Raw genomic sequence first — 52,013 nt, 5'->3', positions numbered from 1 at the left:
CCGGGCATTGCCGGTGCGTGTGGGGTTGGCGTCGTCATGCAGGGCGATGTTGTCGATATAGCCGTCACCCTCTTGGTAATCCACGGCAATACGCCCGGCGATCTTGTCATCGACCAACGCTCCGCCACCGGCCACTGCCGCACCGCGCTCGCCATAGCTGCCCATGTTGGTGCGTGCGGAAAAACTCGGCTCGAAGGTGGGGTTGCGGGTCTGGATCACCACCGCACCGGCCAGGGAGTTACGGCCCTGGGTGGTGGATTGCGGGCCGAGGAACACTTCGACCTGGTCGACGTCCCACAGCGGCATCGGGCTGAGGGTCAGGGCGCGGTTGGGTTGCACGGCGCCGTCGACAAATACCGAAACCGCACCGTTAAGCGTGGCGGGCCCCTGGTCGTCGAAACCGGACACGGGCACGCCGCGAATACCCCAGTTTTCGTTGCCGGACTGGTTGTACACACCTGGCGTACGCGCGAATACGTCCACCAGGTCACGGTCCTGCTTTTCACGCAGTTGCTGGTCGGTGACCACCACCACGCTCGACTGGGTCTGCTCCAGGCTGCGGTTGATCTTTTCACCGGTGACGGTGATCGGTGCAATCTCCAGCGCGCTCGCAGGTTCTGCGGCCCACGCACCGTTGCACAGGTAGATTGCCGAGCCAACAGCCACTGCCATTGTCGTTTTCTTGAAATTCACGTCCTGCTCCCTACGCCGTTTTTTTTGTTTGTTCTAATGCCCAGAACGCTGCTCGTGCACAGCTGGCGGGAGTCTAATCCAATCAAAAAACTAAAGAAACATAATTGATAACAACTCTCATTCGCTCGCTCGGATTGCACTGTGCATGTGCAAATCCTCCCGAATACTGGGACGTTGACCGATTTAAGAGGTGTCGCTATTATGCGAAAACCTACCGACCGGTAGGCTGTTTTTTTTCGTTGGAGACGCTATGAATTCGCAACCCACCCACAGGGTCGCCCTGAGGCTGGCTATTGGCCTGGGACTGATCGGCGCCCTTGGCCCTTCGGCTGTCGATATGTACCTGTCGAGCCTTCCCGAAATTGCCCGCGAATATCAGAGCAGCTTCGCCAGCGTGCAGTTGACCCTGACGTTCTTCCTCCTGGCCATGGGTGCCGGCCAGATGATCTTCGGGCCCATCGTCGACGCCTACGGGCGCCGCCGGCCCCTGCTGGCCGGCCTTGTGGTGTTTACCTTGTGCTCATTGGGCGCCGCATGGGCGCCGACACTTGAGACATTGATCGCCCTGCGCTTCGTGCAGGGGCTTGGCAGCGCCCTGACGCTGGTGGTGATCATGAGCATGGTGCGGGACGTCAGCGAAGGCGTGGCGGCGGCCAAGCTCTTCGCATTGCTGATGACCATCGAGGGCGTCGCGCCCATCTTCGCCCCGGCACTGGGCGGGGTTATCGACACTCACTACGGCTGGCGTGCGGTGATGCTGGTGCTCGCTGCATTTGGCCTGGCGGTGCTGGGCAACAGCTGGCTGTCGCTGCCGGAAACCCTGCCCGCCAGCCAACGCGAGCCGTTGCGCCTGGGCGCCGCCTGCCGCACGTACCTGACGATCGCCAGAGACCGACACTTCTTGCGTCCGACCCTGGCCGTGGCCGCAGTTTTCTTCTTTCTGTTTGCCTACATCGGCGGTGCGACACTGGTCTACCAGCAGACCTACGGCCTGAGCCCGCAAGCCTTTGGCATGCTGTTCGGCGTCACCGGGGTAGCCATCCTGATCGGGGCAATGAGCGCCGGGAAACTGGTCAGCCGGCTTGGCTTGGGCCGCCTGTCACTGATCGGCGTGTGTTGCATGGCCGCTGGCTCGGCAATCGCGCTGGCATCCACCCTGACCTACGTGGGTCTGCCCGGTATAGTGGCGGGCATGGCCCTTGCCCTGTTTGGCCTGGGCATCGCCGAGTCCACGCTGATGTCACTGGTGATGTCCTCGCAAAAGCGCGCACTGGGCTCCACCGCTGCACTGCTGGGCGCATTCCAACTGTCCGTTTCCGCCAGCGCAACGCCACTGTCGGCATTGGCGCTGACCTATGGACCGGTGGCTTGGACCGCACTGCTGCTGGCCAGTGCATTGCTGACCTGCCTGCTGACGACAATCAGCCTCCCCCGGGGAGCGGGCGAAACCTTTGACCTGGCCGGGCACTGATTAAGGAAGAACCACATGACAGCCACCATCCTGACCTCGGCTGCCGAACGCATCGCGTATCTGGCACTGGACCAATTTGCCGAGCATGGCTACGACGCCGCCTCGCTGAATGATATCGCCGTGCGCGCAGGCATCAAAAAGGCCTCGCTGTACGCACATTTTGCGAGCAAGGATGCGCTGTACGTGGTCGCACTCGAACTCGCACTGCGCGCCGAACTGGACTACGTGCAAAGCCAATTTGCGAAAAACTCTCGATCGATCAAGGCCCCCGGCGAGGTCTACATCGACAACCTGCAACGCCGGTACAACCAGCATGAATCCCTGCGCTTTTTGCTCAGGGCCGCCTTTTACCCACCGACGCCACTGAGGCACGTGGTCATGTCCGGGTTCAATGACTACATGGCCACGATCCGCAGTCACTTCCAGAAAGGGTTACTTAAAGCCTGTCCAGGCGTAGAGGACCAGGCCAGTGAAGTGCTGGCAGAGGCCTATCTGGTGACGATCGACAGCCTGCATGTCGAGCTGACCTATGGTGACGCAAAAGCCTATTCCCGCCGCCTGGATGCACTGCAGCGGCTGTCGCGGGCGGTCGGGTACGAGGAGATTATTCGGCGATTACACGGGTAAATGCCGGGCTGGGCTTGGCGAACATCTCGCACAAGCCCTCTCGCTTTACTTGCTCACCCGCCGATCTCTTTCAATGCGTATCGAATGACACTGGGGGCACAACAGCCCCAGCCGCACCCTACGCGTGAAGCGATGCTCGCACTTCTTGCAGCGGAAAAAATAGGGCGGCCTGTCGACAAAACCGCTCATGACTGTTTCTTTTTCAGGACCATTTTTCCGGCCTCGAAAGAGATCTCCTCATACCCCTTGAACAGGGCAATGATCAGCCCGAGCCCCAATGACGCGGCTGTAATAATGGCCGCGACTTCAAGCCCAGTCAGCGTGGCGATAGGCACAGCCGCTGCCATCGAAAGACCACCCGTAAAGGGCACAGCCGCCAATGCAGTGGCCAACAGCCCAACCGTGATCGTCCCCGCTACCGCGATCTTCTTGGACGATTTGAGCTTGTTCGCTAGCTCACCTTCTACCGTGATCTGCTCGTACCCGGCATTTTTGGCAGATTCAAGTTCCGTTTTAGTCCTCACCGTGATGACGCGCATGCCACTTTTCCTATTCGAGTGCTATAAACGTGAATGATCGCACATTGCCATGCTTTAAACTGCGGCTACCGGACCAGCCAGGTACCAGGCTGGTGGACGAGCCGGCGAGTCGCCCGCCCTCACCCGCAAATGTAGATCACTGATATAGCGAGCTTTTTTTCAAAGCTTGCACACACGATCAAGCAGAAAAAGACCGCACGCAAACTTGCGCCAAGGTGCCTTGATCTATATATTCCCTAGCCTGCTGCACCGCTCAAGCGCTTTGCCAGGCAAAGCCCCACTGAGTTGCTTCATCGCGCTGCCGCCCGAATGGCGAAACTGGTAGACGCATGGGACTTAAAATCCCCCGCTCGTAAGGGCGTCCCGGTTCGATTCCGGGTTCGGGCACCATAGATATCAAGGGCTTGCGTGAGATACCTCACGCAGGCCCTTATCTTTTCTGTTCCGCAATTTTACAAGCTGTTCCGCAATTCTCTCCCCGGCGTCCTGCCGACCGAACACAATCCACCACCAAGCAACCCAACTGCTACGCTGTTCACTCCAAGGAGGAACACCGATGCCGAACTCTGACCTGCTCCCTTCCCTGCTTTCCAAAATCAACGAAAACCAGCTCGCCCTTGAAGCAGCCATCATGGAACTTACGAACTGGGTTGAGCAGCAAGGCGGCACCGAAATCGCCGACAACGTTCGCGGAGCGCTGGACGCCATCGACCGGAATGAGGAGTTCATAAAGCTGACACTAGCCGTACTCATGACTCCTGACTGATCGTCGGATACCGTCGCTACTTACAAGCCACCGACCACAGCTGATCAAGCCTCGTCGTAAAACTCTGGCTCATCATTTCCCGACGCATTCCCCAGTCGGGGTTCATCGGCACACTGGCAGACCGCAGCGTTCCCTTTCCCCACCGCCCATTGATCTGGTCCAGCACCCTCATTACCCTGGTAGCCTGCGCAGGCTGCGACACGGTGAATAGATCGTCGGTGTACTCGCCTGGCCGGCAAAGGTTGAGCAGCATCACCTCGGCCTTGTTGTATTTAAAGCCTGGCCGGTAGATATGGTCCACCGCATCAACCGCAGCCTTCGTGAGTAGGCGCACGTCGTCGGTTGGATAAGGCAGATCGACTACAACCCCGTTCGCATACTTGGCCTCTTCCGGGTTGAACATGCCGGTACGGATGCAGACACGGACCTTCTTGCATAGCGAACCCTGAGCCCGGAGCTTTTCAGAGGCCCGCATCATGTAGGTGGCCAGCGCCTCCTTGATCGGCGGCAACTCGGTCAGGCGCTTACCGAACATCCGACTGCAACAAATCTCCTGCTTCGGCGGGTCGGGCTCGTCCAGCTCCAGGCAAGACGTGCCGGCCAACTCCCGGGCAGTCTTCTCAATCACGATGCTGAACTTCTTGCGCAGCGCCCACGGGTCAGCCTTGGCCAGGTCCATGGCCGTCTTGATGCCAAGTGCGTCGAGGTGGAGTTTCATTTTTCGACCGACACCCCACACCTCGGCCACGTCGGTATTGCGCAGCACCCAGGCGCGCTTGGCCGGATCGGTGATGTTCACCACTCCACCGGTCTGGGACTGCAGCCGCTTCGCCGTGTGGTTGGCAAGCTTGGCCAGCGTTTTCGTAGTTGCGATGCCTACGCCAACTGGAATGCCGGTAACGCGCAGCACCTGGGCCCGAATATTTCGCCCGAGGGCATCCAGACCATCGATGCCAGTCAAGTCAGCAAATGCTTCATCGATACTGTAGATCTCGACCGCAGGCACCATGCTCTCGATCACGGTCATTACCCGCTCGCTCATATCCCCATACAGGGCGTAATTTGAAGAAAACGGCACAATACCGTGCTGCTTGAGCTTGTGCTTGATCTGGAAATAGGGCTCGCCCATTTTGATAAAAGGCTTCGCGTCGTAGCTGCGGGCGATAACACAGCCATCGTTATTGCTGAGAACTACGATGGGCACCTTGGCCAGGTCAGGACGGAAGACGCGCTCGCAGCTCGCATAGAAGCTGTTGCAGTCGATCAGCGCGAACACAGGCTGCTTAGACATGGCTGCGCACGGTGTTGGTTATCACCCCCCAGATTGAGAGCTCATCGCCTTCCAGGATGTAGCGAGCCGGATACTTCGGGTTTTCCGATAGCAGAATGACCTCTTTCCCTCGCTTGCACAGGCGCTTACAGATAGGGTCGTTGTTAAGCAAAGCCACAACGATATGCCCGTGGACTGGCTCAATCGAGCGATCCACGACTGCGAGGTCACCTTCAAAGATGCCCGCCCCCTGCATGCTCTCGCCGGTGATAGCGATCAAGTAAACGTGGGGAGCCCTGATATTTAGAACCTCATCCAATGAGATGTGCTGCTCGATGTGGTCGGCCGCCGGCGACGGGAATCCGGCCGGCACGCGGAAAGAGCAAAATGGCAGCTTCGTGCCGCCTTCGGATATCGGACCTAAAATGGTAAAGCTCATAGAGCAGCCTTTTACAAATACTGTATAGACGTACAGTTAACTTTGCAGCCGGCTTGCGGTCAATTTTTCTGTAGGGGATTTCGACAGACGGAGAGGTGCGTATGTGCGGGAGGATTTCGCAGTACAGCGGTATTCAAGAGTATGTGTCCACGCTGAGCATGACCGGCACCCTGGTGAACTCCGTAGGTGAGGCACCACTTGAGCGTTACAACGTGGCGCCCACAACCCAAGTCGCCCTGCTCCACCTGCAGGATGAAACCTTGCACGCAGACCTGGTGCGGTGGGGTTGGCGGCCGCATTGGGCCAAGGATAGAGCAGCCCCGATCAACGCCCGCGTGGAGAAAGTGGCCCACGGGCCATTCTTCAGGGCGATCTGGCCGCACCGGGCAATCACGCCCGTGGACAACTGGTTTGAATGGGTTGATGAAGGCGGGCCTAAGAAACAGCCCTACCTGATCCGCCGGCGGGATGGCGCGCCAGTGCTGTGCGCGGCCATAGGCCAGCTACCCGACGCAGATGAAGGCCAAGGCGAGCATGACGGTTTTGTCATCATCACCGCCGACAGCGCCGGCGGCATGGTGGACATCCACGACCGGCGGCCCGTGGTGCTAACGCCGGAGTTGGCCAGGGAATGGCTGGACCCGGCCACGCCCAAGGAGCGTGCCGAGCAGATGGTGTTGCACCAGGGCGAGCCGGCCGAGGCTTTCGAATGGTTTAAAGTCAACACGGCCGTGGGCAACGTTCGAAACAAAGGGCCAGAGCTGATACAGCTAACGTGATCATTTGCTGAAAAACCACATGACGAAGATCACAGAGGCAACCCAGCTAAGCGTGAGAAAGAATGAAAGACCTGCCAACTGCTTGTCCATAAGAGCCTGTCAGTTTTAATGAAAAATTGCTGTCCTGAACATCCAAGCCAAAAGCGTAGCCCATCATCCTCAATGCGCAATGGCTCTTACTTACGCCTGGCACGCCCGCAGCGCGATCAATCCTTGGTCGCCGGCATCGGTGATGACGATAACTCGTTGAGCATGCGCTGAGGCACATTGGGTATTGCGGGCTACGCAAGTAACGCTGACCATGCCGTGGGCAGTTTAGGCACGCAGCTGTGAATCAATGGCTCTTTCCAAGCGAGGAGGACTTGTTTTTTAAGTATCCTGCTCAACGTGATCATCTACAAATAGGATGCATGATGAAGTACTTCGCCATATTGCTGTCGACCGCAATTGCTTTCTCAGTAACATTTTTGGCGTCAGCCGCTGAACCATCGCTGCGTCTGCAACGCGCTTCAGGTTTGTGGAAGGTTACTCCGTCCACCTCGCCGTTTTCTTGGGAAGTATGCGTCGACCATGAGAAAGACAGGCTTATAGATGACGACCTGTGGAGTGACTTCGAACAGGAGTGCAAAATCGAATCTAAAAGCGGTAACGTCGATAGCTACAATTTCAAATCACGCTGCTCTGAAGCGATTATGACCGGATCTTTCAAAGGCGACCTTGCGAAATCCTATGTACTGACGGCCGATACGTCGTTTGAGCTAAATGGAAAAATTGAAAGACAACACACAGTGATTAGTGGCAGCTTTCAGGGCGCGTGCCCGGCGGATATGGAGCCGGGTGTAAAAAAAATGCGCGGAGGAATGAAGATCAATTCCCCATACTCCAATAGATGAAAGGTTCAAAGCGTCATCGCTTGACGGACCTCGAATGCAGCTGCATCGATTGCCACGTATAACGCTCAATTGTGGCTGAGGTCAGTACCCTCGCGGCTTCCAGGCGTTCCATGTATCCTTCGGGATGATCTTGAGCTCGCTTTTGTGAGCGCTGGTCTGTTGGGGTGACTCCATCGTAAGCGAGTCTTCAGTCTTGGCTTTTGGCGCTCTGCGTTTTCGCGGCAGTGCTTGAGTTAAGAGTACTGAACCACTTTTACGGATCGGCAAGGCAGAAGTAGTTAAAAATTCTTAGGGCCAGCCTGCGTGCGACGCTTCGAGTTGGATAGTTAACTCAAGGAAGGAAATATGATTCGCTTATTGATTGCTACGTTCTGCCTAATGCTCCTCTCTGGCTGCACAACAAGCGTCAGTTCTGATGTGCGCGAGCAAGTGTGGTATTCCGAAGGAGAGAGACCAGCCACCGCCCCTTGGCACGTCTATTTGGTATTTACTGACGACGGCCATTTCATCTATTGGCGCACCGTAGAAAAACCGGATGATGTACTCAAAAAAATTGACTCCTACATGAAAGGCGCCGGTCTCGATGTCGGCAGCCCGGTACCATACACACGAACTGAAAACGACTTAAACGCGGTTTCGCAAACGCCGTTCCTAAGTAGAACGGGTGATACGGTCTACACTGATGTCCGCACCTTTAGAGGGCACTTTGTCGGCGACGCTTTAGAAATAGATTTCGAAAGAATCACTGTCTGGCCTCCTCGTCCTACATTTTCTGAAGGCGTCAGACGATGGTCGTTGAAAAGACTTAGCTCCTTGCGAAACAAGTGAAAAGCCGAGTGTGATGGCGTCTCTTGTCAATATAGGACTACAGAGAAGCATCAAAGAAACCCACTGCTTCTCTGGAATGATTCCTACAGCGGAAGTCGTTCAAGATTATGCAAGCACTCTGGCAAAAAAAGTGTAGTCGGAGCAGCCTAAGAGCTACTGACAAGCTCTGGAGGCTGCGGGCTGATGCCGCTCATAGCCCATGCGCTGCCGCTACTCAGTCGACGCAGTCCTATTCCGCTTTTCCTAAATGAATTGAGGTCATGCTAATTTTCTCGACCACGAATGTGGTTCATCGATTGATAGCTCCGCTCGCAAGCTAGCCCTGCTATCCTGGCTCGGTCATACGCCGCCGCCAGCTCTCCCGCTCTCTTGTCAGCCCGCTGGAACAATTCGGAGAGCACCATGGCGGCGCGGGCGGCTGACGCGCCTCCTCGGGCAATTCCGGGATCGACGCAGGTAGTGGCGGCAAATTTACCTGCCTCGACGTGCAGCCGGTCGCCAACAGCATCAGCGGTGCCAGCATCCACAGCAGCAGCCTTGTTTTGTTCTCGCGCATCACTCGCCTCCTTATTCACTGCCGATTGGCGGCGCTGTTCTTCTTGGCGGGCCATATTGCCAGCCTCGGTTAGGGCGATTGCCTGGGCTTTGCCGATCTCTGCCAGTTGTTTTCCGTAGCGCCAGTCCTGCACCTGCCAGGTGACGCCGGCGGCGCTGGCCATCAGCACCAGGATCAGCACCACCAGCCCGCCCAGCTTCTGCGCGGGCGTCATTACGGCACGGCCTTGAAAAAGATGTGGTGCCCCAGGCGCAGCGTTTGCTTCGCCTTCGCCGCCCAGGCCGGGGCCCTGGGCATCGTGGTTGCGTAGTAGTGCGTGGCCCCGCCGGTTGGATCCGGTACCGCGCCGGCCATCACCTGGTCAGCAGCACGCTGGGCCTGTGCGAGCTGCGCGGCCGGGATCGGCTTCACACCGCTGAGGTAGGCGTAGTTCGGGTCGTTCTGGTTCCAGCAGCTGAACTGCCATGGCTTCAGGCACACGCCGGCGTAGCCCTCACCCCACCAGGACTTGGCCTTGCCGTCGAACACGCGGTTGCGGATGGTCCAGGCTACGGCGATCTGGCCGGACAGCCCCTCGCCGCGGGCCTCACCCCACAGCGTACGCGCCAGGATGTCCCGGTCTTTTTCGGAAGTGGTCATGCTTTTCTCCAGGCAAAAATAAACCCGCTCGATGGCGGGTGTGGTCGACAGCAGCGCGGCGTCACGGCGCGGCGGGCCAATCAATGGCGAGTGGGTACCCGTCCTGCTCGGGCACTCGGTTCAGGGCTACGCGGTATTTCTTCCAGGCCTTGAGGGTAGCCAGCTCTGCTTCGGTCCCTTCGTCGATATCGACGGCGTCCTGAAGTGGCGCGATTGCGTAATCCGCCTCGGCTCGCAGGTGCGCGATCTGGGTTTGTGCAGCCACCACTGGATCAAGCGCCGGCGGCGGCAGCTCTTCCTGTCGGGGTAGATCCGGCACCAGGATGTGCAGCGTGATCATGACCTTCAAATCGTACGGCTCGCCATCCTTGGTCACGGTGACCGTGAGTAGGTCATCTTCAAACGAGATGTTCACCTCGGCGGAATTTTCCGAGGGGTGAAGCCCGTAGCCCCAGCCCTGATCGATGGGCGGGAATGGGACCATCCCCCGGGTGCCGGTGACGCAGTAGACGCCCACGTCCTTTCGAGAACAGGTCACCTCGGTCCCGCCCAGCGAAACGAAATCGAACTTTTCACCCGTGCCGGTGATGTTAATTGCTGCTCTTGCCATGATCAGATCGCCCTCAGTGTGTTGTCGGCCATGCGGGTGGTGTTGCCGGTGTGGTACATCCGCACCCAGGGAAGGAAGCCGTTGAATGCAGAGCGAAAGAGGAATTGGTTGTCGCCGTTGTAGATCATCATCTGGGCCCCAACTCGCCCTGAGCGCCTTAGGGTTATGCCTGTTGCGTTAATAGACTCTCCGGTACCGCCGGGAAAGATCGCATTACCCGCAATAAAGGCACCTCCAAGTTCATCGTAGGCAGTCGTCCAATCTGAAATCCCTACACAGTCCGCACCAAGGCCAAGGTCTCCATTTTTCAGCACTCGCCCTGGTGTGGTATCCGCATTGCCCACGGTCAGCGCCGCTGTTGCAGCAGTGCCGAGCCCCAGACCTGAGCGCCCTTCAGCCTGATTTCTGCCACCAGTGCCGCCCTTGTCCACCGGCACGACGTTCTCCGTCGATACGCTCCCCAGGCCCGCGAGCGTGGCGCCCCACTGCTGAACCATTTGGTTCACGGCATCGGCCAGGGCTTTGGGGTAGCCATTGACGGGCACAATCCCGTACCCGGCGCCGCCAACGGCCGCACCACGGTATGCCGGGGAGATCGACAACGAGGTATCGCTTGCAGGGTTGATCACCTGATAGATGCCCTGGTCAGGGCCGACGAACATATCCCCGGAACGGCAGTTCGAGAACTTGGTGCCGACGCCCGTTACTGTCGTGCCCCCGTTCTGCACGCTCACAGTCCCTTCTGAAAACCAAGAAGCCATAGGTTTCTCCAGTTGAGTGCCCACATCAGCACTTGAAATTAGTTGTAGTAACGTTCTATTGGAAACTTGCAGACAGGTACGCCAAGAAAAAAACCGTCTGAGCCTTGCCAATAAAATCGTTCTAGGTAGTGCCTCTGATTAAAGATCTGCAACACCGGAACCCCACCCTCTAAAATTGTGATACCCGCATATTTCGAGTCATTTGCAAACCACATTATTCCTCGATCAAGACTCGACACACTTATAAAATCATCGGCTTCTACTGCTACATCGCTGTAGTAAATGTCTACAAAACGTCCTCTGCCCACCGTCCAACTCTTTGAGAACTTCCCATAACGAACAACCCTATCACTGGACACAAACATGATCCGGTTTTGTGCATCGCGCACTTCAAGTCCGTATTCAGATGAGCTGCTTTGGTCGGAATATTTGCAAGACACAAACTCCATTAAATAGTCTTGCAACACGCTTCCACCCCGAACTGCTGATGTGACATGAAACCCGGTCCAGTTACCGGAAGATCCTTCAATGGAGGTATACAGCCCAAGGCTGGCGTGTGATGCCGATATCGTCCTCAAAAATATTTGGGGCGGTTCCACGGTGCGAATAGGTTTGGCAAAGGTAAACTGCCCTTTGCCTTCCTTGTCAGTGTAGCGAGACTGGATTCTGAACTGCCCTCGCTCGGAGAACACCAGTACTTTGTACACGCTGCTGATGCTGACAGATCCGTGATCGTTTACAGCTACAAAACCGTAGTCATCCATATCAATTTACCTTGACCACTTCTACGACGCTCTCCACAACATTGCGCGTCCACATCTCGCGGTTTTTCCCGCCACCACCACCGTCCGGCTCGCGGTAATTGATTTGTGTGTAAATCGCAATTCTTGTCCCGCCCAAGTTTGTGTAAGTCGGTAAGCCACCCCAAGTATCAGGGTAACCAGGCTGATCATACGGCGCGTAAACTTTGGGAGTGATCGTGACAAAGCAGGTGGCGGGATCATAGCCTGGAACATCCATAAGGATGTACTCATAGTTAGAACCTCTTCCGCCACCAGTTGCAGCCGGGACTATCAACACCGCCAACTTCTGTAGGGTGAAATCCTCCATACCTAATGTTTTAACGCCGTTAGCGTCAAACACACTTAAACCAAAGTCCATGCCCACACCTCCCCTGCAACTTCAACCCAGTCAAAGCCTTAGATTGCCGGTCATAGTCCGACGCACGTCATTACCGTCATACACAGCAAGGCCGTTGTTATTGAGCAGAATCGATCCGCCAGTACCATCGCCGCGAAGTACGAATGTGCCCGCCTTCACATTTATCTCCAGCAGCGGGCGCCCCCTAGAGTCGACAGCCTCAGATCGCAGCGTCATGCCCAGGATGATCTCCTGGATAAATGCCTTGTTGATCACCGCCTGGTTGATGAACACCTGGCCACCGCTCACAACGAACGGCGTAATCAACTGCCCACTGACCTCATCGACAATCGCGAAGCGCTGCGCAAACGCCAGGATCTCCGACGTTTCCCCATCGCTACCCAGTGCCAAGGCCGCCATTACTGTCTTGCCGTTGGCGGTGGTCTTGGTTTTGATCGTCGTCTGAGCGGACACCTTGCCGTTGAGATCGACAACCGTCTCGCTCACTTGCTGAACCGAGGCGTTGGTCTCGCCGATGCTCGACTGCAGGGTTTCCGAGGTTCTGGCCAGCGCCTGGTTAGCGGAAGCCTGCACCTTCTTCTCAACCTCAAAGCTGGCCGCCGCCTCCCAGGCCTTGATAGCGCCGGCAAGATCGCCGGCACCATCATCGCCGCGCACCGAAGCCCGCAGCGCCTCATTACTGGACGCTTGAGACGTGACCTTCCCGTCGAGGTTAGTGACCTTGGTGTCGAGGCCGGTGATTGCCTGCGCATTCCCAGCGACCTTCCCTTCGGTCAACTCCAAGTCGCTTTTGAGCTGAGTCAGTTGGGTGGCTGCCGTCTGCTTGTTGGTGGCCACCACCTGCTCCAGCACGGTCAGCCCGGACTGGTTCGCCCCTACCCTGGCGTTGAGCGTGGTCAGTTGCCGCGCCATTGCATCGCTTTCAGAAGCTCGCGTGCGCTTCTCAATCCCGAGATCAGCCGTCGATTGCCAGCCCTTCACCGCGTCCGCCAGGTCGCCCGCACCATCATCGCCACGGGCGGCCGAGCGCAATGCCTCAACCGATGTCGCGGTGGCCACCACCTGGCCCTCGATCTCTTCGATCATGCTGGTGACCAGTTGAACCTGCTGGGCCAGCGCGTCGGTGGTTTGCAGGATCGTGCCGATATCCTTCCAGTACAGCGGGTTTGGCGGTGCTTCGCCGGCCGGTACCGGGCCAGTCGCCTGGTACAGGTGCCCATCCTTTTGCGTGAATGCGCCGGCGCCGTATGGCTTCGCAGGGTCGTATGGCTCTGCCCCGGTGATCTGTCCCAGCAGCCCCTCCAGCTCTGCCTTGGCCTCCGTCAGCCGATCATTGACGGACCCAGGCCCATCGCCAGAGATCAGCTCGATCTCTTCGCGCAGGCTCTGGTACAGCGAACCTTTGCTGATCATCCCTTCGAAGTGTTTCTCGTATTCGCTTTGGACGGAACTTGATGCGCCGTTTACTGCGCCGGGTACCGGGTAGAACGGTCCAATATTGCCGGTGCGGTCAACTAGCCGAGCCCAGAAGAAGAACGACGCGCCGGCCACGGGGATGTACATCTCATGAGACGCTTGGGGGTAGCTGAAATCGCTCAGCTTCTCGGCCGTCGTCAGGTCCGGCGACTCGCTATACCAGACCTCCGTGCGCTGGGTGTCCTCTGCACCTGGTGGAAAACCCCACTGGATGCCGATGCCATAGACCATGCTGGTGGTGGTCAGGAACGCCACCGCCGGCGGAAGGCCGACTTTGCCTTCCAGGTTGGTCAGGATCGAGTTTCGCCATTGCGATGTGATGTCAAAGGCGCTCACCGCACGCACCCGGGCCAGATACGCCCCCGAGTAAATACCCGTGACATCTACACTGGTCGAGCCAGTGCGCTGCAGCTTGATCCAGTTGTTGCTGTCCTTGCGCCACTCAATGTCATAGGCGACCGCCCCCTCAACCGCAGGCCACTCAATCGTCAGTGTGTTTACCGCGATACCCTGATCAATAGCGTGACCAGAGGTCAGGTTGACGCTGACCGGGGCCGGGACGGTGGTCACCGGGATAACGCTGATTGGGCGCTCTTCCAGTTTGGCGCCGTTGTCGATCGCCGCGAACTTGCCGGGGTTGAACTCCAGGGCGGTGAACTCGTACTCACCTTCGGCTGTGCGCTTGCGCTTGAGCACGCGGAACAACTGAACGGCCAGATCCTCGTAGTCAATCGCCCATTGCAGTTGCGGCTCGGGCTGCAGCGTGTAAACAGTGGTCACCGTCACGGTGCGGTCGGCAACAGACTCTACGGTCCTTGCCTGAGCCGTACCGTTCGGAAGGTTGACGATCAAGCGGTCACCGGCCTTCACCGGCGTGTCACGGTCCAACGTCACGGCGCGTCCCGACACCGCAGAGATGCGCCCGCCATTCGGCCTTCCCGCCACCAGCTCGTCAGCGACGGGTATCACGAAACCTGGCAAGACGCTCGCCCCTTCCATGCCCGTCTTGAACGATACGGTGCGGTCTTGGCTGTTACTGAGCAGCGCCCACTTGCCGCGGCGCTGGGCCTCACTGGCCCGCGTGCAGCCGATCGCCGAGATTTCAATGGGCCGGTCGCGGTACCGGCGCTGGAGGGCTGCGTCAGTCACCGGTATTACATCGGTGTCGAAGTTGTTGAGCGGGTTGTCATAGCTGACCAGGGCGCGACTGTAATGCGTGTCACGCTCGGCGCCGCCGTAGACGAAGTCGCCGTCGATGACATTCGAACGGGTGAAGGTGTAATCGATGTCCTGCGCGCGCGGCATGTCGGCCTGCATGTACAGCGAGCCCTGCGCCCAGTAAACCATTCCGCGATAGATTGCCGACAGGTCACGCAGCAGCGTCCAGGCCTCGACCTTGCCTTGCAGGTTCAGATCACACAGATAGCGCGGCTCCATGCCTCCAACCCCGTTCGACACCTGTTGATCACAGTATTGGCCGATGCGGTACATCTCCCATTTGTCGACCATCCAGCTCTGGATGCGCTTGCCAAGGCCAAAACGATCATTGATGCAGATGCCGTAGGTAGCCCACACCGGATTGTTCGTCCAGGCCAGTTTGAACGTGCCATCCCACGCCCCGGTGTAGGTCCTAGATACGGGGTCATAGTTGCTCGGTACTGGCCAGCGCTGGCCGTTGCAGTTGACGGTAACAGCCGGGATGTTCTGGAACTGCTCGGCGTCGAACTCGATGTACAGCAGCGCGGTATTCGGGTACCGCAGTTTCTGGTCGATGATCTCGGTGTATCCCGCGATGGTCATCGTGTCAGCGATCGTTCCGGCGTTGGCGTTCGGGGTGAGGCGGCGCACTCGGAAGGCCCAGCCTAAAGTGGCGCTCGGGAGACTCACGGGCTCGGAGCGCTGATAACCGTTGGTGGTCTTGCCGTCCACAGCCCCGCGCAGCGATTCCACGAACGCGCCGCCATCGGTAGAGATGTCGATGGCGTACTCGATCCGATAGCCATTGGTGTTGCCGCTGCCGTCTTGGCTCACCAGGCGCGGCCAAGCGAATCGCACGCGCAGCCTGGAGAGTTGGATGTTACTCAATGTGCGGGTGAAGGGATTGTCACTACGCAGCTCGACGTTGACGGTGGTTTCGTTTTCAACTGAAGGGATACCCCGTATGTATTCCTGCTCCACCGTGCCTGGCCGCCACTCCCACTTCACGCCCGGGAAATTTAGATTTCCGTTGGCGTCCATGATCGGCGTGTTGTCGAGATAAATGTCACGCGCGGCCGGCGTGCCATCAAACTCGCCCTCGCCCACCGCCAGCAGGATCTTGGCAATGTTCGTGGAGCGGAGACTGTCCGGCGCCTCTACCGGGGCCTTCGGCTTCTTCTCGCCACCCTTCGAACCGGTAACATCAATGTGAGCTGCTGCGTCCACGTTTTTCTCCAGGCATAAAAAAACGCCCGGAGGCGTTCTGTAATATTTGGTGATGAGCGCTACGCCTTGTCTTGGGCGTAGATCGAGGCAGAGATGATCGCCCCACCCCACCGGCGCCGGCCGATGCAGATCGGGACCGGGTTGCCGCTAGCCGTAGTGTTCTTGGCAGATCCGAAAGCGTAGGAAGGCATGTTTTCAGGATTTCCGCTCTGGGAAAGGCCTTTGGCCTGAGGGCTTAGCATTTGGATTACGCCACCAGCGACCATTGCGATACCGGCCGGAGCCAGAGAAGGAAACCAAATACTCGCCACAAGTAATACCGCACCAATTATCGTTTGCAGAATTCCTCCTCGCTTACTGCCTTCCACTACCGGCACGATTCGAATTTCTTTGGTTCCGCCACGACCGAGCTCATCCGGGCCAACGTTTTTTCTGTTTCTGAAAATAGCGAAGCGCATCCCTAAGCGGCCAAGCCGTTTGATTTCTTCCTCGAAGCCCTCCAGGGTCGCGTTCAGTGCCCGAAAAACTTCCCAGCCAGAACCTGAGTCAATTTGCCTGCGATGCAGGCGGCCAAACCTCTGCGCCAGAGAGCCCGAGAACTTTATGCTGGCCATAGGGGTGTAGTGCACTACCGTTGCAGCCATACTTTTCTCCTGGCAATAAAAAACCGCCCGTAGGCGGCCTTGGTTGGTCGTGTAATTAGAGGCAAGACTTAACCGCCGATTCTATGCTGGATCGCCCAAGCATCGCCGACCACGGCATTCGCTGCCGCAGAGTTACAGAGCTACCATCAGCGTTTTTTGTGATATCAAGAAGCTCGTCCGCCATGTTGTTGCTCGCGACCCATAGCCGATACCCGGATTCAGTCTCGACCATCGATGAATCTGTTCTGGCTGCCTGCCATTTCGGGAACACACAGAGCGCGTACCTTTTTGGGTCTTTCTTGGTGTTCGCCGCAATACTCGGCTTATTACTTTCCAGATCTGCTGGAGAAACACACCCCGCGACCAACGCCAAGCCCAACGCCCCGATCAGAATTCGCATTTCTTCTCTCCCTCGAAAGCGCTCAATGTATCACCTCGCATCATGGTGGCGCAGCACCAGGCGGGTCCGGTCGAACCATGGCCCACCAAAAACGATGATTTCTGACGGCCTGCCATACAGGTGGTGCAGCAGGAACGGACCGGAGCCGAAGACCTCGGTCTGCTCACCGGGTAGCGCGGGGGCACTGCCCAGATAGATGCCGGCGTGGTTCGGGTGCGCAGTGCGACCTACAGCCATCACGATCATGTCGCCACGCTGCGGTCTGTCTACTCGGATGAACCCAGCGGCCTCATAATGTTGCTCGTACAGGCTGGCGCTATCAGCACTCTCCCACCAGCCATCGGCACGCTGGAAGGCTTCGAACTCCAGCCCCCACTCACGCTGGTACCACTCGGCGCATACCGCCCAACAGTCCCAAACTCCATGAACAAACGGTCGCTTGAGTAGCGGCACACTGCCTGTCGGTGTGATCGTCCTTATATCCCCTTCAGGCCAAGACAAAATGTGCCAGGGCAAGGCCGTGGCCTCACACATGGCCAAGTCGTGAGGTGATGGCCTGGAGGTCGCATCAGGGTGTGAATGGACAACCCCCATCACCTCGCCAATATCTTCAGCCGCGGCATAGTCCTCGGGATCGAGCTGGAATTCTTCATTCGGCTCCATGGCGATGTTCCGGCACGGGAAGTACTTCTGCGCCCGGCCCACGGAAATCAAAAGCCCGCAGCACTCTTTCGGGTACTCGGCTGCCGCATGCGCCTGGATAGCCGCAATGATGTGTTTGCGCATTTTTCAGCTCCTGGCGATGAGGGACACAGCGGGAAATCCCCCGTACGGCAGCGGGTTGCCGACGCCAAAACGCGGTACGCACCCGGTACCCATACAACCGTCGCACTCGTCCAGCACGGGGTTGTCGGTCAGGTTGCCATCCTTGTCGCGGTAAGGGCCGGTGTATCCGCAGTTCGGCCCTCGGTAGCCGTTGGTCATCGCCCAGTGGCACAGGGTTGTCATCTGCCGACCGATCGTCTCACCACCAACGTCGCCGGGGCTGGCGAGCTCCCAAGCCACAGTGGTGCCGTTCTCAGATATCTTCTGATCCACGTACCAAACCTCAAGCGCCTCCTCCCCCGGATCAGCCTCGGGATTGCCCTCGGGGAAGTTGGCAGCGTCCAGGTACTGAGCCAGGGTGAGATGCATCGTCAGTTGGAATTCGAGCAGATTGTCGAAAGCCAAACAAAGCGCCGTAATACGACCGTTGACGTTACCCACCGTCAATGTTGGCCGCACTGCGGTGCCGTCCGAATTTGCCTCGATCCCGTCGATCTGCATTGGCCAGGCGGCATACTCGTTTCCCTGCCACCAGATGGATTTGGCAGGCAACTGGTCTGCATTCACGCCTGCAGCCAACAAATCCTCGGGCGTGTGCGGAATGGCGTGACCGTGAAACCTTAAGATGTCAGCTCCATAGTCGGAGCCATCCAACTCAAACAGCAGTACTTCACTACCAGGCTCTAGAGTCTGGATATCACTGATAAGTGACATGGGAGCTCCTTATGGGTGGAACGCACGCTCGAACGTCGCCGTCAGCTTGAAGACCCCGCCGCCGACGGGCGTCGGTACAGGATCCTTGCATGTGAAAAGCCCAAGCTCGCCAAGCGGGGTTGTCCAGAGGAACGCCTTCGCTCCGCCGTGCCGGTCGAAGAAGGCCATAACTTCAAGCACTCTCGCCTTGCTACCGGTGTGCGTGATTGGGTATGAGTCCTCTTTATTGTTTGGCCCATCACCAACAACTTGCTTGTAGCCTCCACCGAACCGGGACTCTCTGGTCCTGTATTCAAATGTTGGCGAATCCCCATTCTGCGTTGCCCAGGCGAAAGTCTCGATTACCATGACGGCTCCGGATAGAATGATTTTTTAATCAAGGAAAGAGGCGTTTATGGAACTTAAAGTGTTGGAACTGAGTGTCGATGACCACTTCGCAGAGTCGGGAAAATCAAGCATCTGCGGCAGCGTCGATGTTCGCCTCGACATACCCGGCGGCCAGGGCGGGGGCAGAATCGGCGTCACCTTTGAGCATGAAGGCGCGCGCGATCTCACCTTCAATCAGCTAGAAAAACTAGTGCTCGACAAGGTGCGGTCCTCCCTGACCTAACAGTCATCGACGATTCATTGCCCTGCCAATGGCTCCATCAGGACGCAGATCCATAGATAAAAGCTTCCTGTACCGAGTATCAACGAACGCCCCAATATCCTTGCCGAACTGCTCAAGGCCTGGGGTGTTCGTTTCCGTCTTGCTCGATCCATCACTGTTAAGCGTTACCGAAACACTGATCTGCGCAGCCCCGGCTCCAGAAATACCCGACAAACCTGCGCCGCCCCCTGAAGTAAGTGGCGTAACACTCCCGCCGTTTGCACCCGTCATCAGGTACGACTTCCCTCCCTCGTTGTAGAGCTCTGGACCGAGTTCGTTCACCTGGTACAGAGAGTTCGGATCAACGGGGCCGCCAGTTGCCCTGAAGCCACTGAGGTAGGTACCTGAATAACCGGCCGAGGACGCGCCGAGGTTTGACGATGTGGCACCAGCAGACCCAGCTGCCAGCCCATTGCCGCCACCCGCGGCGCTGCCGCCCAAGTAGCTGGCCGCTGCCCCCACCAAACTGCCCAACAATGCCGAACTGGCCTGGCGGGTGGCAATGCGCGCCATGTCTGCCAGGATCGACTTGGTGAAGTCAGCAAACGACAGCTTCCCGGTCATGGCGAAGTTGACGATTGAATCCTCCATCGAGCTGAACGCGTTGCCGAACAGGCTCTTGGTCTGCCCTGCGATGTTTTGCGCCGAATCCAGGTAGTTGGCCCAGGCCGATGTAGCGCCCTTCGTCCAATCGCCCTGAGCGGCCTCCACATCCGCGTAGTTTTGCCGGATCTGGTCGGTCGCCTTCTTGTTCGCATCGGCGAGCGCCTGCGATTTTCGGGTGAACTCTTCGTCCGACATATTGCGCGATGGATCGGAGCGCTGGTTTTCCAGATCCAGCGACTGCTGAGCAAACCGATCTTGCTGACTGTTCAGCTCTCCGTTGAGCGCGTTCTGCCGATCTCCCTGGCCAACGCCGAGCACTGCACGCTGGCCGGCAAGCTCCAGGGCCCGCTGTTGCTGCCCCAGCGCCTGCACGTATGAGCTGATAGCCCGCTCCTGCTTGGCGAGTCGCCCGGTCTCATTGGTAGCCAGCACCTCTAGCTGGCTGTCGGCGTCCTTCTGCGCCTTTACCATCCCTGCTCGCGCGTCGGCAATCTTCTTATCTAGCTCGATGCTTTGCGCGGCGGTGGTGGTCTTTTTGCCCTGGGCGGCTTCAAGAGCGGATATCTCCGCTTCGTAACCGGCGGTTACCTCGTCCTTTTCAGCTCTGATCAAAACTGCACGCTGTATCGCGTAATCAGCTTGCGAGATCAACCCGGCCTTCTGCGCGGCGTCCAACTGCTTCTGGGTGTTGGCGTATTCGTCCTGAATACCCTTGAGCGCGTTCTGCGCATCGTTGTATGCCGTGAGGTCTACAGCGCCGGCGGATGATGCACCCTTGGGGTCCTTGAACTTGGCATTGATGTTCGCGCGCTGCTTGTCTACCCGCGACTGCTCAAGGCGCGGGTCGTTCGGATCTGCATCACGAAACGACTTCAGCTCCCGATCCAGCTCCTTGAGTTCAGCATTACGCTTCTGCTCGTTGGTACGGAATGATTTTTCTCTCGCATCGAATGTCCGCTGCGAATCCTGAGCCTTATCCTGCTTGCTCTGATAGAGGGCCTGGGCCTTGTTTATTGCGTCCTGGGTATCCCGCTGCTTTACGAGGAAGTCGAGCTCTAGCTTGGACTCTGCAAGCTTCTTTTTGGCATCGCTATCTTTAGGGTCGGCCTTGAGCGCGCTCTCTGCAAAAGCGACTTTCTGCGTTAAATCGATAATCCTTTTTGCTGGCCCTTCGTCACGACCAATGTTCTTGATCGCATCCAGCGATTTCTTTGCTTCGTCGGTGATGCCTTTCCAGGCTTTTTCTATGAAGCCCAGATTGTCGGTGATCTCCGTGGATCGGCTTTTGACGGTATCCGCGTAGGTATCAGTCAGCAGCTTGGCCGCGCCGATGGTGTCGCCCTGCTCCTTAAGTGCAACGATCTGCGAATAAACCGATGCGGTCAGAAAGTGGTACTGATCGTTCAGCTCTTTGGCTGCTGCAACCGGGTCCTTCGCGATCTTGACGAACTCAGCGATGGTGGCATCCACCGATTTACCGGTAGCGTCTTCCATGGCCGCCGCAGCATCCGCGATATCTTTGAAGCTTCCACCGGCTACCACGCCGCTGGCTGCCAGCTTGGCGAGCGATGCAGCAGCCTCGCTGGTGGTGCCGTTGGTTGCGCTCACCTGTTGCGCAAGATCAGCCAGTTGCCCAGCAGATGTGCCAGCTGCGTTGCCAGTGAGGATCAGCGCCTTCTTGTACTCATCCGCCTCCTGACTGCCGGTGTTGTAGCCATAGATCAACGTTCCCAGCACAGCAACTGCTGCGACCACAGCGAGCGCCATTCCCGCAAGACTAAACGTCACACCACTGACTGCTGGACCAATAGCTCCGACAGCCTTCTTGGCGTTCTCAGCGGCTTCCGCTGCGGTGTTCGAACTTTCAGCCAGGTCTGACAGGCTTTCGCTTGCCTCGCCCGCGTTCTCGGCGGTGTCCTTCGCGCCCGAGGCGATACCTGCGAGGGATTCCCCCAGCACAGCAGCACCGGCGCCACCAGAAAACAACGACCGGAACTTGTCTTTCAGGGCGTCCATCGTCGGGCCAATGCCGCCGAAAGAGTCCTTGATCTGGCCGCCCTGCTGAATCAGTACCAGTAGCGGGTTCTGCCCGCCCGCCAGGCTGGTGAAGATGTCCGTGAACTGCGCAGGCAATTGCCGAAGCGCCGCCTGCGTCTGCCCCGAACTGATACCGGTTTTTCGAAGCCCCTCATCGAATTCGCCCAGCTTCTGCCGGGACGCGTCGATGCGTGTCGAGTATTCGCGGAAGGTATCGGCATTAATGACGCCGGCGGCCTTGTACTTCTGCAGCTGCGCCTGCTGCTGATCGAGCTTGTCGAGCGCAGCCATCGTTGGGTTGAGCTTGCTGAGCAGCTCTTGCAGCCCTTCGGCCTGCGCGCCGGTCGCCGCAGCCGCCTTCTTGGTTGCCTCGGCCTGCCGATCAGTGGAGCCGACAAGCGCATCCGATTCAGCCTGCAAGCGCCGCTGAAGCGAAGCCAGGCTGCTGACCGACGATCCAGACGACTCCATGGCGGAAGCGTTGGTGTTCACGCTGGTGGTCAAGCGCTGGTAATACTCGCTCGACTCCAGGGAAGCCTTCGCCGTTGCCAGAAGGCGGGCCTTGGCCTCGTCGAGCGTCTCGGAAAGCTTGCGCTCAGACGCCGACAGATCCGCCGTTGCGGTCGCCGCCTTGTCGAAGCCGGCAGACACACCATCAGCCGCTTTCTCAGCCTTGGCGCCGGCCTTCGCGAGATTCTCCAGGTCGGAGGTGGCCTTGACCGCTTCGCCTGAATTTACCGCAATGCCAAGCTCAGCGATCGTAGACATGAGTGCTCCATTATTTCGATTGCTCAGACATAACGAGCAACGCCTCGGCCTCCATTACTTGAAGGTCGGGGAAGATCTCTCTGAGTTGTTTTTTCTTCATGCCGATGAGCTCGGCAACGCTGGTGATTGCGGTGTAATCAATGCCGGTCGCGCCGCACGCACCGGTGCGCCACTGAGTAGAGAGGCCGTCGAATAGGCGGAATGAAGGCCAAACACACGGCCACACCTCGAACGCCTCTTCCATGTCCGAGGCGTCAAGACCAAATGCCGCCAACTGCTCGGCACTCGGAGGTGGCTCATACAGGGCGCGTGCGACGCGAATCAGTTTCCCGTGCGGGCCGGTGCGTAAGCCGTTTGATAGGCCGCGACAATAGCCTCACCGGCGCCGGCAGATGTTTCCACCAGCGCACGGATCGACTCAAGGTTCAGCTTGTCTTCAAACCCCCAGCCTTCAACCAATGCCTGGACCTGATCTACCTGGCGTTCAATATCCGCATCAGTGATATCCACCAGAGTCAGATCGTCAGCTTTGGCCTTGAAAGCCTCCTGATCGTCCTTCGCCCGCTGCTGCCACCCCGCAAACAAGGCCGCCAGCTCATTGCGGTTCCGATACTTGAACTCAAACGGCACCTTGATGAATGCACCGCCAACGCGCGGAATCTCCACATCAGCCTTAAAGGTAGCGCCTTGCGCGATCTTGAACTTCGCCATGATCAGCTAACCCCGCCAGCAGCCACCGGCGCGCGGTACGCCGTAATCTCTGCGTTGATGGTGAAGCCGAACGTCACAGCCGCACCCTCGTTGCGCACCAGCGTTGGCGTTTTGTTGAACGACGGGTAACCAGCGTAGTAGATCGTTTTGCCGTTCGGCAGAGACATGCGCAGAATCCGCACTTCCTTCTCACGATCAGCCTTGTCCAGTTCGTCGTACCAGGCCAGGCTGTCATCGTCGGCGAGCTGGAACGCAAACGCCTGGGCATTCTTGGTGGTCGGGATCTGCTTGTCGCGGCGAGCCTCCAGCGGTGCATACGTCCAGTATTGCTGCTCACCGCCAGACATCGAGTTACCGATCACTTGGTTCACCGCAACCCAGCCGGTGACCTTTTTGGCGGTGCCCGCGCTGATGCCCTCCGGGAAGAACGCAACGTTCGAGGTATCGATGCCTTCCAGCGTGAAGGCGCCGGCCGCAGCGTTGGAAACGCGCACGGCTCGCTCGTTGATGTCCTCCCAACCAGAAGTGACCAGCAGGATGTCTCCATTGGCGAAACCGTTGGCCAGGGCCGTGGCCACGCCCGGACTTGCGTTGCTGATGGCGGAGATCAACTTGGCGGCAGCAAAGCCGGTTGAGATCGCCAGTGTTGCCCCGTTGGGGAAGTAGATCGACATGGGTTTTCCTCTTTGCAGAAATGACAAAACCCGCACTTGGCGGGTTCAGGATTTGCCCAACGGGCGGGTTATGGTGTGGTGTCGGACCGGTACGAGAACGACAGCGGTACGGTGTAGGTGGAGTCGCCGGTGATACCTGGCCCCTGATCTACCGGCGTCATGGGCGTGACGACGAAGCCGTTCTTCGTGTCGCGCACATATAGCGGGAAGAGGTCGGTCAGTTCGGCTGCTATCGGGTTCGTCTTGGTCTTGCCCGTGCCAGCCGGCGCGATGATGCTCACTTGGAACACGCCAGTGAACAGCCGATGGTCACCCCCAAGCGTATTGCTCGCGGTGTCGCCGGGGATCGTGACCGCTCGCAGGTATGTCTCGCCCGCCGCCGGCGTGTAGGCCGTGTTCTCGAAGATGATCTTCAACTTCTCCGACCTGGCAGCGTTCCAGGCGATGAGCTTGGCCTCGTAGATCGAAGCAATGATTGCGTGAGTCATACCTGATTGTTCCTGATGGCCTCCAGCACGATCTGCTGGAAGCGAGCCACGGTTACCCGGACCATGCCGCCGGGCGCCTGGGTCGAATGGCCGAACTCCAGCGGGATGGCATAACCGAGACTGTTGGTGATGTAGCAGGTGTCGCCTGCCTTGAATTCGATTGCGCCGGCAGTGATACGCGCCGTTGACTTGGCGCCCTTAGGGTCGACCTCTTCGGTCGTGGCGTTGTTCGGTGTACCGATACTGAACATCCAGTTACCGCGAAACCTGCCGCCGACGTAGCCTGCTGGTGCGACGATGTCCATGCCGTCGTGCACCTTGCGCCCTGGCCTTAGCCTGCCCGCCTTTGTGAGGTTGTCCGGATCGCTCCGCAGCGCGCTGTTGTGGTCGTCGACGGCCTTGTTGTACTGGGTCGCCACAGCGTTCTGCGCCCAAATCTCCGGGTTACCCACGGGAGACATGCGGATCAGACTGCTACCGACTTCGATGATGATCTCGCGCAGGCTTGCATCGAGTGCTTCGGTAGCCTGGGCGGCGAACGCGGCCAGGCTCAGAGCGAAGCTGCCGGATTGGTTTGCGTATTTGGTAGACACAACCGACTCCTCTCCAGCCGAGCATAAAAAAACCCGCTCAATGGCGGGTTTAGTTACGACAATTAATTGGTTTGAGCGTATGACCGCCGATCAGGCAGTTACGCCGCGAAGGCTCAATACTCCTCGAGCGCCTTGTCCGCCTCAATATCCTGATCAGCGCAGGCTTTGACCATAGCGAATCCGTACTGGCGCATCTGCTTCATACAGCGAGCCACAGTTTTTTTGTGCTCGTCTGGAATTTGCTTGATTTCAGCTACTGCACTTAGATCCTGATCAACGCAAGCCTTCACCATTGCTGATCCGTAACTCCCCATCTGAACCTTGCATCGATCAATGATCTCTTTTTTTACATCAGTGTCCGCATAGGCTGTAGTAGATAAGAAAGCTGCAATGCCAACCAGTGTAATAATGCGGCGCATATCCATATACGTTTCTCACAGCAAGAAAGTTAAGGCACAACGCTATTACGGCCACGATTTTTTGTCCACTCATCAACACCCACAATAATGATGTCAGCTTCAAATCCCGGATTACGACCGCACCTGCAACTCATACAGGATCTGAGTGCCAGCAGGGTTGACCTCTTTCAGCGGAGGGACGATAGCCCAAGTGCGGCCCTGAGCGACCACCTTGTCGAGCAAGCCCGGCACCCAGGACAAGCCCTGCGCGGCGATCTTGAGCTTCTTGTCGCCCTGCCTGATGAGGCTGTTGTTTTGGAATTCTTGGCCGGTGAAGTCGAGCAGGATGCCCTGGGCGATCTGCTCGACGGTTGCTCCTGGTACTTCACCGCCCAGCTCAGGGTCCCACTCGCCTACTTCAGTTTTGCGAATGGTCACGGGCTGGCCGAACTCTGTGATCATCTCCAGAGCCATCACGGCCATTTCGTCGTAGAAGGTGGCCATGGTGGTCTCCGTTGTGGCTATGCGCGGACGGCGAACAGCCCGCGCTTTTGTAGGTAATCCGCAAACTGCGTAGCACTTGGCCGATCCGGTGCCGCTGGCAGTAGCCGGTTGCTGGTGTTTGGAATCGCCGCGTACTGCCGGGTCACCGCACCTTCAACACGATCAAGCAGAACCGCCCCCTTGCGCTTCTCCACCGGGTCAATGTCGTCCTGATGGATTTCGGCGGCCAGGGCCATCTGGCCATACTGGATCCGCGCCGGCAGGTAGTTGTTCGGCTTGATCTCGTGATCCAGCAGCACTTCCCGGCGCGGCCAGGACAACGCCTGCTCGCTGCTGGTCTTGCGCCCCTTCCAGATCATGCCATCCATCGCCAGAGCGGCCCGGCGCAGCAACGCTTCCTGCTCTGGTACGCCCCCAGGGATGACCGTGCCGAATTTCACGGCATACAGGGCCAGATCCTCCGCGCTCGCGTAACTTTCGGCATCAGGCTTGCCGGTGCCGTCCTCGATGATGAGTGTCATGCGTCAACTCGCTGGAATGGTTTGAAGATTGGCCGCCGGATCGCCGACAGCCAGCAGTATTACTCCTTGGTCAGCTCAGCAACGAGCTTCTCCAGGGATTCCTTCGAAGCGTTGGCCCGGTACGGAACCTTGGCCTCATCGAGCTTTGCTTTCAGCGCGGCGATCTCATCGACCTCACCAGCCGTCGGCGTGATGGCGGCTCTCTTCAGAGCTTCAACCTCATCGCGCAGCTCGTCGACAGTAAGAAGCAAGCCGTCACGCTCGGCTGTCAGCTCACCAACTGATGCATGGATGGTGCCCAGCACTTCGAACAAGCGCAATGCCAAGTCGCCAGACTCTGGACGGTGGATTTCGCCACCCTCCATGCCTTCAACCAGCAGAACCATGGCGCCACTCTCGGCTTGCAGATCGGCAAGCAGCTGAGACAGCTCACCAGAGACCGACGTCTGCGTGCCGAAAACAACAGGCACCGGCAACTCAACAACCTCAACATCAACACCGGCATCTTCGTATGCAGCGACGATCCCCGGATAGTCACCTACTACGGTCACCGATGTTACATCTCGCTCGACGCTGCGGAATAGGCCCGGGACGCGGTAGCGCTTGCCCGGCTCAAAGCCATCAAGCTGGTTCGTGTAAACGAGTTCCATCGTAATCTCCGTGGCGGCCATCGCTGGCCGCTTCCTGGGGTGGATATCAGCCGCCAACTGGTGGCGTGGTGGTGAGATTGATCATCACGCCGGCGGTGACCTTGTTGCTGTCGGAGTGCTTAACCCAGTTCGCAGCAGAGCCAACGGCCGCCAGTGTTGGGTTGGTGCCGCCGGTGGACTCCTTCCAGCTGTAGCCCAGCACGTCGATGTTGACGGTACCTTCGGCGCGGTAGCCGATAGCCAGGTTTTCCTCGTCGTTGACGTCGTACGAGCGGAAGCCGGGGGCCTGGGACTCGGTGATGACCACGGCGTTCGGCAGCAAGCCGAAGATGGCATCCACTGGCGCCTTGTCGGTCACCAGCACAGGCTTGCCCAGGGTGCCAGGCAGGCCGCCGTAGATCACGACGCCGGCTTCTTCGTAGACCTTGCTCGCAATCGCTTCATCAACGATGTCGAAGTAGGCAGACGAGTGCATGACCCACAGCGCGATCCGGCCGAATTTGTCACCGAATTTGCGCATGCCACGGGTCAGGGTTTTCTTGCCGTCGGTTTCGATGTTGGCCGACACCACCATGGCGGCGTTCGAGCCGATGGCGGCCTTGAGTGCGCCGGTGGCGTATTCGATGAAGCCTTCGATGGTGGCATCGGCAACATCGGCGCCGATGATTTGGGAGAACTCTTCCACTGCCCGGCCGCGGCGCTTAAACGCCTCTTCGGTGGTCTGGTACGGGCCGTATTTCCATGGTGCCTTGACGCCTACAGCCTCGCCAGCGCCGATTTTCTTAGCGGTGACCTTGCCGTCGGAGTTGACATCGCGGTGTTCCAGACCGCCGCCGAGTTTGTAAAAGGCACGCTTGCGGAAGTCGCCCTGGATCAGCTCGTTGTCGAGAACGATCGCGCCGTTGGACGATGCGTTGAACACGTCCAGGTTGTCCTGAATGCGTTCCAGATATGCGGTTTGCGCCTCATCGTTGTAGATGATCAGGTCGCTGTTAACAGTTGTAGCCATGGGTCAATCCCCTTACTTGGGCAATGCGAGATATGCGGTTTGGCCGTGCTTGCGCTGGAAATCGCGCTTCTGCTCGGAGGTCATTTCGGAGCGTTTCGGCGTGGCCTGACCATGCACCCGCTCCAGGGCATTTGTTCCTGTAGCCCTGGGCCACAAGTGAGGTGCGCTTTCGCGCAGTGATTCCGCCCATTCAAGCGGAGTAAGAGGGGTCTTGCCGTCTTTGCCGAGGATGATCTGGCCATTCTCGTCAACAGCGACCGCTTCGCCCTCTTCGTTCAGAGAGAACACGCCTTTGGCGCGCAGGATGATGTCGTCGGTTGCTTCTGGCAGCGCGCCGGCTTTCAGTGCCGCACCGCGCACCGAGTCGCCCAGGACTTTGCCCTGGAACTTGGCGGCGAACGCTTCGGCCTTCTCGGCGCGGCCCGCGAGCGTCTTCAACTGCTTGTCGTGCTCGCCACGCAGGCGCTCGGTGCGCTTATTAAACACCTCGTCCACCTTGCCCTCAGTCAGCAACTTGGTTTCTTCGTCCTGCCCGGCGCGACTGAGCAGGCCTTTGACGGCGTCGATGTCGATGCCTTCAAACTGGGTTTCAAACTGGGTCAGCTTGCCGGAGGTTTCCTTCAGCTTGCCCAGCAGTTCCGAGTTTTTAGTTTTCAGACCAGAAACTGATGCTTCAACGGCAGTCGCGATAGCGGCCTTGATTGCCGGATTTTCCAGGTCGATTTCGTTTTCTTCTGCCACGTTGATGCACCCCTTGGGTATGTTTCGCCCGCTTTGCAAGCAATAAAAAACCGCCCGGAGGCGGCTGATTGAATATGTTCGGTTAAATTCCGGCCTGCTCGAATGCCAGAGGCTCCAAAACCTTCATCTGGGCGAGCGTTAACGGCGCAAAGTTGCGATCAAGCTGTAGTTCAGTGAAACGCTCGATGGTCAGACCTCCCTCGCGGAACAGCTTGGCTCTTACAGGCCCGATTGCGGCATCCTGAAACGCTGCTGGTTGCTGCTGTAGCCAGTGGTAGTAGTCGAGACTGGCGTTAACCTGCCTACCACCGTCAGCGCCTACTGAAGCCCGCGTGGCATCCTTGGCGAAAAGCTCGCTGAGCCTGATCAGCATGATCCACGTGGTTCGGCAATTCGGGTGAAACGGCGGCCTTGGGCCAGACTCGACCGGAAACCTGCGGCCATCCAGTGAGCGGCATTGCTGGCTGGTCTTGCTGTCCAGCGTGGCCACCATCTGGATTTCTTCGACGATATCCGTGTTGGCCTTGGCGACCTCCATCCGTGCCTGGGATGACACATGCTGAATGGCGGTGTGCACAACCGTGCTGGCATTGCGGTTGGTAGTCGCGAGAATCCCGTCTTTGTACCCCGCCGCCTTGGTACCGCGAATGTTGCGAATGATCTGGAAGTTGGTTTGCCCCTCGAAGAAGCCTTGCCGGATCGTGCCGGTTACACGCTCACGCTCTGCGCCAGTCCACCCCTTGATGAAGGCCTTTAGCAGCTTCCCGCCACCGGTACCACGCACGCTGAGCGGGTTCGTCAACACTGCGGTACGGATTGCAGCAGCCGTCGGGGCGACCACATCCAGCGACACGCCAACCGGCGCCGACCTGACGAGACTTGTCGCCTCAAACTCAGCCTCGTAGTTGGCAATATCCACCAGGTCTAGGTTCAGTTGCGCGCTGTAGCGGTCGAAAATGCCCAGTAACAGGCTGTCGACCTCTTTCAGCAACGCTTCCAGACGCTTCGTGTTGTATTCCGTCAGGTCCGACTGGGTCAGCCGCTCACGGATAGACCGGTCAATCTCCTTGAGGAAGGGAGCAAACTTGCCCACCTCCCCCGCCTTGAGCTTTTCGAGGAACACTGCGTGCCGGATGGTTGCATCAAGTATCGCTTGGTTCACCGCCATCTACTTTGTCCTCGTCGTCCAGGCCCAGGCCGTCGCCCTGCTCTTCCAGCTCGCCGTCGATCTGTTGGTCGGTGCGCTCTGGTGCGATCAGTCCAAGCTTGCGTAGGTAGGCTCGAAGATCCGCTTTCGCGAAGCCACCGTTCTGCCACAAGCCCACCAAGGCCGTGATCATCTGCGGATCGGCCGTCAGCTCGACGAACTCTTGATTGACCTGGTAGGCGACCTTCTTGTCGGTGATGCCCATGTAAGCGCAGCACCACATGATTGCCCGGGTGTAGGCCTCGCTGACGTTCGCCACGCACCCGGCCAGCACCGATGTCGAGGCTGACTGATCGCCGCGGGACTCCGTAGCGGTCTTGGTAGCAAGTGACGCAACCACCATCCGGGCGCCCAGCTCGATCATCATCTGGTTCTTGTCGCCCATGGCCTCCTTGACCAGAGTGTTCGGAGCGGGCTGTGCATAGCCAAATGCACTACCAGCAGGCAGAAGCATCGGCGCGCGCGATCCGACGTAGACACCCTTTGCCTCGAGCAGCTTTACCCACTGCTCATCCAAACCACTGATCCAAGGCTGTGCCTGCCCACACCAGAAAACGCTGTCTTCGTAATCGGCACTGTTCCGGTAATGGCCCAGGTTGATCATGGCGATGTCGTAGAGCGGCGACTCGTCGATGCTTGGATCGTTGTTCTGTGCACCGACGAAGGTGAACGGGATCTCCTTGAGGCGACCGGTTACACCTTCGGGCTTGAACTCGTCGATGACTGCCAGTGGCCCGCCACCTTTAGGCCCAGACCGGCGCCAAACGCGGCAAACGAAACCGTCGTCTTCCAGCGCCAGCTCCCGGTACTGCTCAACCGTCTTGAAACCAAAGCCTTCAGGTATCTCTGGCGACTCGCGCAGCACCACTAGGGTCAACACACTATGGCCGTTAACCATTCCCGTGCGCCAGTTGATGATGTCCTCGGCGCAGTAGGAAAGGATCACCGAGTGGCCGCCGATACCGTCGTCCTGGTGATAGTCGACGTACAGGCCATGCCGACCGGCCTCAAGCACCTTCTCTAGCGTGCCCTGCGAGTGCTGGTAGATGCTCACGCCCGAACCGTTGGCGTTGTCCTGCAGGTATTCCAGCTTCTTCGACACCGTCAACGTTGGGTCTTTGTGGAACGCCAGGCCGAGCAGCCCGTTACGGGTGTGCCCAGTGGCGTTCTTGAATACCGCACGTTCGCGATAGGCCTTGTTCCGGTCTAGGTTCTCAGGCGACTTGTCGTGTGAGTTGATGTACGGCAGTCGGTCGACAACCCGGTGCTGGCCGGCACAGACGTCGCGAACGGTTGCCCAGCGATCCAGCACAGCTATGTATTCCGCCCGCTTGAAGGAGACGTCGTTGCTCATCGGGCGTATCCCATTTTGATAGAAGTGACGATCGCTTTGATCGGATAGCGCTTGGCGATGAAGTAGCCGGCGGCGTCGTTCATGTGGTCATGACCCTTCTTCGGGTCTTTGTCCGGCTCGCCCTTGTCGGTGTAGGTCTGTCGCTCCAGGCACAAGGTGAGCTGAGGGCACTGGTCGATATTGACCTTCAGTCGTCGCTCGCCGTAGGCGTTCAGGAACATGGCGTTTACCGAGTTCACGCGGTCTTTCACACCAGGGTTTGTGGAGTCGACGATCACCGTGAATTTTGCTTTTTTCAGCAGAGACAAGTCGGACTCGCTCGCGTTATTGCTGCTGGTGTTCTGCCCGCTGGCGTCGGGATAGACCGCCACCGAGTGCCCAGGGAATCGTGCCTGGATCTTCTCGATCATCTCCGGTGTGTCCCGAACACCGTGAAACTCATCCAGGGCCATCGGCAAATCGTTACGCACGACATAGACAACGGCCGCCATCTTCATGACGTTGAAGTCCATGCCGATGTGCAACGCCTCGCCCGGCTTGATTCGCTCGCTGGTTCGGCACTCGTCGCGATTGAACGTGTAGTAGACGACGCCCGCGTAGTTCTCAAAGCCGGCTTCGTACTCTTGCCGGAAGGTGCGCGGGTCCATCTTCCGGCGTGCCGCCTCAAGCTCTTCAGGAGGAACGTTGCCGCCTTGTAACGAGGTGTACTGCCAGCTCTTGTGGTCCGGCTCGCCACCTGGTTTACCGTCCAGATAAGTGTCGTAGCAGTGGTTGAAGCCCTTCGGAGTGCCAATGCGAAGTGCATGGCCTCCCTTTCGCATACCAACGTCAGGAATCTGGTACTGACAAGTCGATAGCATCGGCCGCAGAACTTCTTCCCACGCCGCCCACGGGCAGTCGGCCCATTCATCCACCAGGACGAAGAACAGGCCGGAGCCGCGCAGGTTGTCGTAGTTGTCGAGCCCCACCACGCGCATGACGTGGCCGGACTTAAGGGTGATCGAGCATTCCGTCTCGTTCGGGCGGTGTGCACGCCATGCTTCGGGGATAGCCTGCTTCAGTCGCCGCCAGAACACGCGCTTGGCCTGTTTGAACGTCGGCGCGCCATACCAGATCTCGTCCTCAACACTCACGCCCCACTCAGCAGCCAGGCGGGCAGCACGGCGCATTTCGGCCTTGCCCAGGAACGTCTTGCCGAACCGGCGGCCACACACCGCATCGCGGAAGCGGGCCTCAGGCTGGAAGCCCCAGCAGTAAATGTTCGCCTGCTTGGTCGTCAGTTTCACTGGTGGGTCAAAGGTACGGGGTAGCGGGGACATTCTCATCAGGCTCCAAGGTGTACTCAGCAACGGCGTGCTGCTGGTCCGCTTGGGAGCCCAGAGGTTTCTCAGGTTCGAGGCGGCGATTCACGTAGACGTCGCCCACCTCTTTGGCGGCCTGCTCGTACAGCTGAGCGGTCAGCGCCAGGTTGCGCATGCTCTCGGCCTTCTCAGCCATTCGTCCCAGGCCACGAAGTCGATAGGCGCGGTTGGCGATGGGTATCTCTGCGGTCTCTTCGCGGAATCGCTTACGAGTATCGTGAAACAGGGTCACCCACTTCACCGCCAGCCCCTTCCCAGCAGACTTGGTTGGGTCGTGCGTCTCCACCTGCTGGCGGCTCACCACAACCCCGTATTCGTTCTTGACGGCTTCCACCACCTGGGAGGGGGTGTCAAAGCACGCCAGCGCCTGAACGATGAAGCTCTTAACCTCATTTTTCAGGGCTGCCATAAATTCTCATCCGTCTAGAGCCTGTCAAGAATCAGGCCGATCTCAGCAGACAGGTTCCGCAGGCCCTCGCAATGTTCAATTTCCCCACCTCAGCAGGACTGTTTGCAGCATCCACCAACGCTTGAACGTCAGGGCTTGCACCGTAGCGGCGGACGACACCGACGAACTCCTCGACATCGTGGCCACGCATCTCGAGCTTCGGCGCCCCTTCTTTGGTGAAGGCTGGCTGACCGTACTTATCCATGGCATGAGCAATGTGGTAAAGCTCGTGCTCCAGGAGCGCACAGAACTCAAGGTCGCTGCACTGGGCGCAGTAGTCGGCAGCCAAGGTGATGATGAAGGCCGGCACATCGCCGAACCAATCACGCATCTGTTGTTCCATCCGGGCCTTCTGCCAGCCACCAGCGCGGAACGCTACCTGCTCGGCCTGGCCTAGAATTGTACGACCCTGCTTCTCGAAGCTAGACGAGGCCCACATGATCCGGATGTCTGCATCCAGTAGATGAGCATGGTCTTCATTGTGAATGCTGCCGGTGTCAGCAAGGATCTCGGCCTGGAGCCACTCCCACACTTCGGGCGCAGGCGTCAGGCGGATACCGAAGTCGGAGAGATCGGACAGCTCAAGCAGGTTCGCCGGGGGAAGAGGCCTGTTCAATTGGGATCACCTTGATCTCACCCCATACCGGGTGAAAGTCGACTGTCTCGCCATCGGTGGACTTGATCGGCTGGTCGGCAACAACTGCGATACCGGCCTTTGTGTCGCACCAGATCACGTGTGTAGCGGGCTGGCCGTCGATGATCACCTAACGCCGGCCTCGGCCATCATCCCTGTAGTGGACGTGTTCGCCTGATTGGTCGCTCATGCCCTACTCCAATTGCGCGCCACGATTTGGCACATTCGAAAACGTGGCGCGGATTATTCGACCTTGCCGAAGACATAGCCGCGTCTCGCCCAGGCATAAGCCACCACACCGGCATGAAGCATCACGCCGAACGGGTTGACCCAATGGCCTTGGATGGCGGTCACGAACGCGCCGAACGCACCAATGGCTACCAGGTAGAAGGCTGAACACAGAAGCGGCTGGTCTACGGGGCGAATCCGGCGAAGATAGTCACACGCAGCCAGGGCCACCAATACGCACAGAAGCGCATCAAATACCCCCATCACTGAAACTAGGATGCTGTTCATGTCAGGCACCTCGCGTCGTCGGGAAAGACCCTATGACTGCTTTGATGGCTGGGATGATGTTCATGGCGGTCAGGCCAAGTACGAAGGCAACACCGCACAGGAGGTTGTCGTCTACTACAAGTTCCAGTCTTGTAGCGAGCCAGCCAGTGACGGGCTGTGTCAGGTACACAGAGAAAAAGAAGCCGGTGGCCACCGCTGCGGCTGCCTGGCCCCGAGTCAGATCTCTGAGGAAGCCAAGAGACAAGATCGAGCCAATGAATGCAGCCATGACCACGCCGTACTTCACCAGCAATACGCTGGCGGCTGTGCTCGCTGGTTCTGCCATTGCTCTCTCCATTGCGAGTTGAATCAGTCCCGGCAGCACTCCCAGCTCGGGGCAATGGGTGTGGCGGGGCCGAAAACGAAAAGGCCCCGATCAATGTCGAGGCCCTGAATAAGTGTGCGCGTCTTTCCGCGCTGTCTGCCAGAGACAATCCAAGCGTCGACGCCCCAATGCATCGATCTCGCCCTTCCTGTCTCGCGCCACTCCACAAGCATGTGAGGTCAGAGTGCACGGGCTGCCGGTGTTTTTCCGTAGCGCTGCACTACCGGCTTATCAGCGTCCAGGCCTCCCGAGGGCTGCCCTGGCTGCAGTGAATTTTGAGCAATAAAAAACCCGGCTCGATGGCCGGGTTTTCTTGGATCAGTAATTAAGTTGCCGAAGGCAAAATTATCAGGATGGCGCTAATATGCCACCAGCCGAGCGGGAACGCAATAGGGCCTCAAGCGGCCTCGCGCATTTCGTAAATTACCGCCGCAACCGGGCTGAGCGCTCGGCGGTCCAGATCCTCGCAGCACTCGAATGCGAGCTTGATATAGCCACCCCACTCCCGATCCCATCGAACCGACTCCAGGCGCACACCGTAGAACTGCCACATCCACTCCCTGAACTTCTCGGGATTGGCGAACGGGTCTTCGTTGGCCGACTGGCCGCCCTGGTGCATGTACTGGTACCGACGCATGACGCCCTTCACCACATACTCCAGCTTCTCCCGCTTGGCCGCCGTCATGCGTGGCGACTTGCTCTGCACTGCCAGGAATACCACCTCCTCGGCTGCCTCACGGATGTCGTCGCTCTGCTCAGCGGCGTACATGAAGTCGCCGAAGACGCGGATCTGCGGATGTAGCCGAGCGATTGCCGACTGGATATGCCCCGCCAGCGCCCCATGCACCGCATGATTCGCCGTAGGGCCGCGCTCGGTGTTCTGCACCACCACGCCCAATTGCACAACATCAGAGGTCTGGCCCGGGGCCGGGTTGTATTTGCAGTCATGCCACGCCTGGCGCGCTGAGTTGATCTTCATGCTACCTGCCCCTTCTTCAGTTCTCTGGTCTTTGCCCGGTACGCAGCCTTGATGACCTTGATCTCATCCACGGTGTACTTGCGCACGCTCTGGTCGGATTCCAGGGCGTCGACCGCCTCCTGGCCGATGCGCGCGATCAGGCCAATCCGGTAGTCCACCGCGTTGCCGGAGAGGAATCGGTTATCCTGCTTGCTCTGTGCGTGGCAGTTGCGCTCATCGAAGCGCAGGTGCGGCGCAGAGCCGACGCTGCGGTAATGGCCTGCATCTACCGCGTTACCGCTCCAGTCCAATGGCTTGCCGCTGGATATGCAGAGGTGGCCGGCGGCCTGGTCCCGGGTGCGGATGTACTCGTTGAACGCCTGCTGTGCTTCGCGAATGTGGTAGCCACGAGTCTTGAGCGCCTCCTTGCGCACCTTGATCTCCCGGCGGCCGGCCTGGGCCAGCGACTTCTTCTCCTTGGCCTTCTGCACCTCTACGGTGGCCAGCGCACACTTAGGGCTGCACACCGCCTGACCGAGGCGCTGCGGGACAAATGAGGCCCTGCATGCTGGGTTCTTGCAGGTCTTTGGCTTGGGTTGTTTGGCTTGGAGGCTCATGCGACCTCCTTGAATGCTTCGAACTCGGCCATCTCGGTCAGTCGCTCTTCGGTGAGCGTCGGCCAATCATGCAGCACGAGGTATGCGCAGCACTGGCGCCAAAAGTCTTGGAAGATCTCTTCGCCCATCGAGTCGTACGAGAGGCTGCGCGGCGTCTTGCGGGTGAGTTGGCCCAGACCAGGGATGTCGAACAGCTCCTCGTCGCAGTAAACGCCAGACTCCAGCTGCAGGGCCTTGATTGCGTCGTGGGACTGCTTTCCGGAGAACCGTTCGATGTTCTGGCTCAGCACCCGGCCCAGGCCGTGGACCAATCCATTGAACCGAGGATTGCGCGGCTGCTTGAGGTCGGCGCGGATCTTCGTGTTGATCCGGAAATCCCGCTCGCGAAGGATCGACCGGTCAGCGTCGGAGGAAGGCACGAAAGCGGCCACCTCCTTGCCGGTGGCAGGGTCGACCAGACGGCGCAGCACCAGGTACACGGGCATTGGGCGAGGCTTGGCAGGCTTGGTCATGCTGCAACCTCCGTCAAAGGTTCGCCGGCGCGCCGGGCCAAAAGATGTTCACGCGAGATAAAGGCGTCGACGACGAAGCCGCCAAGGTCGATCGCCAGCGGAATGCCCTCGCCGCGACCGCGCGCCACGTAATATTTGCGATCCTCGCGACCCTGCACCGGGTCAAATACGAAGTAGCCCTGGTCGGTAACCTCGATCAGGATCTGATGGTTGCCGCCTTCGATGTTGAGCGAAGGTGACGTGCACATATAAACGCCTTCATCGGCTAGCGGTGGGCAGTCCAGACTGAAGAAGGCCGTGTATTCAACGCCGAGGCGCTCCAGCATCTGCCGCAAAGTCAGCTCGCCGGCGCGATATGGCTGATGCATCTCTTCGATGACTTCCTGTGCCGGCCGGCCAACGATCATTGCCATGCAGGTCGACACGCAGCTGTAAGCGCACGGTTGCATCTGGTGAGTGATGATCGGGTTCATGACTGCTCTCCATTGCCCATGGCGGCGGCCTCTTCTTCCCATGGGAAAGGGCTATACGACTCAAAGTCAGTCTCCCAGTGAGCAGGCTCAGTCATGCCTACGTTGTCGTGATGGGCCTGGTGATGGGCACACCTGAAAACGTAAAGTCCCGAACCCTTCTCGAAATAGTCCTCCCGATATTCAAGGATCTCAGCCTGGATCAGGGCCAACTGCTCGACGGTAATCTGGCCGCTGATAGCGCTGATGAATGGGTCATCGCCTTCGCTGTTAAAGACCTCGATCCAGACCGACTCTTCACCATTGCGCCAAGCGTTGGTGTCGTACTGGGTCTGCTCAATATCGTCGCGCAGCGACTCGTTCTCGGCCTTTAGCTGGTCGCGCTCATTGCGCAACAGGTCGTGGTCGTACCCAGTGTGTTCAAGCTCTGCCTTGAGCTGGTCGATCTGCTTGCCTCGCTCTTCTGACGCGTAGCTGACCTTGTTGTAATTCGTGCAGATCTGCTCATGCGCTTCCCGAAGCCGATCGTTCTCGGCGATCAGGGCCAGGACTGCGGATGGAGTTGCTACCGTGTAGGCATGGCCAAGCGAAAGATGATGCTCGGCCAGACGCTGCAGTTCGGTGTAGTCGGTCATTGCGAGATCCCCTTCAGCAGTTCCTGCAGCTGTTTCAGCTTGCCCACGGCCGCTGCGTTGGTTTCGCGCTCAACCTCCACGGACAGCGCCACCTCTTCGATGCGACTGGCGAGCGCCTTCATGCGCCTGCTGAAATCATCAGCCAGGCTCACAACCTCACCGGAAAGGCTGGCCAGAACATCCAGGGCACCTTCGGGCTTCTTGATCGAAACAACGGCTTGTTTGGCTACCTGGGTCACGGCTTGCTCCTTGATTTTTTTGGGGGTCGCTGCGTCACGCTGAAACTTGCCACCAACCGGCTCACGGATCAGACCGGCTTCCTTGAGTTCGCCCAAGGCGCGGCGGATGGCGTAGGGCGATGCGCCGGTGGCCTTGGCTGTGAGGGCGGCACCGTGGATTTCGTGATTGCTCCAAGCCGCCTGGATGGGAACGAGGGTGAAAACCTTCTGAGCGATTGAGGACTGACCGGCGAGAATCTGTTGCTGTCTGGATTCGTTCATCAGAAACCACCCCGTGGGTTAAAGTCGTTCAGAAGGGATTTGGAGGACTTGCGGGGCGCTGGCGCGGCGGCCTCTTGCTGCTGCTCACGTTGCCCGGCGTAATTCACGAACCGTGCATACTCGCCCTGGTGCTGCAGCAGGCAGTGGCCGACTGCTGCATGACGGTGCTTCACCACGTCGATCTCGGTTACGCCGCTGCGCCCAAGGTCTGAATCAGCGTCGCGGTGGGCGATCATGATGATGTCGGCGTCCTGCTCAATCTCGCCGGAGTCGCGCAGGTCGGACATTTGCGGCTTCTTGGTCGAGCGCGTCTCGATGCTGCGATTGAGCTGGGCCAGGACGATGATCGGGATGTCCAGTTCCTTGGCCATTGCCTTGATGCCCCGACTGATGGCGCCCAGCTCCAGGTTCCGGTTCTGCTGGCGAGAGCTAGCCTCTGGTGCGATCAGGCCGATGTAGTCGATGACGATCAAGTCCAGCGGCTTTGCGCGGTGCTGAAACCGGGCGATGTTGCGGATGCGGCTCAGTGGCAGCCCGCCCTTCTGACAGATGCGCAGATCGGCAGAGTGCATGCGGCTCACGGCGCCGGTAATGCGCGTGATCGATTCGCCGTTGCCCATGGCCTGGCCGGTGTCGATGCTGCCAAGCGTTACCGCCGAAGAAGACGCCAGGCTGCGCTTGGAAAGCTCCTTGGCAGACATTTCGAGCGAGAACACCAGCGCTGACTTGCTTTCTCGGATAGTCAGGTTTTCGGCGATACCCAGGCCCAGCGTGGTTTTACCAGTGCCCGGACGCCCAGCGATGATGATGACGTGTGAGCCGCGCAGGCCTTGGACCAACTCGTCCAGATCCTTCAACCCCGTGGCGTGTCCGTTGATGCCCTCGCCATTGAAGCGAGCGTCCATTTCGTCAACGACCGGGCCGAGCGCTTCACGTAGGCTGATCACATCCGGCTCGTCGTCTTCGCTGTTCAGGGCCAGGACGGCCTCTTGAGCGTCGGCGATGATCCCGGCCAATGGTCGTGCGTGGCTCGCCATGTCGATGATGGCTTGACCGATCTCCGCGACCTTGCGGGCCTTGGATCGCTCTACCACGATTCGGGCGTATTCAAGACCGTTCGCGGCGCTTGGCACACCGTTATAGATCTCGGAGGCCCGAATCATGGTCAGTTCGCCGCTGGACAGTTCGTGGCGAATGTCAGCAATCGAAACAGGGTCTGCAGGGCGGCCAGCGGAACGGGCGGCAAGGATCAGCGTGTAAATCTCAGCAACGTCTTGGTCGTAGAAGTCGGTCGGGCTAACCATGGCGCCGATCGTTTCAATCAGGTCTGGCTTGATGAACAGGGAGCCGACAACGCCGTACTCCGCTTCCATCGCAACCAGTGGACGGTCAGTAATCATAGGGCCTCCAACACTTTCAGGACCTTGTCCTGGCGGGTCAGAAACTCAATATCAGCAGTCCAGCCACGGTCGTTCTCGCCGATCCAGTGCTTGTTGGTCAGGCAATCGGTGAAGTACGCAGTCCAGAACTCACCCTTGCGGAAGGGATGAACGCCGTTGATCTCCAGGTTCCAGCAGCCCTTGATCAGGTTCTTGCGTTTGTTCGAGAGCTTCAGGCACTTCGGCAGCTTCTCGCCGCATACGGTGTTGTAGATCTCAGCGATGCGTCCGTATGGGATTCGATCAACCTTGGCTGCAGGAGGCTGATCAGGTTCTGGGGTGCCCTGCTGTTCCGGTTCAGATTCCAAATCCTCGCCGGTCGAAGCGTCAGCGGCGACAACTGCGTTAGCAGTTAGATTTGTATTTATGTCTTTTATGTGTGTAATTTTCGACACAGTGGCAGGTGTCTTTTCTACACAGTGTGTAGATTTCAACACAATGGATTTATGGTCAATTTTCCATTCGTTGACGGGTAGGAAAGTGATCGGATCACGGCTTCCACCATTACGAAACAAAACCCGCTGGCGAATCAGGGAGTTGATGGCCCGAGATACGTTTGCGCGCTCAGACACAGCCTTGTCTTCGTCGCTGTACATCATCTTGGCGATGTAGAGGGCCGCTACCTTCACCGCTTCCTTGTTGTAGCCGCTGGTGAGCCTGTGGATCGCCAGGGCGACACGCAGCTCACGGCCTGACAGGTCTGCACCTATCAAGGCTTCGTACAGGTCGTTGTCCATCCGGGTAAATCCCCCGGTATTGCGAAGTGGGATGACATTGCTCATACTTAATGCGTCCTGATATTTGAAATGCTCGCTTCGGTTGCAGCCGAACGAGACAAAGAAGCCCGCAAATGACTCATGCAGTCGTTGCGGGCTTTTTTCTTGGCTGGATCGCTGTAGGAAAGCCGAACCAGTAGCGCAGCCTTCTCTGCTGCGAATTGATGAAACTCACGGGTGCCCGCCTCCACCGGCACTGAGTCAGCGAGTTTTTCCAAGGCCTCATCGAGAACCTGATTGATATGACGCGCAGGGTGCGGGCGAAACATCAGGCCACCTTCACCGAGGCTTTCAACTGCGCCAGGGCGCTCTCGGCATGATCGATCTCGCGAAGAATCCGGGCGCGATCAACCTGGTCTACTCGACCATCAGCCATCGCCGCATGCGTCTCGACGGTGACTTCTGCAAACTCCAGGGTTGCGCGCCCCAGTGCGTCATGAATGTCGATAGCCTTAGGCTGATCCGTCTTCATGATCGAATAACCAAACTCGCCAGCCAGTGCAGCCAAGGGGCGCATGTCATCCGTATGCAGCAGCAAGGCATACAGGTGCTTTACGTTGAACCAGGCGTTGTCGTAATTCGCGTTGGCACGCTGAAGCAGGCTCACAGGAGGCATACTCATCAACGTGGCGAGATTCTTGGTGTTCGCCTCTTCTACGGCGGTGTCGCAAGCCCTCAAAAAATCCTGCATGCCTAAAACCTCGAAATTCTTTACGTGGCGCCCTGCAGGTGCAGAGGCGATCATTTGCTCAATGGAACGGCGGACGGGGATGTCAGGCGGCGGTTTTCTTGGCGCCTTGGGCGTCCAGTTCCTTGAACACGTCTGGCCTGGCGATGCGCAGAAACATCATCCGAGCCCTTGGGATGCCGTATTTCCTCCAATCGCTTACTGATGGAGGTCGCACTTCACACAACTCGGCGACACGGAAAGTGCCACCGAGAGCGTCAATAATTTCATTTGGGTTCATGCCTGATTTCTCCGGCTATTCGCATAGGTACGGATATTAGGCATACCTTTTATTTAGGTCAATAGGAATACCTTAGATGCCTGGTGTTAGGCTCCCCTAATGAGGACACTTCAAGAACGGTTAAAACTGGTGATGGCCGGCCCGCCAAAAGTTACGCAGGCCGCCCTGGCTCGCGCTTGTGGCATTCGCGCGCCGTCTGTAAACGACTGGATCTCAGGGAAAACAAAGACGATTGAGGGGCAGAATCTTTTGATCGCTGCCGACTATCTGAAGGTGATGCCGATGTGGCTGGCTACTGGAAAGGGGCCGATGCGTAAGGGGGTGGATGGTGGAGCGCAGCCTGCAAGCAAGGAGAGCAATGTCGTGCTGATTGAGTCTCGCCGAAAATCGCAAGATTCCAGCTTCATCACGATCCCTCAGCTGGACGTGGCCGGCTCAATGGGGCCGGGAAGAGTGCCGCCCGATCACATCGAAGTGATCAGGGATATTACCGTTCATCTCGACTGGCTGAAGACTCAGGGCTTGTCGTATTCCAAGCTAGAGAACCTGGCCATCATCGATGGCGATGGTGACAGCATGGAGGGCACTTTCCGTAATGGCGACGCCCTGCTGGTAGATCGCGGCATAACCGAGATCCGAACCGATGCGATCTATGTCTTCACGCTGGAGGGCGAGCTTTTCATTAAGCGGCTTCAGCGCCTGACAGGCGGCTCCCTGCGCATGATTTCAGATAACCCCGTGTACCCAGCAATCATGATCGAGGGGGATATGCTCGCCAAAGTGCATATCCAGGCCCGTGTTCTGCTTGTCTGGAATGCCCGGAAGCTTTAGGCGATTACCAAAATGCCACGGATGACGCACAAGAGCGAAGTGCCGCAGTGGGATGATGCAGAACTGATCCAGCACTTCAAATTCTGCGCAACTATGCAGCTAAGGACGCCACTTAGGATATTGCAGCACCATAACGATACTCACTGGGATCGCACGCAGCCCCCGCCGAAGATTATCGAAAGGTCCTGGCAGGGCATTTGGGTGCCGTGCACAAGGCTATCCGGCCTTTTCGAATACGAGGCGACGATGGCCTCCGAAATTGGTCAGATCCCAGTAAGTGGCGGCGACTTCTTGCGCTTTCTACTGACTATCCGTGAGGCAGTTGAATCCCGTAGCACAGGAAAGCACGCGGCGGCTCTCTCCGTTGCCAGCAGCAAGTCCTGGGAGTCAATTGTTGAAAGGCTTGGCGGCGCTCAAAACGTGGCGATGCGACTTTGCAAAGCTAAAGCCGGATAAAAATTGCACAGAGTTCTGCCGGAGGCCCCATGCCCCTCACCAAGCCCGACCAAGAGCTAAGCCGCGAACTCAAGACCCTAGCGCTTGATATCGAGCAGGCCGCAGACGAAGTGCTGAGAATCACTAATGACTGCCGAGATGTCGATGCGACAGCTGCCCTTATGCTGATTGCGAAACTCTACAAGCATGCGGATCGGGCGGCGGCGCTTGCGGATGCGGTGAAGGCGTGAAGGTTGTGCGACCTACCTAGCCAGAATGGCATTGCGCACTTGAGCGAGAATTTATGCGTAATCATGGCTTGTGGATATGGGAAGAAGACGAGTGCCTAGCCCTTCGCAGAGCGATTGCCGCTTATAACGCAAGCAGGCAAAAGGCGGATCGTCTAGCTCGGAGCGCCATAGCGAGCGAGATAGGGGTATCCACTTCGACCATTAATAATTATTTTCTAGGTACTAAGGCTCTAGACATTGAGGTTGCTCAAGCGGTTCTTAAGCTTACCGGCATTCCTGTGGAGCGGTTCAGTCAGAGGCTCGCAGAAGATCTGAGGTTAAAGCATGACCCTAACCAAACCTAATCAAGACCTAAAGCGCGACCTCCAGGGCATCGCCTCGGACCTCAAGTGGTCCGCTGTCGAACTGATGCGAATCGCTGAGCGATTGAGCCTGGCCGGAAATGAGGCAGACGCCCAGGCCGTGCTGAAGATCTGCCGGGTGATGCAGTCCGCCGAGGACAAGCTCGCCGGGTATGCGGATGAGGTGCGGGATGGCCGGATCGTGCGGGAACGGGCTGAGTAGGTAGCGCGGCGGGAATTGTAAGCTGCATTAATAAGGGTGAGGAGTAGTACCAGGATGGTTTCTAAGAATCTCATACCTTATGAAGAGGCTATGAAGGGCATCAATACTCAGAAACGATGGTTTGGCGGGGACCGAATTGATTGGGTCATGACCAGCGTTCATAAGTGGCCATCGACGCACAAGTATCGTGCAACGCTCATGGTAGGCGAGCGAACCCTGGAGGGTCTTTTCGTCCAGCTTGAGTATAAGGCTGGCAAGGTTGATGGCGTACCCGAGCACCTTTACTTCGGGTTCTTTGTGAAAAGCAGCCGCTCATTCGCCGTCGACGAAGGTGGCTTCACTCGCCATCGAAACAAGGTCGGAAAAGGTCTCGCCTACTACCAGCAAACCATAGGCCATCCACACATGCACATCCCAGTGCTTGAGGCGTCCTATGGGTACGCTGAGCCCATTCCCAGAGAATCCGCTGAACAGCTATGGCAGCTGTTTCTGATGCGTGCCAATATCACAGGCGCACCAAAACTGAATTTACCTGATGAGATAGGCCATGACGGCCAATTGAGGCTGATATGAACTGCGCAGACCTTGGAAGCGCACTCGCTCTAACCTGTATCCCGGTAAGCGAAAGCGTTATTTACATGGAAAGCCATGTCTCCGTCCCGTACGACGGCAACTTGATCGGTGCCTACGTCCAAGACATAGGTCGCGGCAGGGTCCGAATCTCGGATAACGCAGACACCCTTTTCCACGCGATGACTGTCGGCATCCAGCCAACGGCCGCGCGCGGCAGAAAGCTGGCAGCGATAGCTATGGAAAATCATGTCCAGCTTTCTGATGATGGTGAGATTTTCGTTGCCTGCGATCAAGCCGAGGCACCGTTTTATCTAACGCAGATAATCGATGCTGCCACCGCTATAAGCCACCATTGCGGGCAATGGGAAGCGAGTGGAGAGTCCAGATTCGAGAGCCTTATCTCCGCCGCCTTGAGAAAGACCTTCCCTGGCAAGGTGAAGCGTAATTACTCAATTACAGGAGCCAGCGGGCACCAGCTGAAATTTCCGTTTGCCATTGACGTCGACAAGGCTGAGATTCAAGTGGTGCAAACTATCAGCGCGGTAGGCGGCACTCCTTACTGGCCCTCTGTGTACCAGGCGCTTGGAAAAATGATCGACATCAAGAATGCGATACCTGGCATTCGTCGGACGGTGATTTTTGAGGAAGCGGCTGCGAATGAAATTGCCAAGGCCTCTGCCGCTCTAGCTGAATGCGCATCCGTTCTGATCTACACCTCGCCAGCGCAGTTAACTTCGGCGCTCCGCGCTGCTTGAAATGTAGCTGTATTCAATAGCCCGGCCCAGCGCCGGGCTTCTTGTATCTAGACCCACCCCTTCGGCAATCTGGCGATCAGCGGGCGTTATTACGCATTCTCTTGGGCTAGACTTGGGCTGAGCTATGGAGGAATCACGCATGGAAAAATCGAAAACAGCACAAGAGATTCGAGCGCTTCTACTCAGCCAGCGCCCCGACCTTAAAGAAGATCTTGCGAAGATTTCAGACCTTGAGGTGCTGCAGTTCATGGCATGCGCCTATAAAAGTGCGATTGATATCAAAGAGGCCGAACTGGTTGAGATCGATAGGCTACTGGACGAGGCTGCCAGGGCGCTCTTTTCCCCTGTACTCCACTGATCTGCCCGCGTATCCAACGCAATTAACTCCGCAGTAGGTGCCTGGCATGTTAACGACCAGCCCCACTTGGTTCTTGCGCACCCTCGCCCTGGATGCCAATGGTGGCTGTACGCCACGAATGGTAAAGTGCTGGCTCAATTACGGGAGGGATACCAATGATCGGGAAGATAGTGATAGGTCTGGTAGTGGCGGTTGTGCTGTTCCTAGGGTTTGGCGCCATTGTCGGAAACACACCTGAGGGAAAAGCAAAAGCGCGTGCACGCGATGCAATTGATCTATGCCATCGAGAGGAAAGCAGCTACACAGGCTCCGCTGGAGCTAAAGGAATAATCAGCGGCGCCTGCCGCAAGCTTGAGGATGATTTCAGAAAACAGTTTGGCTACGCGCCGTAACCGAACAGGAAATGTAGAAGCCCGCCACTGAGCGGGTTTTTTCATGCCTAACGAAAAATAATTAGGCATACCTATTGACTACAAAAGAAGGAATGCCTAATGTTCACCCCATCGAGTCACCCAACAGGGACTCGCCAGGGCCTCAGGGCCTGACCGCTCTTTAACAGCTCAGGAACTTCGCAGATCGATCCCCGGCAACGGGCACAGCGCGAACAATAAATTCGATCTCCACGCCAGCTCTGGAACTGGCCGTGCTCACCAGATGTGAGTACGCGAAACCACGCAAGCCGGTCGGCGAAGAACACCGTCCACGAAATGTGTGACGCCGACTAGAGATATGAATCGGGCGATGAGCGTGGTGGAGAGAGCAGATTTCCTCGATGACCTTGGCGACAGGGTCATCCGGAAAATCAAACAAGCAAGGAGATACAAAGATGGGCAGACAGGTAACGGTGAGCTTGGTGCCGCTGCTGAAAGCAGGTTGCACGCTCAGCATGCATAAAGGCCATGACGAAACATGGCTGCGAGTGGTGATGCCAGACGGCGGTCACTTCAACAGTGATGCCGAGGACTGCCTCAGCTTCGACTGCCGGAGCATTGAACACTCCACCAATGCATGGATGGAGAAGTGGCTTATCGCAAACGGCGTGCCTTATGCGCATGGCTGATCCGAATATTCCTGATGCCGCTTCTATGAGGCGGCATTGGAAATCAACGGGAGTCACAAAATGCTCAACATCAACGAAGACGATCTGAAAACCGCAATCGTAGCCAAGGTATCTGATGAGCTTCTGCGCGCCGGCGATGACCTTTCCGGCATGGTCGCTGCGGAACTGAAAAAACGCATCGACAAGATCTTCAACGAGCGCGTAACAGCGCAAATTGAAGCCGCAATCAACGAAACCATCAACGGTTCGTTCGAACGCGAATATCGCCGAGTTAACACCTGGGGCGAGCCAGAAGGCCCGGCCACCACCATCCGCAAAGAGTTGGAAAAGACCGTGAACGCTTACTGGTCAGCCAAGGTTGAACCGCGCACCGGCAAAGCGGCAACGAGCGACTACAACACGGTCACCCGAGCCGAATACATCATGACTCAGGTCTGCGCCGAAGACTTCACAAAGGAAATGACCCAGAGCGTGCGCAACGTATCGGGCGCCCTGAAAGACGGCCTTCGCATCCAACTGGCCAAACAGATGGACACCATGCTGGACGGCCTGTTTCACATCAAAAGCTTGCAAGACCAAGGCAAGGCTGAAAAGCCGTACTGACCTTTTCACTGATGCCCATCCAGAGCGGTGGGCATTGGGAAAACAACCGGAGACAAACTCAAATGCACATCGAAACGCAAAACATCGAATGTCTGCAAATTTCGTCGAACGACATGCGAACGGTTGACTACCAAGAGCGTGTAGCGCTTCCGGCTGTAGTCAAACTCAAGACAAGGTTTGAAGAGGCGCTGGCTACTGAGGGGGTTGGAGAGATTGCCACGGAAATTCTGACTCGATATCTGGAGACGGTTAACGGTGTGATTGATGAGTACAAGGCTAGACGGGTGGCTCAGAAAGAACTGTTTCCAGCATGAAGCATCACCTCTGTCCATTCCGCCGAGTGGGCAGACGGATGCGGACGAAACTGCGGCCTATAACCGACCACCTGCATCACAGATGGCGCCCTGCTGTTTCAGGCCTGCCATCTGGTTTCACAAATGCCTCTAGTCCCCCTGGAGGTATTTGGAAGCCCCGGGGCCCACTGCACATCCCGCCGGGAGGGAGCCGAAAGGTAGCAGCAGCCCGCACATGCGGATTAATTCAATAGGTGGCCACTGCCTTCCCAGTGAGCGAACGATAGGAGGGTTTCACCATGGACTAGCCAATAGCTGCCCGACGCCACATGCGCCCGGCAGGCTTGTACGTAAAGAGGGAAAAGCCCGGTTTCGACTGGGCTTTTTTACGCGCCTCTACCCGTCAGCACTCCTCCCCCGCGCCCATCGGCAACCAGCGGAAGGCATGAGTGTTGACGAATATAGGTGAACAACCCGCCAATCTGGAGGCGACCATGATCCAAAGTCACCAAGCTCACTGCGATGTAGCACTTGCAATGAACCAACGCCGCAATATCTCCATAGCCTTTTGTCTCGGCATGGTCGGCTCCAGCACGCCAAAGAGCTCCCCCCGCTACCGTGTAGTTCCAGCGGGCCACGAGTTCTTCCACGTCGTCGAAGCCTCCACCGGAAAGGTGAAGGGGTTCCGCCAAGACCACAATGAAGCCTGTGCCCTTTCCCGGTCCCTGGAGTCTCGCCATGCCAACCAGCTACGCGGATAGCGCCCAGGCCCGGGAATCCGACAGGCGCTGGGATTTACCGAACTTCGGTAAAACTCAGCATTTCGATCTGTTCCACGAATACACGGCAGAAGACCTGGCGAAGATTGAAGCGCGCCGCCTTAGAGAGCGCGCCAGCTTAAAGCTGCGTATCAGCGTAGCCATGGGGCAGATGGAACTGATCTGCCCGCCAGTAAGGGGCGCTGAATGAACATCGCTCAGCGCGACCACCAGAACGCCGTGAGCTGGATCGAGGGCGAGATCAAAAACATGATTCGCGACCTGGGAAAGACCAATGCCAGCGCGGCCGCTACATCGTGCGTCACCCTAGCTTTCATGCTGAGAGTTATAGACGACAACGAGCATCGGCGCTTCCGCGCGCGCATCGACGAGATCTACTCCAACTACAACGCATCGCCCGTTACTGCCGCCTGACGGCATCACCCAACCTTACTACTTTCAATGCTGCGCCTGGCGCGGCGAGGAATCGTCATGTCCAAAAATACCAATCAAGCACTTGCACAAGAATCGCTCGAAACATCTGAGGCCCCAGAAGTGAACAAATCTGTAACGCCTGCCGTTTCGATAACCGACATCGTCGAATATCAACCGCATGAAGAACAGATCGTTCGCCTAGAGACCACCTACGCGAAGCTGGTCGTTGATTGCTCGACGAGCGAAGGTTTGGCAAATGCCAAAGAGGTTCGCGTCGACATCCGCGACGTGCGCTATGCCCTGGCGAACACCACCAAGACAGCATTGGTGCCATACCAGCAGAAGGTGAAAGAAGCGCAGGCACGAGTTAATCAGGTCAAAGATTTTGGCGAAGCGTTGAAGGCCCGTGTTTTGGTGCTCGAAGAGCCTGTTGATGACGCCATCAAAGCCGAAGAAAAACGTGTCGCTGACGCGAAGGCCGAGAAAGAGCGCCTGGAACATGAGCGCATCGAAGCCATCCGGACAAGAATCAACCGCTTCAGCTCTGTCGCTGCCGCCTATGCAAGCCGAAGCGCAGCCGACGTCTATAACATCCTGCAGGGCGTCAAGGAAGCGGTGATCCTGCCCGAAGAGTATGGCGAGTTTGAAGCTGAAGCCACCATCGCTCGCGACAATGCGATTGATCAGTTGGAAGCACTGCACAAGTCTGCCCTGGAGCGCGAAGCGGCCGCCGAAAAGCTACTGGCACAGCAAAGGGAGCTTGATGAGCTCCGCGAGAAGCAACGAATCGCAGACGCAGAGGCTGAAGAACTTCGCAAACAGCGCGCAGAAGAAGACCGCAAGCGCTTGAAGCAGCAACAGGATGAGTTGGACCAGCAACGCCGTGACATGGAGGCTCAGCAACGTCAGCAGCGTGAGCAGCAGGAAGAGCAACAACGCCAGCAGCGCGAGCGCGAGGCACAGTATCAGCGCGACCAGGAAGAGCTGGCCCGTCTGCGCGCCCAGGCTGCCGCGCCTGCTCCAGTAGCGGCTGTCGCTGCCGCTCCAATCGAAAAGGAAGTTGAAACTGCGCCTGTTGCAGTAGTCGCCGCCTCCATGGCTTCCATCGACGTAGACCCGACTTCACCCCCGGCTGAAGAAATTGTCGAAGTGGTCGCCCTGGGCTTCGACGTTGACATCGACACCGCTCGCACTTGGCTGCGTGCCCTCAGCTTCTAACCACCCTTTCCATCTGACGGCCAGCACAACCCATGCTGGCTACGGAGAGCGCTATGACCGACACAGACACCCAAGCCCAAACAGGCCTCGCCACTTATCACGACCCATCGCACAACGCTGCAGCACTCATCCTCGACCCGGGCACCATGAAGTCGATGAGCGATCTCGCGATGATGATGTCAAAGGGCGTTACAACAGTCCCTAAGCACCTCAAAGGCAACCAGGCTGACTGCATGGCGGTAGTGCTGCAAGCGATGCAATGGCAGATGAACCCATTCGCGGTGGCGCAGAAGACCTTTATCGTCAACGGTGGCGCATTGAGCTATGAGGCCCAGCTCGTGAACGCAGTGATCACCGCCAAGGCGCCGGTCAAAGGTCGCTTGAACTTTGAGTGGTTCGGCTCCTGGGAAAACGTCATCGGGAAGATGCGCGAAGTCACCAGTAAGACCAAGAAGGACGAGGATACAGGCGAGCCCAAAAAGTATCGTGTCCCGGCCTGGAGCTTTGACGACGAAAAAGGCCTCGGGATCAAGGTCTGGGCAACTTTCAAAGGCGAAGACGAACCCCGCACTCTTGAGCTGTTGCTGACCCAGGTTCGCACACGCAACTCTACGCTCTGGGCGGAAGACCCGAAGCAGCAAATCGCATACCTGGTCACCAAAAAATGGGCGCGACTCTTCTGCCCTGACGTGATCCTTGGTGTTTACACCCCTGACGAATTCGAGGACTCGTACGGCGGCGAGATCGATATCACCCCCGCCAAGCAGACTGCGAACACCGCTGCCGCGGCAGGCGTGTCGTTCGGGCCTAAATCTTCATCGCCTGACATCGACGGAGTATTTGCGGATCTTCTGGTCGTCGCGAAGCGCCAGGACATCGAAGCCTACGCAGCAGCTTGGGCGGGCCTCAAGCCGAAGCAGCGAGCGGCAATCGGTCTTGAATGCCACGAAGCACTCAAGAGCATGGCGGCGACCGTTGATGCTGACTTCACCGACATGAGCGGCTCCAACGCAGACCAGCCCCATTCAGAGGAGGCCGCGTAGTGAGAACTGAGCTTCAGGGCACGGACAAGTGGCATGCAGACCGATCTGGTCGCGTGACAGCCAGCCGCTTTAAAGACGCGTTGGCCTGGGGAAAGCCTGACAAACATGGGAAGCGCGAGCCGATGGGCGCGCGCACCTCCTATATGCGCGAACTGTGCTTCGAGCGGCTGGCAAAGAAGTCCAAACACAACGTCAGCAGCGCCTCCCTGAAATGGGGGCACGCTGAAGAGCAAAAGGCCCAGGACGCCTACGAGATGCTGACCGGCAACATCGTCCTCCCCTCCGAGTTCATCGTCCACCCCAAGTACGACTGGCTTGGCTGCTCTCCCGACGGCCTGATCAACGATGACGGCGGTACTGAATCAAAGTGCCCTTTCAACGAAGCAATTCACATCAGGACCTGGCTCGAAGGCATGCCCGAAGAACACATCCCGCAGATTCAGGGATGCATGTTCGTTACAGGTCGCAAGTGGTGGGACTTCATTTCGTTCGATTCCCGTCAGGATGAGGAGTGTCAGCTCTATATCGAGACGATTTACCGCGACGAGGACTACATCGCAAACCTGCACAAGGAGCTGGTCCAGTTCAACCTGGAACTCAATCGCATGGTCGACGAGGTCGCAGACAAGGCACGGGCGCAAGCCCACCGCCTGGGAGCCTGACCATGCGCCCCATAACCCGCATCCAGCAACGCAAACGTCAAACCTGGCTCGCACTGCCGGCCAGCGGAATAGAAGAGGTAGGCCATGGCTGCCGCGCAGAAAGACCGATCGGCAAAGACTGCGGCGAGGCGAAAGACTCGCGGCGAGGAAGAATTGCGACTCCACACCATGTCCGGAACCCGCCAGGCCTTGGCTGACCTGATGGCCTGGCACAGCATCAAGGAACAGGGCGAGGCCATGACGCTGATGATTCACCACCTGCACGGCCTGGGCCAAGCGGGATCAGCTCAGTTTCTCGCACCGCCGCGACACGAATACGTGATACCCGAAAACGTGTCGGCAAAACTGCAGCTCGCCTACAACCGCGAAGCCCTTCGCATCTACCACGACGAATAACCCACCCTACTCGCTGCATCCGGTAACGCGGAGGGCGGCGCTTACCCGAGGAACACCGATGAAAGCCAAGACAATTTCTATCGAGGCTGACGGCCTCAAAATCAAAGGCACTGCCGAACGTATGATTCAGCTGCTCGCGGCTAGCTTGTTTGTGC

The 52,013-nt window shown here is 58.0% G+C and carries 73 protein-coding genes and 1 tRNA gene (1 of these 74 running past the window's edge); 27 read left to right on the top strand and 47 right to left on the bottom strand.

Annotated elements, in window-relative coordinates:
• Positions 1-693 carry the 5' portion of a TonB-dependent receptor gene (locus FIV38_RS25210; protein ID WP_092236149.1) on the bottom strand. Its footprint begins 1,368 nt before the window's first position, so 693 of the gene's 2,061 nt are visible here — the first part of the coding sequence; the start codon lies at positions 691-693; the stop codon falls past the left edge of the window.
• A gap of 250 nt (positions 694-943) precedes the next feature.
• On the opposite strand from FIV38_RS25210, the gene FIV38_RS25205 reads away from it, so the two are divergent.
• Together FIV38_RS25205 and FIV38_RS25200 are read left to right on the top strand one after the other, a co-directional pair.
• Positions 944-2,164: a multidrug effflux MFS transporter gene (locus tag FIV38_RS25205; protein ID WP_092236146.1), complete on the top strand. Its 1,221-nt coding sequence runs from the start codon at positions 944-946 to the stop codon at positions 2,162-2,164.
• 15 nt (positions 2,165-2,179) lie between these two features.
• Entirely contained in the window at positions 2,180-2,791 is a 612-nt protein-coding gene (locus tag FIV38_RS25200) for a TetR/AcrR family transcriptional regulator (protein ID WP_092236143.1), read from the top strand.
• A 185-nt stretch (positions 2,792-2,976) separates the two neighbouring features.
• On the opposite strand, the gene FIV38_RS25195 is transcribed toward FIV38_RS25200, so the two are convergent.
• Positions 2,977-3,330 carry a hypothetical protein gene (locus tag FIV38_RS25195; RefSeq protein WP_029295077.1) on the bottom strand — a complete coding sequence of 118 codons (354 nt, stop codon included), beginning with the start codon at positions 3,328-3,330 and terminating at the stop codon, positions 2,977-2,979.
• A gap of 303 nt (positions 3,331-3,633) precedes the next feature.
• Between FIV38_RS25195 and FIV38_RS25190 the strand changes: the two genes are divergently transcribed.
• A tRNA-Leu gene (locus FIV38_RS25190) sits at positions 3,634-3,720 on the top strand.
• Between the two features lie 166 nt (positions 3,721-3,886).
• Positions 3,887-4,096: a hypothetical protein gene (locus FIV38_RS25185; RefSeq protein ID WP_092236140.1), complete on the top strand. Its 210-nt coding sequence runs from the start codon at positions 3,887-3,889 to the stop codon at positions 4,094-4,096.
• 16 nt (positions 4,097-4,112) lie between these two features.
• Here FIV38_RS25185 and umuC read toward each other — a convergent pair whose 3' ends face one another.
• Positions 4,113-5,387, bottom strand: a complete 1,275-nt coding sequence (umuC, locus tag FIV38_RS25180) for a translesion error-prone DNA polymerase V subunit UmuC (protein WP_092236137.1) — start codon at positions 5,385-5,387, stop codon at positions 4,113-4,115.
• Positions 5,380-5,805: a LexA family protein gene (locus FIV38_RS25175; RefSeq protein ID WP_092236134.1), complete on the bottom strand. Its 426-nt coding sequence runs from the start codon at positions 5,803-5,805 to the stop codon at positions 5,380-5,382. The genes umuC and FIV38_RS25175 overlap by 8 nt, the downstream gene beginning before the upstream one ends.
• Positions 5,806-5,906: 101 nt before the next feature.
• Here FIV38_RS25175 and FIV38_RS25170 point away from each other — a divergent pair, with 101 nt between their 5' ends.
• The 3 genes from FIV38_RS25170 (at position 5,907) to FIV38_RS25155 (ending at position 8,305) form a co-directional block, all read left to right on the top strand.
• The gene (locus FIV38_RS25170; RefSeq protein ID WP_092236131.1) at positions 5,907-6,584 is read left to right on the top strand and encodes an SOS response-associated peptidase family protein; all 678 of its coding nucleotides are present in this window, start codon (positions 5,907-5,909) and stop codon (positions 6,582-6,584) included.
• Between the two features lie 413 nt (positions 6,585-6,997).
• A complete protein-coding gene (locus FIV38_RS25160; protein ID WP_235861034.1) occupies positions 6,998-7,477 on the top strand; it encodes a DUF3617 domain-containing protein in 480 nt (159 codons plus the stop codon).
• Positions 7,478-7,822: 345 nt separating this feature from the next.
• Positions 7,823-8,305 carry a hypothetical protein gene (locus FIV38_RS25155; protein WP_139273577.1) on the top strand — a complete coding sequence of 161 codons (483 nt, stop codon included), beginning with the start codon at positions 7,823-7,825 and terminating at the stop codon, positions 8,303-8,305.
• 263 nt (positions 8,306-8,568) lie between these two features.
• Here FIV38_RS25155 and FIV38_RS25150 read toward each other — a convergent pair whose 3' ends face one another.
• The 12 genes from FIV38_RS25150 to FIV38_RS25095 all read right to left on the bottom strand — a co-directional run bounded on the left by FIV38_RS25150 (position 8,569) and on the right by FIV38_RS25095 (position 18,863).
• Positions 8,569-9,075, bottom strand: a complete 507-nt coding sequence (locus FIV38_RS25150) for a DUF2514 family protein (protein WP_092236126.1) — start codon at positions 9,073-9,075, stop codon at positions 8,569-8,571.
• Positions 9,075-9,500 carry a cell wall hydrolase gene (locus FIV38_RS25145; protein WP_092237431.1) on the bottom strand — a complete coding sequence of 142 codons (426 nt, stop codon included), beginning with the start codon at positions 9,498-9,500 and terminating at the stop codon, positions 9,075-9,077. Before FIV38_RS25145 ends, FIV38_RS25150 begins: the two co-directional genes overlap by 1 nt.
• Before the next feature lie 61 nt (positions 9,501-9,561).
• Entirely contained in the window at positions 9,562-10,110 is a 549-nt protein-coding gene (locus tag FIV38_RS30740; protein ID WP_092236123.1) for a tail fiber assembly protein, read from the bottom strand.
• Between the two features lie 2 nt (positions 10,111-10,112).
• Positions 10,113-10,871: a hypothetical protein gene (locus FIV38_RS25135; RefSeq protein WP_092236120.1), complete on the bottom strand. Its 759-nt coding sequence runs from the start codon at positions 10,869-10,871 to the stop codon at positions 10,113-10,115.
• A 38-nt stretch (positions 10,872-10,909) separates the two neighbouring features.
• On the bottom strand, positions 10,910-11,635 hold the full coding sequence (locus tag FIV38_RS25130) for a hypothetical protein (protein ID WP_092236117.1): 726 nt from the start codon (positions 11,633-11,635) through the stop codon (positions 10,910-10,912).
• Between the two features lies 1 nt (position 11,636).
• Positions 11,637-12,032, bottom strand: a complete 396-nt coding sequence (locus tag FIV38_RS25125; RefSeq protein ID WP_092236114.1) for a hypothetical protein — start codon at positions 12,030-12,032, stop codon at positions 11,637-11,639.
• Positions 12,033-12,062: 30 nt separating this feature from the next.
• The gene (gene gpJ / locus FIV38_RS25120; RefSeq protein ID WP_092236110.1) at positions 12,063-15,932 is read right to left on the bottom strand and encodes a TipJ family phage tail tip protein; all 3,870 of its coding nucleotides are present in this window, start codon (positions 15,930-15,932) and stop codon (positions 12,063-12,065) included.
• 59 nt (positions 15,933-15,991) lie between these two features.
• Complete coding sequence (locus FIV38_RS25115) at positions 15,992-16,576, bottom strand: tail assembly protein (RefSeq protein WP_092236106.1); 585 nt, start codon at positions 16,574-16,576, stop codon at positions 15,992-15,994.
• Between the two features lie 55 nt (positions 16,577-16,631).
• Positions 16,632-16,976 (bottom strand): hypothetical protein, encoded by a 345-nt coding sequence (locus tag FIV38_RS25110; protein WP_092236103.1) that lies wholly within the window; start codon positions 16,974-16,976, stop codon positions 16,632-16,634.
• Positions 16,977-17,006: 30 nt separating this feature from the next.
• Positions 17,007-17,762 carry a C40 family peptidase gene (locus FIV38_RS25105; protein ID WP_092236101.1) on the bottom strand — a complete coding sequence of 252 codons (756 nt, stop codon included), beginning with the start codon at positions 17,760-17,762 and terminating at the stop codon, positions 17,007-17,009.
• Positions 17,763-17,765: 3 nt separating this feature from the next.
• Positions 17,766-18,515 carry a phage minor tail protein L gene (locus tag FIV38_RS25100; protein WP_092236098.1) on the bottom strand — a complete coding sequence of 250 codons (750 nt, stop codon included), beginning with the start codon at positions 18,513-18,515 and terminating at the stop codon, positions 17,766-17,768.
• A 9-nt stretch (positions 18,516-18,524) separates the two neighbouring features.
• The gene (locus FIV38_RS25095) at positions 18,525-18,863 is read right to left on the bottom strand and encodes a phage tail protein (protein ID WP_092236095.1); all 339 of its coding nucleotides are present in this window, start codon (positions 18,861-18,863) and stop codon (positions 18,525-18,527) included.
• A gap of 46 nt (positions 18,864-18,909) precedes the next feature.
• On the opposite strand from FIV38_RS25095, the gene FIV38_RS25090 reads away from it, so the two are divergent.
• A complete protein-coding gene (locus tag FIV38_RS25090; RefSeq protein ID WP_092236092.1) occupies positions 18,910-19,125 on the top strand; it encodes a hypothetical protein in 216 nt (71 codons plus the stop codon).
• A gap of 3 nt (positions 19,126-19,128) precedes the next feature.
• On the opposite strand, the gene FIV38_RS25085 is transcribed toward FIV38_RS25090, so the two are convergent.
• From FIV38_RS25085 to FIV38_RS24935, 31 genes are all read right to left on the bottom strand, one after another.
• On the bottom strand, positions 19,129-22,575 hold the full coding sequence (locus FIV38_RS25085) for a phage tail tape measure protein (RefSeq protein ID WP_092236089.1): 3,447 nt from the start codon (positions 22,573-22,575) through the stop codon (positions 19,129-19,131).
• A 10-nt stretch (positions 22,576-22,585) separates the two neighbouring features.
• A complete protein-coding gene (locus FIV38_RS25080) occupies positions 22,586-22,879 on the bottom strand; it encodes a DUF1799 domain-containing protein (RefSeq protein ID WP_092236086.1) in 294 nt (97 codons plus the stop codon).
• A 17-nt stretch (positions 22,880-22,896) separates the two neighbouring features.
• A complete protein-coding gene (locus tag FIV38_RS25075) occupies positions 22,897-23,286 on the bottom strand; it encodes a phage tail assembly chaperone (RefSeq protein ID WP_092236083.1) in 390 nt (129 codons plus the stop codon).
• Between the two features lie 2 nt (positions 23,287-23,288).
• Positions 23,289-23,960: a phage tail protein gene (locus tag FIV38_RS25070; protein ID WP_092236080.1), complete on the bottom strand. Its 672-nt coding sequence runs from the start codon at positions 23,958-23,960 to the stop codon at positions 23,289-23,291.
• Between the two features lie 68 nt (positions 23,961-24,028).
• Complete coding sequence (locus FIV38_RS25065; RefSeq protein ID WP_092236077.1) at positions 24,029-24,448, bottom strand: phage tail terminator-like protein; 420 nt, start codon at positions 24,446-24,448, stop codon at positions 24,029-24,031.
• Positions 24,445-25,041: a hypothetical protein gene (locus FIV38_RS25060; protein WP_092236074.1), complete on the bottom strand. Its 597-nt coding sequence runs from the start codon at positions 25,039-25,041 to the stop codon at positions 24,445-24,447. Before FIV38_RS25060 ends, FIV38_RS25065 begins: the two co-directional genes overlap by 4 nt.
• A gap of 113 nt (positions 25,042-25,154) precedes the next feature.
• Positions 25,155-25,466: a hypothetical protein gene (locus FIV38_RS25055; RefSeq protein WP_092236071.1), complete on the bottom strand. Its 312-nt coding sequence runs from the start codon at positions 25,464-25,466 to the stop codon at positions 25,155-25,157.
• Between the two features lie 105 nt (positions 25,467-25,571).
• Positions 25,572-25,943: a hypothetical protein gene (locus tag FIV38_RS25050; protein ID WP_092236068.1), complete on the bottom strand. Its 372-nt coding sequence runs from the start codon at positions 25,941-25,943 to the stop codon at positions 25,572-25,574.
• A gap of 17 nt (positions 25,944-25,960) precedes the next feature.
• Positions 25,961-26,464, bottom strand: coding sequence for a DnaT-like ssDNA-binding protein (locus FIV38_RS25045; protein WP_092236065.1), 504 nt, complete (start codon positions 26,462-26,464; stop codon positions 25,961-25,963).
• Positions 26,465-26,523: 59 nt separating this feature from the next.
• Complete coding sequence (locus tag FIV38_RS25040; RefSeq protein WP_092237428.1) at positions 26,524-27,114, bottom strand: BAR domain-containing protein; 591 nt, start codon at positions 27,112-27,114, stop codon at positions 26,524-26,526.
• Positions 27,115-27,160: 46 nt separating this feature from the next.
• Positions 27,161-28,123, bottom strand: coding sequence for a major capsid protein (locus FIV38_RS25035; protein WP_092236061.1), 963 nt, complete (start codon positions 28,121-28,123; stop codon positions 27,161-27,163).
• A gap of 12 nt (positions 28,124-28,135) precedes the next feature.
• The gene (locus FIV38_RS25030) at positions 28,136-28,864 is read right to left on the bottom strand and encodes a hypothetical protein (protein WP_092236059.1); all 729 of its coding nucleotides are present in this window, start codon (positions 28,862-28,864) and stop codon (positions 28,136-28,138) included.
• Positions 28,865-28,946: 82 nt separating this feature from the next.
• Positions 28,947-30,032: a minor capsid protein gene (locus tag FIV38_RS25025; protein ID WP_092237425.1), complete on the bottom strand. Its 1,086-nt coding sequence runs from the start codon at positions 30,030-30,032 to the stop codon at positions 28,947-28,949.
• Positions 30,007-31,425 carry a DUF4055 domain-containing protein gene (locus FIV38_RS25020; RefSeq protein ID WP_092236058.1) on the bottom strand — a complete coding sequence of 473 codons (1,419 nt, stop codon included), beginning with the start codon at positions 31,423-31,425 and terminating at the stop codon, positions 30,007-30,009. The genes FIV38_RS25025 and FIV38_RS25020 overlap by 26 nt, the downstream gene beginning before the upstream one ends.
• Positions 31,422-32,711: a terminase large subunit gene (locus tag FIV38_RS25015; RefSeq protein ID WP_235861031.1), complete on the bottom strand. Its 1,290-nt coding sequence runs from the start codon at positions 32,709-32,711 to the stop codon at positions 31,422-31,424. Before FIV38_RS25015 ends, FIV38_RS25020 begins: the two co-directional genes overlap by 4 nt.
• A 7-nt stretch (positions 32,712-32,718) precedes the next feature.
• Positions 32,719-33,195, bottom strand: coding sequence for a DUF2280 domain-containing protein (locus FIV38_RS25010; protein WP_038440814.1), 477 nt, complete (start codon positions 33,193-33,195; stop codon positions 32,719-32,721).
• A gap of 31 nt (positions 33,196-33,226) precedes the next feature.
• Positions 33,227-33,850, bottom strand: a complete 624-nt coding sequence (locus FIV38_RS25005; RefSeq protein WP_092236055.1) for a putative metallopeptidase — start codon at positions 33,848-33,850, stop codon at positions 33,227-33,229.
• Positions 33,816-33,998 carry a hypothetical protein gene (locus FIV38_RS25000; RefSeq protein WP_139273576.1) on the bottom strand — a complete coding sequence of 61 codons (183 nt, stop codon included), beginning with the start codon at positions 33,996-33,998 and terminating at the stop codon, positions 33,816-33,818. The genes FIV38_RS25005 and FIV38_RS25000 overlap by 35 nt, the downstream gene beginning before the upstream one ends.
• A 113-nt stretch (positions 33,999-34,111) precedes the next feature.
• Positions 34,112-34,384 (bottom strand): hypothetical protein, encoded by a 273-nt coding sequence (locus FIV38_RS24995; protein WP_092236051.1) that lies wholly within the window; start codon positions 34,382-34,384, stop codon positions 34,112-34,114.
• A gap of 1 nt (position 34,385) precedes the next feature.
• Entirely contained in the window at positions 34,386-34,709 is a 324-nt protein-coding gene (locus tag FIV38_RS24990) for a peptidase M48, Ste24p (RefSeq protein WP_092236049.1), read from the bottom strand.
• A gap of 436 nt (positions 34,710-35,145) precedes the next feature.
• Entirely contained in the window at positions 35,146-35,727 is a 582-nt protein-coding gene (locus tag FIV38_RS24985) for a hypothetical protein (RefSeq protein ID WP_092236044.1), read from the bottom strand.
• Positions 35,724-36,323 (bottom strand): recombination protein NinG, encoded by a 600-nt coding sequence (locus FIV38_RS24980; RefSeq protein ID WP_092236043.1) that lies wholly within the window; start codon positions 36,321-36,323, stop codon positions 35,724-35,726. Before FIV38_RS24980 ends, FIV38_RS24985 begins: the two co-directional genes overlap by 4 nt.
• Positions 36,320-36,835 carry a hypothetical protein gene (locus tag FIV38_RS24975; protein WP_092236041.1) on the bottom strand — a complete coding sequence of 172 codons (516 nt, stop codon included), beginning with the start codon at positions 36,833-36,835 and terminating at the stop codon, positions 36,320-36,322. Before FIV38_RS24975 ends, FIV38_RS24980 begins: the two co-directional genes overlap by 4 nt.
• On the bottom strand, positions 36,832-37,308 hold the full coding sequence (locus FIV38_RS24970) for a hypothetical protein (protein WP_092236040.1): 477 nt from the start codon (positions 37,306-37,308) through the stop codon (positions 36,832-36,834). Before FIV38_RS24970 ends, FIV38_RS24975 begins: the two co-directional genes overlap by 4 nt.
• Positions 37,305-37,940 (bottom strand): hypothetical protein, encoded by a 636-nt coding sequence (locus tag FIV38_RS24965; RefSeq protein ID WP_092236039.1) that lies wholly within the window; start codon positions 37,938-37,940, stop codon positions 37,305-37,307. The genes FIV38_RS24970 and FIV38_RS24965 overlap by 4 nt, the downstream gene beginning before the upstream one ends.
• Positions 37,937-38,440 (bottom strand): hypothetical protein, encoded by a 504-nt coding sequence (locus tag FIV38_RS24960; protein WP_092236037.1) that lies wholly within the window; start codon positions 38,438-38,440, stop codon positions 37,937-37,939. Before FIV38_RS24960 ends, FIV38_RS24965 begins: the two co-directional genes overlap by 4 nt.
• Positions 38,440-39,840, bottom strand: a complete 1,401-nt coding sequence (locus FIV38_RS24955; protein WP_092236035.1) for a DnaB-like helicase C-terminal domain-containing protein — start codon at positions 39,838-39,840, stop codon at positions 38,440-38,442. Before FIV38_RS24955 ends, FIV38_RS24960 begins: the two co-directional genes overlap by 1 nt.
• Positions 39,837-40,661, bottom strand: coding sequence for a replication protein (locus FIV38_RS24950; protein ID WP_092236032.1), 825 nt, complete (start codon positions 40,659-40,661; stop codon positions 39,837-39,839). The genes FIV38_RS24955 and FIV38_RS24950 overlap by 4 nt, the downstream gene beginning before the upstream one ends.
• A gap of 2 nt (positions 40,662-40,663) precedes the next feature.
• A complete protein-coding gene (locus tag FIV38_RS24945) occupies positions 40,664-40,924 on the bottom strand; it encodes a hypothetical protein (RefSeq protein WP_092236029.1) in 261 nt (86 codons plus the stop codon).
• The gene (locus FIV38_RS24940; RefSeq protein WP_236300294.1) at positions 40,924-41,400 is read right to left on the bottom strand and encodes a phage regulatory CII family protein; all 477 of its coding nucleotides are present in this window, start codon (positions 41,398-41,400) and stop codon (positions 40,924-40,926) included. Before FIV38_RS24940 ends, FIV38_RS24945 begins: the two co-directional genes overlap by 1 nt.
• Before the next feature lie 28 nt (positions 41,401-41,428).
• Positions 41,429-41,623, bottom strand: coding sequence for a helix-turn-helix domain-containing protein (locus tag FIV38_RS24935; protein WP_010566447.1), 195 nt, complete (start codon positions 41,621-41,623; stop codon positions 41,429-41,431).
• A gap of 99 nt (positions 41,624-41,722) precedes the next feature.
• Between FIV38_RS24935 and FIV38_RS24930 the strand changes: the two genes are divergently transcribed.
• The 19 genes from FIV38_RS24930 to FIV38_RS24840 all read left to right on the top strand — a co-directional run bounded on the left by FIV38_RS24930 (position 41,723) and on the right by FIV38_RS24840 (position 51,858).
• Complete coding sequence (locus FIV38_RS24930; protein ID WP_092236026.1) at positions 41,723-42,454, top strand: S24 family peptidase; 732 nt, start codon at positions 41,723-41,725, stop codon at positions 42,452-42,454.
• Between the two features lie 21 nt (positions 42,455-42,475).
• On the top strand, positions 42,476-42,910 hold the full coding sequence (locus FIV38_RS30550; protein ID WP_235861030.1) for a hypothetical protein: 435 nt from the start codon (positions 42,476-42,478) through the stop codon (positions 42,908-42,910).
• Positions 42,911-42,939: 29 nt separating this feature from the next.
• Positions 42,940-43,140, top strand: a complete 201-nt coding sequence (locus FIV38_RS24920; RefSeq protein ID WP_092236023.1) for a hypothetical protein — start codon at positions 42,940-42,942, stop codon at positions 43,138-43,140.
• A 53-nt stretch (positions 43,141-43,193) separates the two neighbouring features.
• Positions 43,194-43,484 carry a helix-turn-helix domain-containing protein gene (locus tag FIV38_RS31030; RefSeq protein WP_034135940.1) on the top strand — a complete coding sequence of 97 codons (291 nt, stop codon included), beginning with the start codon at positions 43,194-43,196 and terminating at the stop codon, positions 43,482-43,484.
• The gene (locus tag FIV38_RS24910) at positions 43,465-43,704 is read left to right on the top strand and encodes a hypothetical protein (protein WP_034135941.1); all 240 of its coding nucleotides are present in this window, start codon (positions 43,465-43,467) and stop codon (positions 43,702-43,704) included. Before FIV38_RS31030 ends, FIV38_RS24910 begins: the two co-directional genes overlap by 20 nt.
• A 54-nt stretch (positions 43,705-43,758) precedes the next feature.
• Positions 43,759-44,277 (top strand): hypothetical protein, encoded by a 519-nt coding sequence (locus FIV38_RS24905; protein ID WP_076965249.1) that lies wholly within the window; start codon positions 43,759-43,761, stop codon positions 44,275-44,277.
• 65 nt (positions 44,278-44,342) lie between these two features.
• Positions 44,343-45,032, top strand: a complete 690-nt coding sequence (locus FIV38_RS24900) for a DUF1828 domain-containing protein (protein WP_158497575.1) — start codon at positions 44,343-44,345, stop codon at positions 45,030-45,032.
• A gap of 139 nt (positions 45,033-45,171) precedes the next feature.
• Positions 45,172-45,390, top strand: a complete 219-nt coding sequence (locus FIV38_RS24895; protein WP_034135944.1) for a hypothetical protein — start codon at positions 45,172-45,174, stop codon at positions 45,388-45,390.
• Positions 45,391-45,545: 155 nt separating this feature from the next.
• On the top strand, positions 45,546-45,782 hold the full coding sequence (locus FIV38_RS24890) for a hypothetical protein (protein WP_052224698.1): 237 nt from the start codon (positions 45,546-45,548) through the stop codon (positions 45,780-45,782).
• 434 nt (positions 45,783-46,216) lie between these two features.
• Positions 46,217-46,450 (top strand): hypothetical protein, encoded by a 234-nt coding sequence (locus tag FIV38_RS24885; protein WP_057712066.1) that lies wholly within the window; start codon positions 46,217-46,219, stop codon positions 46,448-46,450.
• Between the two features lie 60 nt (positions 46,451-46,510).
• Complete coding sequence (locus FIV38_RS24880) at positions 46,511-47,053, top strand: hypothetical protein (RefSeq protein WP_092236019.1); 543 nt, start codon at positions 46,511-46,513, stop codon at positions 47,051-47,053.
• A 62-nt stretch (positions 47,054-47,115) separates the two neighbouring features.
• The gene (locus tag FIV38_RS24875; protein WP_092236015.1) at positions 47,116-47,367 is read left to right on the top strand and encodes a hypothetical protein; all 252 of its coding nucleotides are present in this window, start codon (positions 47,116-47,118) and stop codon (positions 47,365-47,367) included.
• Positions 47,368-47,840: 473 nt separating this feature from the next.
• Positions 47,841-48,107, top strand: a complete 267-nt coding sequence (locus tag FIV38_RS30545; RefSeq protein ID WP_092236012.1) for a hypothetical protein — start codon at positions 47,841-47,843, stop codon at positions 48,105-48,107.
• Entirely contained in the window at positions 48,085-48,315 is a 231-nt protein-coding gene (locus FIV38_RS24865; protein ID WP_092236009.1) for a hypothetical protein, read from the top strand. The genes FIV38_RS30545 and FIV38_RS24865 overlap by 23 nt, the downstream gene beginning before the upstream one ends.
• Positions 48,312-48,539 (top strand): hypothetical protein, encoded by a 228-nt coding sequence (locus FIV38_RS24860; protein WP_092236006.1) that lies wholly within the window; start codon positions 48,312-48,314, stop codon positions 48,537-48,539. Before FIV38_RS24865 ends, FIV38_RS24860 begins: the two co-directional genes overlap by 4 nt.
• 57 nt (positions 48,540-48,596) lie before the next feature.
• Positions 48,597-49,757: a coiled-coil domain-containing protein gene (locus FIV38_RS24855; RefSeq protein WP_235861029.1), complete on the top strand. Its 1,161-nt coding sequence runs from the start codon at positions 48,597-48,599 to the stop codon at positions 49,755-49,757.
• Between the two features lie 53 nt (positions 49,758-49,810).
• Positions 49,811-50,800, top strand: coding sequence for a RecT family recombinase (locus FIV38_RS24850; RefSeq protein ID WP_092236003.1), 990 nt, complete (start codon positions 49,811-49,813; stop codon positions 50,798-50,800).
• A complete protein-coding gene (locus FIV38_RS24845) occupies positions 50,800-51,462 on the top strand; it encodes a lambda exonuclease family protein (protein ID WP_092236001.1) in 663 nt (220 codons plus the stop codon). The genes FIV38_RS24850 and FIV38_RS24845 overlap by 1 nt, the downstream gene beginning before the upstream one ends.
• Positions 51,463-51,546: 84 nt before the next feature.
• On the top strand, positions 51,547-51,858 hold the full coding sequence (locus FIV38_RS24840) for a hypothetical protein (protein ID WP_092235999.1): 312 nt from the start codon (positions 51,547-51,549) through the stop codon (positions 51,856-51,858).
• Positions 51,859-52,013 lie beyond the last annotated feature (155 nt).

It is taken from the genome of Pseudomonas proteolytica, from assembly GCF_007858275.1.
GTDB lineage: Bacteria > Pseudomonadota > Gammaproteobacteria > Pseudomonadales > Pseudomonadaceae > Aquipseudomonas > Aquipseudomonas proteolytica.
Note: the sequence above shows the minus strand (reverse complement) of the source record. Positions and strands in the feature narration are given on the sequence as shown.

What these genes read in the sequence shown, in the direction of transcription:
- FIV38_RS25205 (WP_092236146.1), top strand. Translation starts at nt 944, where the DNA reads ATGAATTCGCAACCCACCCACAGGGTCGCCCTGAGGCTGGCTATTGGC.
- FIV38_RS25200 (WP_092236143.1), top strand. Translation starts at nt 2,180, where the DNA reads ATGACAGCCACCATCCTGACCTCGGCTGCCGAACGCATCGCGTATCTG.
- FIV38_RS25195 (WP_029295077.1), bottom strand. Translation starts at nt 3,330, where the DNA reads ATGCGCGTCATCACGGTGAGGACTAAAACGGAACTTGAATCTGCCAAA.
- FIV38_RS25185 (WP_092236140.1), top strand. Translation starts at nt 3,887, where the DNA reads ATGCCGAACTCTGACCTGCTCCCTTCCCTGCTTTCCAAAATCAACGAA.
- umuC (WP_092236137.1), bottom strand. Translation starts at nt 5,387, where the DNA reads ATGTCTAAGCAGCCTGTGTTCGCGCTGATCGACTGCAACAGCTTCTAT.
- FIV38_RS25175 (WP_092236134.1), bottom strand. Translation starts at nt 5,805, where the DNA reads ATGAGCTTTACCATTTTAGGTCCGATATCCGAAGGCGGCACGAAGCTG.
- FIV38_RS25170 (WP_092236131.1), top strand. Translation starts at nt 5,907, where the DNA reads ATGTGCGGGAGGATTTCGCAGTACAGCGGTATTCAAGAGTATGTGTCC.
- FIV38_RS25160 (WP_235861034.1), top strand. Translation starts at nt 6,998, where the DNA reads ATGAAGTACTTCGCCATATTGCTGTCGACCGCAATTGCTTTCTCAGTA.
- FIV38_RS25155 (WP_139273577.1), top strand. Translation starts at nt 7,823, where the DNA reads ATGATTCGCTTATTGATTGCTACGTTCTGCCTAATGCTCCTCTCTGGC.
- FIV38_RS25150 (WP_092236126.1), bottom strand. Translation starts at nt 9,075, where the DNA reads ATGACGCCCGCGCAGAAGCTGGGCGGGCTGGTGGTGCTGATCCTGGTG.
- FIV38_RS25145 (WP_092237431.1), bottom strand. Translation starts at nt 9,500, where the DNA reads ATGACCACTTCCGAAAAAGACCGGGACATCCTGGCGCGTACGCTGTGG.
- FIV38_RS30740 (WP_092236123.1), bottom strand. Translation starts at nt 10,110, where the DNA reads ATGGCAAGAGCAGCAATTAACATCACCGGCACGGGTGAAAAGTTCGAT.
- FIV38_RS25135 (WP_092236120.1), bottom strand. Translation starts at nt 10,871, where the DNA reads ATGGCTTCTTGGTTTTCAGAAGGGACTGTGAGCGTGCAGAACGGGGGC.
- FIV38_RS25130 (WP_092236117.1), bottom strand. Translation starts at nt 11,635, where the DNA reads ATGGATGACTACGGTTTTGTAGCTGTAAACGATCACGGATCTGTCAGC.
- FIV38_RS25125 (WP_092236114.1), bottom strand. Translation starts at nt 12,032, where the DNA reads ATGGACTTTGGTTTAAGTGTGTTTGACGCTAACGGCGTTAAAACATTA.
- FIV38_RS25115 (WP_092236106.1), bottom strand. Translation starts at nt 16,576, where the DNA reads ATGGCTGCAACGGTAGTGCACTACACCCCTATGGCCAGCATAAAGTTC.
- FIV38_RS25110 (WP_092236103.1), bottom strand. Translation starts at nt 16,976, where the DNA reads ATGCGAATTCTGATCGGGGCGTTGGGCTTGGCGTTGGTCGCGGGGTGT.
- FIV38_RS25105 (WP_092236101.1), bottom strand. Translation starts at nt 17,762, where the DNA reads ATGCGCAAACACATCATTGCGGCTATCCAGGCGCATGCGGCAGCCGAG.
- FIV38_RS25100 (WP_092236098.1), bottom strand. Translation starts at nt 18,515, where the DNA reads ATGTCACTTATCAGTGATATCCAGACTCTAGAGCCTGGTAGTGAAGTA.
- FIV38_RS25095 (WP_092236095.1), bottom strand. Translation starts at nt 18,863, where the DNA reads ATGGTAATCGAGACTTTCGCCTGGGCAACGCAGAATGGGGATTCGCCA.
- FIV38_RS25090 (WP_092236092.1), top strand. Translation starts at nt 18,910, where the DNA reads ATGGAACTTAAAGTGTTGGAACTGAGTGTCGATGACCACTTCGCAGAG.
- FIV38_RS25085 (WP_092236089.1), bottom strand. Translation starts at nt 22,575, where the DNA reads ATGTCTACGATCGCTGAGCTTGGCATTGCGGTAAATTCAGGCGAAGCG.
- FIV38_RS25075 (WP_092236083.1), bottom strand. Translation starts at nt 23,286, where the DNA reads ATGGCGAAGTTCAAGATCGCGCAAGGCGCTACCTTTAAGGCTGATGTG.
- FIV38_RS25070 (WP_092236080.1), bottom strand. Translation starts at nt 23,960, where the DNA reads ATGTCGATCTACTTCCCCAACGGGGCAACACTGGCGATCTCAACCGGC.
- FIV38_RS25065 (WP_092236077.1), bottom strand. Translation starts at nt 24,448, where the DNA reads ATGACTCACGCAATCATTGCTTCGATCTACGAGGCCAAGCTCATCGCC.
- FIV38_RS25055 (WP_092236071.1), bottom strand. Translation starts at nt 25,466, where the DNA reads ATGGATATGCGCCGCATTATTACACTGGTTGGCATTGCAGCTTTCTTA.
- FIV38_RS25050 (WP_092236068.1), bottom strand. Translation starts at nt 25,943, where the DNA reads ATGGCCACCTTCTACGACGAAATGGCCGTGATGGCTCTGGAGATGATC.
- FIV38_RS25045 (WP_092236065.1), bottom strand. Translation starts at nt 26,464, where the DNA reads ATGACACTCATCATCGAGGACGGCACCGGCAAGCCTGATGCCGAAAGT.
- FIV38_RS25040 (WP_092237428.1), bottom strand. Translation starts at nt 27,114, where the DNA reads ATGGAACTCGTTTACACGAACCAGCTTGATGGCTTTGAGCCGGGCAAG.
- FIV38_RS25035 (WP_092236061.1), bottom strand. Translation starts at nt 28,123, where the DNA reads ATGGCTACAACTGTTAACAGCGACCTGATCATCTACAACGATGAGGCG.
- FIV38_RS25025 (WP_092237425.1), bottom strand. Translation starts at nt 30,032, where the DNA reads ATGGCGGTGAACCAAGCGATACTTGATGCAACCATCCGGCACGCAGTG.
- FIV38_RS25020 (WP_092236058.1), bottom strand. Translation starts at nt 31,425, where the DNA reads ATGAGCAACGACGTCTCCTTCAAGCGGGCGGAATACATAGCTGTGCTG.
- FIV38_RS25010 (WP_038440814.1), bottom strand. Translation starts at nt 33,195, where the DNA reads ATGGCAGCCCTGAAAAATGAGGTTAAGAGCTTCATCGTTCAGGCGCTG.
- FIV38_RS24995 (WP_092236051.1), bottom strand. Translation starts at nt 34,384, where the DNA reads ATGAACAGCATCCTAGTTTCAGTGATGGGGGTATTTGATGCGCTTCTG.
- FIV38_RS24990 (WP_092236049.1), bottom strand. Translation starts at nt 34,709, where the DNA reads ATGGCAGAACCAGCGAGCACAGCCGCCAGCGTATTGCTGGTGAAGTAC.
- FIV38_RS24985 (WP_092236044.1), bottom strand. Translation starts at nt 35,727, where the DNA reads ATGAAGATCAACTCAGCGCGCCAGGCGTGGCATGACTGCAAATACAAC.
- FIV38_RS24980 (WP_092236043.1), bottom strand. Translation starts at nt 36,323, where the DNA reads ATGAGCCTCCAAGCCAAACAACCCAAGCCAAAGACCTGCAAGAACCCA.
- FIV38_RS24975 (WP_092236041.1), bottom strand. Translation starts at nt 36,835, where the DNA reads ATGACCAAGCCTGCCAAGCCTCGCCCAATGCCCGTGTACCTGGTGCTG.
- FIV38_RS24970 (WP_092236040.1), bottom strand. Translation starts at nt 37,308, where the DNA reads ATGAACCCGATCATCACTCACCAGATGCAACCGTGCGCTTACAGCTGC.
- FIV38_RS24965 (WP_092236039.1), bottom strand. Translation starts at nt 37,940, where the DNA reads ATGACCGACTACACCGAACTGCAGCGTCTGGCCGAGCATCATCTTTCG.
- FIV38_RS24960 (WP_092236037.1), bottom strand. Translation starts at nt 38,440, where the DNA reads ATGAACGAATCCAGACAGCAACAGATTCTCGCCGGTCAGTCCTCAATC.
- FIV38_RS24955 (WP_092236035.1), bottom strand. Translation starts at nt 39,840, where the DNA reads ATGATTACTGACCGTCCACTGGTTGCGATGGAAGCGGAGTACGGCGTT.
- FIV38_RS24950 (WP_092236032.1), bottom strand. Translation starts at nt 40,661, where the DNA reads ATGAGCAATGTCATCCCACTTCGCAATACCGGGGGATTTACCCGGATG.
- FIV38_RS24945 (WP_092236029.1), bottom strand. Translation starts at nt 40,924, where the DNA reads ATGTTTCGCCCGCACCCTGCGCGTCATATCAATCAGGTTCTCGATGAG.
- FIV38_RS24940 (WP_236300294.1), bottom strand. Translation starts at nt 41,400, where the DNA reads ATGATCGCCTCTGCACCTGCAGGGCGCCACGTAAAGAATTTCGAGGTT.
- FIV38_RS24935 (WP_010566447.1), bottom strand. Translation starts at nt 41,623, where the DNA reads ATGAACCCAAATGAAATTATTGACGCTCTCGGTGGCACTTTCCGTGTC.
- FIV38_RS24930 (WP_092236026.1), top strand. Translation starts at nt 41,723, where the DNA reads ATGAGGACACTTCAAGAACGGTTAAAACTGGTGATGGCCGGCCCGCCA.
- FIV38_RS30550 (WP_235861030.1), top strand. Translation starts at nt 42,476, where the DNA reads ATGACGCACAAGAGCGAAGTGCCGCAGTGGGATGATGCAGAACTGATC.
- FIV38_RS24920 (WP_092236023.1), top strand. Translation starts at nt 42,940, where the DNA reads ATGCCCCTCACCAAGCCCGACCAAGAGCTAAGCCGCGAACTCAAGACC.
- FIV38_RS31030 (WP_034135940.1), top strand. Translation starts at nt 43,194, where the DNA reads ATGCGTAATCATGGCTTGTGGATATGGGAAGAAGACGAGTGCCTAGCC.
- FIV38_RS24910 (WP_034135941.1), top strand. Translation starts at nt 43,465, where the DNA reads ATGACCCTAACCAAACCTAATCAAGACCTAAAGCGCGACCTCCAGGGC.
- FIV38_RS24905 (WP_076965249.1), top strand. Translation starts at nt 43,759, where the DNA reads ATGGTTTCTAAGAATCTCATACCTTATGAAGAGGCTATGAAGGGCATC.
- FIV38_RS24900 (WP_158497575.1), top strand. Translation starts at nt 44,343, where the DNA reads ATGGAAAGCCATGTCTCCGTCCCGTACGACGGCAACTTGATCGGTGCC.
- FIV38_RS24895 (WP_034135944.1), top strand. Translation starts at nt 45,172, where the DNA reads ATGGAAAAATCGAAAACAGCACAAGAGATTCGAGCGCTTCTACTCAGC.
- FIV38_RS24890 (WP_052224698.1), top strand. Translation starts at nt 45,546, where the DNA reads ATGATCGGGAAGATAGTGATAGGTCTGGTAGTGGCGGTTGTGCTGTTC.
- FIV38_RS24885 (WP_057712066.1), top strand. Translation starts at nt 46,217, where the DNA reads ATGGGCAGACAGGTAACGGTGAGCTTGGTGCCGCTGCTGAAAGCAGGT.
- FIV38_RS24880 (WP_092236019.1), top strand. Translation starts at nt 46,511, where the DNA reads ATGCTCAACATCAACGAAGACGATCTGAAAACCGCAATCGTAGCCAAG.
- FIV38_RS24875 (WP_092236015.1), top strand. Translation starts at nt 47,116, where the DNA reads ATGCACATCGAAACGCAAAACATCGAATGTCTGCAAATTTCGTCGAAC.
- FIV38_RS30545 (WP_092236012.1), top strand. Translation starts at nt 47,841, where the DNA reads ATGATCCAAAGTCACCAAGCTCACTGCGATGTAGCACTTGCAATGAAC.
- FIV38_RS24865 (WP_092236009.1), top strand. Translation starts at nt 48,085, where the DNA reads ATGCCAACCAGCTACGCGGATAGCGCCCAGGCCCGGGAATCCGACAGG.
- FIV38_RS24860 (WP_092236006.1), top strand. Translation starts at nt 48,312, where the DNA reads ATGAACATCGCTCAGCGCGACCACCAGAACGCCGTGAGCTGGATCGAG.
- FIV38_RS24855 (WP_235861029.1), top strand. Translation starts at nt 48,597, where the DNA reads ATGTCCAAAAATACCAATCAAGCACTTGCACAAGAATCGCTCGAAACA.
- FIV38_RS24850 (WP_092236003.1), top strand. Translation starts at nt 49,811, where the DNA reads ATGACCGACACAGACACCCAAGCCCAAACAGGCCTCGCCACTTATCAC.
- FIV38_RS24840 (WP_092235999.1), top strand. Translation starts at nt 51,547, where the DNA reads ATGGCTGCCGCGCAGAAAGACCGATCGGCAAAGACTGCGGCGAGGCGA.